Source organism: Streptomyces sp. NPDC047974 (genome assembly GCF_040653375.1).
Lineage (GTDB): Bacteria > Actinomycetota > Actinomycetes > Streptomycetales > Streptomycetaceae > Streptomyces.
Map to the genome: position 1 here is coordinate 1 of NZ_JBEZNU010000033.1, position 56,648 is coordinate 56,648.

A 56,648-nucleotide genomic window follows, 5' to 3' on the forward strand; every position below is an offset into this window, starting at 1 on the left:
GTCGCCGACGAGACCACCGGCTACCGCGTCTCGGTGGAGCAGCTGGAGGCGGCCCGGACGGAGCGGACGAAGGTCGTCCTCTTCGTCCCCCAACCTCCCAACCCCTGAACCCCCACGTCAGCCGCGCGCGAAGCGTCACCCTCCCGGGGGAATTTGGTCAACTCGGCTGGATTCCGGGCCGGTTGCCTGGCATATGCTCACGCCGACCCCAACTGAAAAAGTTCGGCCCCCGGCCGGGACTGGCATCCCGATCGAGGGCCTGACCACGAGGAAGAAGGCCCTTCCCGATGGACACCCAGCACCCTAGCGTGCCCCGCGTGCGCGGTGGCGTCATCCACGACAACGTCCCCCTTGCGGAGTCGGAATCCACCCGCATCAGCAACAGGCTCCTCCAGGACCCGCGCCTCTCCTTCCTGGCGCGCGGCCTCGGCGGCTTCATCCAGTCGCTGCCCGACGGGACGAACATCAGCATCCGCACCCTGACGGAAGCCGCCGTGGAGGGCGAGGTCCGCGTGGCCGCCGCCCTGCGCGAACTGGAGGCCGCCGGGTACCTCGAACGGCGCCGGGTGCGCCTCCCCGGCGGTCGCCTGGTGACCCGCACGGTCTCGTGCAACGTCGCCCGCACGACCGAGGGCGAGGGCGAGGACCCCGAGCCGGACCCGGACCCGGACCGGGCTCCGGTCCCGGTCCCGGTCCCGGTCCCGGGACCCGAGCGGGAACGCGTGCCCGTGCCCGCGCGGGAAGTCCCGCCGCAGGCCGCCGCCCCCCGGTCGCCCGCGAGCCCCACCGCCCGCGCGAAGCAGACCGCCGATCCCGTGCCGGACGACCGCGCCACGCGGCTCCTGCGCGCGCTGAGCCGCGTGGACCCCCGGCTGATGCTCTCCTCGCGGGACGTCGTCCGTCTGGCGCCCGGCGTGCGGCAGTGGTTCGCGCGGGGGATGGGCGACGAGGAGGTCACCGGCGTGCTGACGGACTGCCTGCCGGTGCCGATGACACACCCGGCCGGCGTGCTCGCCTACCGGCTGACGCACTGTCTGCCGCCCGCGCCCCTCCTTCCGCCGCCCGACCCGCGGCCCCATGCCCCGCGCTGGGGCATCCAGATCCACGACGTACCCGTCTTCATGTCCTGCGACGCCTGCGACCGCCCGTTCCGCTCCTCGGCACCCGGCCTCTGCGAGCGCTGCGAAGCGGGCAGCGTGAACACCGCCGCCTGACCCGTACTCCGGGGACGGGGGGAGCCGAATGACGGCTTCCGCGCGTAGGGTTCGCGGCGTTCGCGACACGCGGAGGAGGGGGGCGCGATGGCCAAGAGGCCGGTGCGGGAACGGAGTTCGGGTCGGGGGCGGGTCCGTCGGGGCGCGGTCGTGCTCGCGGGGTGTCTGCTGCTCGTCGGGTGCGGGGGCGCGGAGGCCGGGGAGGTCGTCACCGTACCGGTGGAGACGGTGGAGACGGAAAAGCCGGTGGGCGCCGGGGAGGCGGGTGGTGCGGCTCCCGCCGTGCTGATGACCCGAGAGCCCGACGCCCCTCTCGTCGGGCTCTACGCCCACCTGCCCGGGACCCTCGTGGTCACCGAGGGCGGCTGCGTCGGGGTGCGGACCGCCGAGAGCGGGAGGACCGTGCCGATCGCGTGGGGGCACGGCTGGTCGGCCCGCGAGGAGGACGGCAGGACGGCCGTCCACGACCCCGGCGGCAGGCTGCTCGGCAGGGAGGGCGACCGGGTGGGCCTGGGCGGCGGGTTCACGGACGCCTTCGCCGAGCACCCCTGCGCCACCGGCCGGGTCTTCTCCGCGAACGACTCCCAAGCCACCAGGTGAGCCCGGCGGCCGTCCGCTACTGCATTCGACGGCAGGTCCGGGCGTGTCACGGGGGGTGAGCGAAGAGCCCCGCGCAATCTGCTCATATGACGAAGCCGTACCCGCTCCTCGGGATCGCCGCCTGCGCCGTCGCCGCCACGCTGGCCACCGGCGTGCGCCCCGCCGTCGCCGCCACCGTCGACACCGGCAACCCCGTCTCGGGCAACAACGGCTTCGGCGTGGTCGTCGAGACCGACGCGCTCCTCGGCTCCACCGAGTCCGAGGGGCCCGTCGCGGTCGGCGGCGACCTCTCCTACGGCGCCGGGTACAACGTCTCCCTGCACACCCCCGGCACCTTCACGGTGGGCGCCGACGCGCAGCCCACCGCGCTCCTCGTCGGCGGCCGGATCGACTACGGCGAGGGCAGCCCGGCCGGCGTCCTCAAGGTCCTCCAGGACGGCTACGTGAAGGTCGGTGATCTCGGCGGCAGCGAGGTCGTCACCCAGGACGGCAACGACGCCACCGTGAAGACCCAGGTCGTCGCCACCGGCCAGGGCCACGACTCCACCCCGCGGATCGAGCTCACCGTCGAGCAGCCGGCCCTCTCCGTCGGACCCCACCCCGGGCTCATGGACTTCACCGGGCTCTTCGCCACCTACCGGGACCGCGCCGACGCGCTCGCCTCCTGCGCCGCCACCGTCGAGGTCCAGGACCCGGGCCGGATCAGCCTCGACGACAAGCGGACCAACGTCCTCCGCCTGACCGGAGAGGAGCTGAACGACCTCTCCGAGCTGACCTTCCTCGACCGCCCGACCGCCGAGGGCCCCCTCGTCATCGACGTCGACACCACCGCGAGCGGCTCCGTCTTCACCTGGGACGTTCCCCATACGGCCGGGGTGAGCGGGGAGGACGCCCCCTACATCCTGTGGAACTTCTCCGACGCGACGGCGATCACGATCGCCACCGGCGACTCGGTCGAGGGCACGGTCTACGCGCCGCGCGCCCACGTCACCGACATCGACCCCGCCGACATCGAGGGCGACGTCGTCGCCAAGGCCCTCACGGCCGGTCCGCTGGAGGCCGCGCGCGCCGCCGACGTCGACGCCGGCGAGATCCACCACTTCCCCTTCGCGGCCGAGCTGAGCTGCGAGGACGGCACCGGTCCCACCCCCACCGCGAGCCCGTCCACGACGGAGCCGACCCCGGAACCCTCGACGACCGAACCCACCCCGGAGCCGTCCACCACCGAACCCGCCACCGAGCCCGCCCCGGAGCCCTCCACCACCGAACCGAGCCCCGAGCCCAGCGGCTACGGAGACGGCGGCAGCGACGGCGGCAGCGACGGCGGGGGCTACGGCGACAGGGGCGAGCTGGCCGACAGCGGTGCCGGTCTGCCCGCCTACGCCACCGCCGCGCTCGCCGCGCTCTGCGCCGCCGGAGGCGCGCTGTTGGTCCGCAGGTCGCGCCGCCGCTGACGCCGCCGCACCACCGCCAGGCCCGCGAGCGCCAGGACCGAGAGCCCGGCCACCGCGAGCCCGGGCAGCAGCCCCGGCGGGCGGAAGGAGCAGGTCAGGGTGGTGGCGCCGGTGACCGGGACGGCGAGCAGACCGGCGTACGGCTCCACGGTCCGGCCCTCGCAGCTCCAGCCGGGGACGGCGGGAGCGGCGACCACCGCCGTGCCGGTCACCGGGTGCGGGAAGCGGGCCGTGAGCCCCGTCGTCGCGGGGGTGACGGCGACCGCCGCCGAGCTCCGCAGCGCGTCCACGGCCGTCCGCAGCCGGTTCCGGTCCAGGCAGCCGAGCTCCGCCGGGCCCCGCCCGCCGGGCACCTCCGGGCGGACGCCGGGTGCGGTCTGGAGGCCCAGGGAGGCGAGCGCGGCCCGGCGCTTGGGCCCGCCGCCGAGGAGCCGGACCGGGGTGCCGCCGCCGAGGCGGGCCGGGCCGGTGCGCTCGGGTGCCCAGAGGAAGACCTCCGTGCCGACCGGGCAGGCCCCGGCGGCGGACGGGGCGGCGTACACCCGGGCGCCCAGGAGGAGTTCCTGGTTGCGGAAGGGGGACGGGCCGAAGGCCGGTGCCGGGCCCGGGGGCCGTGCCGTCACCAGCGGCAGCACCGCGTCCGTACGGACCACCTCGCCGTCCCGCAGGCGGGCGCCGACGCCGAACAGGGCGTCCACGACCGGGTTGTCGAGGCTCTGGAGGTTGCGGCCGCGGGAGGTCCAGCCGCCACCGAGGGCGGTGAGCAGTCGGGTGAGGACGGCGGGGGTGTGGCTGCTGTAGTAGGCGGCGCCCTGGCCGCCGAGGAGCAGCGGGTCGTTCCCGGCGACGCGGGGGAGGCCGGAGTCGGTGCGGTACGCGGGCCAGCCGTCGGCGGCCGCGAGGGCCGCCGCCCGGCGTTCCTGCTCCGGGCCGTACGGCGGGTAGTCGTCGAGGTGGGCGAGGCGCCGGCGGTCCGCGTACGCGGTCGTCGCGGCGGCCTGGCCGAGGAGCGCGCCGGTGACGAGCAGCGCGGTGAGGGCGGCGTACCGGCCTCGGCGCGGCAGGGCGAGGGCACCCGCGGTCGCGGCCAGGCCGGCGAGGGCGAGGAGCAGCGCGGGGCGGGTGGCGAGCTCGCTGGGGAGGGCGGCGGCGGTGAGGGCCAGGACCGCCGCGGCCCCCGCGGCGAGGGCCCGGCGGCCGGGCAGGCCGTGGGCGAGGCCGGTGTACGCGGCGATCACGAGGAGCCCGGCGAGGACGAAGGTCTGGCGGTACGGGCTGCCGTTGGGGGTGGCGAAGAGGTGCCACACCAGGTGCGTCGGGCCCCACTGGAAGGAGAGGGCGACGGCGAGGACGAGTCCGGTCCACACCCACCGCTCCCGTCGCGGCACGTCCCGCCGGAAGGCGAGCGCCGCCGCCAGCAGCAGGACCGGGGTGGCGACGAAGGCGGCCGGCGTGGAGAAGCCGTACGTCCCCGGCAGCAGCCGGGCCAGCGCGTCCGCCGCGCCCGCCGCCTCGAAGTCCCGGACGACCCCCGGGTGCGCCTGCCGCGTCGACAGGAGGACGGGCACGAGGACGGGGGCGGCGAGGCCCACGCCGAGGACCGTGGAGACGGCGGCACGGAGCACCGGGCGGGGGCGGAGGCCGCCCGTCGTGGCGAGCCGGGCGAGGAGGAAGAGGAGGGCGCCGAGGGTCGCCATGTAGGCCGTGTAGAAGTTCGCGGTCCAGCAGACGGCCGCGGTCAGGACCGCCAGCAGCGGGCGGACGCCCTCGCGGGCCCACTCGGCGACCAGGCAGAGCAGCGGGAAGGCGATCAGTCCGTCCAGCCACATCGGGTTGTACGCGCCCTCCACCAGCGACCAGCCGCACAGCGCGTATCCGGCGCCGAGGAGGGCGGGCCACCACCAGGCGGGGGCGGTCGAGAGGCGGCGCAGGAGGAAGGCGGCCGCGGCCGCCGCCAGGGCCGTCTTGAGGACGGTCAGGGCGTAGACGGCGTACTCGACGTCCGCGCGCGGGGCCAGGGCCACCAGCGGTGCCAGCGGGCTCGACAGGTAGGTGCCGTAGTCGGGGAGGAAGCTCGTGCCCCAGCCCGCCCGCCAGTCGAGCAGGAGGCCGCCGTCGGAGCGGCCGTGCAGCAGGTCCCACAGGTGCGCGTGGAAGGGGACGAACTGGTTGGCCAGGTCGTTCACGGACCGGTGGCGCGGCCCGAAGGGGAAGATCCGGGCCACGGCGTCCCCGGCGCAGACGGCGGCGACGGCGAGGAAGCCGGCCAGGGCGGAGGCGCCGGCCGTGGCGCGACGCGCGGAGGCCGTGGCGTCGGGGGCCGTGGCGTCGGAGGCAGGGACGTCGGAGGCAGGGACGTCGGAGGCAGGGACGTCGGCGGGCTCGGTTCGCAGGACGGTTCGCAAGCCGGTTCGCAGGGCAGTTCGCAAGGCAGTTCGCATGGCGGGTCGAATATCGCAGCGCCGGAGGGGCGGGAGGCGACCGGCGCGGGGCAGTTCACGCAATGGTCGTCTCGGCGTCACCCCGGCGGGGCGGGAGGGTCACCGGCCTGCCTTTGGGTGTCGGATGTGCTGCTCTCTCTCGTCGTCCCCTGCTTCAACGAGGAGGACGTCCTCGCCCGTTTCCACGACCACGTGACCAAGGAACTCGACGCCCTGGAGGGCGACTTCGAGATCGTGTACGTGGACGACGGAAGCCGCGACCGGACCCTCCCGATCCTGCGGGACCTCGCCGCCGCCGACCCCGCCCGGGTCCGCTTCGTCTCCTTCAGCCGCAACTTCGGCAAGGAGGCCGCCATGCTGGCCGGACTCCGCCACGCGGCCGGCGACGCCGTCGTCATCATGGACGCGGACCTCCAGCACCCGCCCGAGCTGGTGCACCGCATGGTCGCGCTGCACGCGGAGGGGTACGACCAGGTCGTCGCCCGCCGCACCCGCGAGGGCGACCGGGTCACCCGCACCCTCACCGCGCGCCTCTACTACCGGGCGATCAACCGGCTCGTCGACGTCGAACTCGTCGACGGCGTGGGCGACTTCCGGCTGCTGTCCCGGCGGACCGTCGACGCGGTCCTCGGGCTCGGCGAGTACAACCGCTTCTCCAAGGGCCTGTTCTCCTGGGTCGGCTTCCGGACCACGACCTTCGCCTACGAGAACGCGGTGCGCGAGGAGGGCCGGTCCAAGTGGACCTTCGGCAAGCTCCTCAACTACGGCCTCGACGGCCTCCTCTCCTTCAACAACAAGCCGCTGCGCGCGGCCGTCTACCTGGGCCTGCTGCTCGTCTCCCTCGCGCTCGCCTACGCCGGCTGGATCGTCGCCGACGCCCTGGCCAACGGCGTCGACACGCCCGGCTACGTCACCCTCCTCGTCGCCGTCACCGCCCTCGCCGGCGTCCAGATGGTCATGGTCGGCCTGATCGGCGAGTACGTCGGCCGCATCTACTACGAGGTGAAGCGCCGGCCGCACTACCTGGTCGCGGAGACGCACACGGGCCCGGAGACGGAGGGAGCCCGGGCCGACACCCGGGCGGCGGGTGCCTCGTTGTGGGAGTCGGTCGTCCGGAAGTGACCCCCGTGACGCGGTGACAGGGAAGTTGTCCCCGCGAAGTAGTGGCTACGGTCCCGGCGACTCCCTACCATCGATCACCGCAAGGTCGTCCAACTGACGCACGACCAGCCCGGGAGGCTCCTTTGCACCGCCGCGACCGCCGCCACGACCGCCCCGCACGCCGCCGCACCGCGCTCGCCCTCTCCGCCGCGTTCCTCGCCGCGGCCCCGCTGCTCACCGCGTGCGGCGGCGAGGCCCATCCGGGGGCCGCGGCCGTCGTCGGCGGCGAGCGGATCGACGTCTCCGCCCTGCAGGCCCAGGTGAAGGCCGCCCGGGACGCGCAGGCGAAGTCCCCGCAGTCCGCCCAGCTGATCGCCGCCACCGGCGACCTCGGCCGGCAGAAGCTCAACGGCATGATCTTCGACCGGATCCTCGACGAGGTCGCCGCCGACCAGGGCGTCACCGCCAGCCGCGCCGAGCTCCAGGAGACCCGCGAGGCCTTCGTCCGCGAGAACGGCGGCGAGGAGGGCCTGGAGGCCGTCCTGCTCCAGCAGCAGGGCGTCGCCCCCGGCCAGGTCGACGACGTCGTCCGGCGCAACGTCCTCATGACGAAGATCATCGAGAAGCAGGGGATCACCGAGACCCCCGAGGGCCAGCAGAAGCTCCAGGCGCTCTTCGCCGACGCCTCCGCCTCCCTCGACATCGACGTGAACCCCCGCTACGGCGCCTGGGACGACGCCAAGGTCCAGCTGGACACCGGCGCCGACACGGCCCCCTGGCTCCTGAAGGTCTCCAAGGACCCCGCGGCCGCCGGACCGGAGCAGCTGCCGGGCTGAGTCCGTCCCCGGGGTAGGTTCGGAGGGTGACTTCCGAGAACCCCGGCCGCGTCGTCCTGCTCACCGCCAGCCACCGGGTGGCGCCCGGACTGCTGTCCTGGCCCGCCTGGCAGGCGCTGCGGGACGCCGACCGGGTGCTCTGCCCCGACGAGCACCACCCCCAGCTGCCGTACCTGCGGGAGGCGGGCGTCGCCGTCGAGCACGTCCGCCCCACCGCCGAGGAGCTGGTCGCCGCCTGCGCCGGCGGCCGCACCGTCCTCGTGCTGCCCTCCGGCGAGGGCGACCGGGCGCTCACCGACGGGCTCGCCCGGCTCGCCGGCTCCGGCCGGGTCGCCATGCCCGACCTGGAGCTGCTGCCCGGCTCGTACGACCTCCCCGGTGCCCGGCTGCTCGACCTCGTGCAGATCATGGACGTCATCCGGCGCCAGTGCCCCTGGTCCTCGCTCCAGACCCACCAGGGGCTCGCCAAGTACGCCATCGAGGAGGCGTACGAGCTCGTCGAGGCGATCGAGACCGACGACCGGCACGAGCTGCGCGAGGAGCTGGGGGACGTCCTCCTCCAGGTCGTCTTCCACGCGCGGATCGCCGAGGAGGACGCCGAGGAGCCGTTCTCCGTCGACGACGTGGCCGCCGGGCTCGTCGAGAAGCTGATCCAGCGCCACCCGCACATCTTCGGCGACGAGACCGCCGAGACCCCCGAGGACGTCCGCGCCCACTGGCTGCGCACCAAGGCCGTCGAGAAGCGCCGGGAGTCGGTGACGGACGGCGTCCCCGTCGGCCAGCCCGGCCTCGCCCTCGCGGCCAAGCTCGCGAGCCGCGTCCGCACCGCGGGCCTCGACGCGCCGCCGCCGGCGGGCGAGGGGATCGGCTACGAGCTCCTGGCGCTCGCGGTCCGCGCGGAGGCCGAGGGCGTGGACCCGGAGGCGGCGCTGCGCGCGGCGGCCCGGGCGTACCGGGACGCGATCCGGGCGGCGGAGGGCGTCCGAGGCAGGGCCTAGCGCGGGGCCCGGGCCGCCGGGTCGTGCCAGTGGACCGCGGGGCGCTCCAGGAGCCATTCGGCGCGCGAGCCGGGACGGGTGACGAAGCGGCCCACCGGCGGGAGGAGGTCGTGGCGGGTGCGGGCCTCCTCGGCGCCCAGCTCCGCCAGGACCTCGGCGACCTCGGTGACGAAGCCGGGCGGGCCGGCCAGGTGGACGTCGTGGTCGGGCCAGCGGCCGCAGGACCGCAGCGCGGTGAGGAGGCGTTCGGTCGCCTGGGCGCGCGGGTGGCGGGGGGCCGAGGTGATGTAGGTGACGCTCAGGCCGGGAAGCCGGGCGGCCAGCCGCTCCAGCTCGTCGCGCCCGTACAGGTACTCGCGGGAGCGGGCCACCGCGAAGATCCGGCCCTCGGCGTCCGGGTCGGCGTCGGCCGCCTCCTCCAGGAGCGCCTTGACCGGCGCCCAGCCCGTACCGGCGCATATGTAGGTGCGCAGGCCGCCCGGCGCCGCCCGGTGGGTCGCCGCCCCGCCGGCCGCGCTCAGCCGCAGCGTCTCGCCCGGACGGACCTCGTCCACCAGGGCCGTGGACATCGCCCCGCCGGGGATCCGGCTCACGTGCAGGTCGAGGGTGCCGTCCGCGCGGGGGGCGTTGCCGAGCGAGTACGTGCGCCACACCCGCGGGACCCGGAGCGAGCTGACGCCGGCGTACTGCCCGGGGAGGAAGGGGTACGGCCGCCGGGGCCGGAGGGTCAGGACGGCGAGGTCCTCGCCGTGGAGCCGGTGGCCGACGACGTCCGCGTCCCACCAGGCGGGCTCCCCGGTGCGGGCGGCCTCGTCCGCGCCCCGCAGCATCAGCTCCGCGACGTGGCCGTACGCCTCCGACCACGCCTTCTCCGCCTCGATCGTCCACGTCGAGCCCGCGGCGTGCGCGAAGGCGGCGAGCAGGCTCTCGCCGACCGCCGCGTACAGGGCGGGGGTGGCGAGGTACTTCCGGTGGTCGCGGCCGAGCCGCTCCAGATAGGCGTCCAGGCCCGGGTCGTCGAGGCCGGTCACCACATGGGTGAGGGCGGCGAACAGCCGGTCGCGCTGCGGGACCATGTCCTCGGGGAAGAGCGCGCGCACGCCGGGGTTGCGCCAGAAGAGATGTGAGTAGAAGTACGTGACGGCGTGTTCGGCCCGTCTCTCGACGACCGCGAACGTGCTTCTGAGCAAGGCGAGGTCCACGCGGGAAATGTAGGGCACGGCCCGTCACGGCGTGATCACCGGCCGGTGATCACGTCAGGTCGGCCGGAGGGGCGCGCCGGACCGGACGGTACGGTCGGGGGGTGAGTGAAGGACCCGCCCCGACGCCCGGTACGCCCCGCGAGCCCCGTACGACCGGAAACCCCGGAACACCCGGAACGCCCGGCGAGGGCGGAGCCTTCGAGGGGGCCCGCGCCTCCGGCGGGGCCGGCGCGGGCGGAGCCGCGGGCGGCTGTCCCGTGTCGGGCGCGCCGGGGAGCGCCGGCGACGGGCCCGTACCCGCCTTGTTCAGCTGGGAGTTCGCCGCCGATCCGTACCCGGCGTACGCCTGGCTGCGGGAGCACGCGCCGGTGCGGCGGACCACCCTGCCGAGCGGGGTCGAGGCCTGGCTGGTGACGCGGTACGCGGACGCCCGGCAGGCCCTCGCCGACCAGCGCCTGTCGAAGAACCCGGTGCACCACGCCGAACCGGGCAAGACCGGCATTCCGGGCGAGCGCAGCGCCGGGCTCATGACCCATCTCCTCAACATCGACCCGCCGGACCACACCCGGCTGCGCCGGCTGGTGTCGAAGGCGTTCACCCCGCGCCGGGTCGCCGCCTTCGCGCCGCGCGTGCAGGAGCTCACCGACCGGCTCATCGACGACTTCGCGGCGCGGGGGAGCGCGGACCTCATCCACGAGTTCGCCTTCCCGCTGCCCATCTACGCCATCTGCGACATGCTCGGCGTGCCCGCCGAGGACCAGGACGACTTCCGGGACTGGGCCGGGATGATGATCCGGCACGGCGGCGGCCCGCGCGGCGGCGTCGCGCGGTCGGTGAAGAAGATCCGGGGGTACCTCGCCGAGCTCATCCACCGGAAGCGGGAGGCCCTCGGACAGGAGGGCGCGGACGACCTCATCTCCGGGCTCATCCGGGCCTCCGACCACGGCGACCACCTCACCGAGGCCGAGGCCGTCGCCATGTGCTTCGTCCTCCTCTTCGCCGGCTTCGAGACGACCATCAACCTCATCGGCAACGGCACCTACGCCCTGCTGCGCAACCCGGAGCAGCGCGCCCTCCTCCAGGCCTCGCTCGCCGCCGGCGGGACCGGCCTCCTGGAGACCGGCGTCGAGGAGCTGCTGCGCTACGACGGGCCGGTCGAGCTGGCGACCTGGCGGTACGCGACCACCGCCCTGACGATCGGCGGGCAGCCGATCCCGGCCGGCGACCCGGTCCTCGTCGTGCTCGCCGCCGCCGACCGCGACCCGGACCGCTTCGGCGCCCCGGACACCCTCGACCTCGCCCGCGGGGACAACCAGCACCTCGGGTACGGGCACGGCATCCACTACTGCCTGGGCGCGCCGCTCGCGCGCCTGGAGGCGCAGACCGCGCTCGCCACCCTGCTGACCCGCCTTCCGGACCTGCGACTTGGGGTCGATCCGGACGAACTGCGGTGGCGCGGCGGGCTCATCATGAGGGGATTGCGCACGCTTCCGGTCGAGTTCACCCCTTCCGCACCCCCGCACGGCACGTGACGGTGTGTCAGAAATGTGATCTTCGCGTGATCGCGAAGCCATCGACTTGTGACGGACGTTCGAATGCGGCTACCTTCGCGCCAACGTTCGGCCCCATCCCGGCCGTCCCAGGCGTACCCGCCGTCACCGCCGTCACGCGAAAGGCCCCGACATGCTTTCCGGAAACGGACGACACCGTCGACCCCGTCAGGCTCCCGCGATCGTCGTCACCGCAGGAGTGACCGGATCCGCGCTGGCGCTGCCGCTGCTCGCGGCCGGCTCCGCCTCCGCCGCCGACGCGTCCACCTGGGACCGGGTCGCCGCCTGCGAGTCCGGCGGCCAGTGGAGCGCCAACTTCGGCAACGACGCCTACGGCGGCCTCCAGATGACGCAGGAGACGTGGGAGCGGCACGGCGGCCTCGCGTACGCGCCCAGCCCCGATCTCGCCAGCCGCGCCCAGCAGATCGCCGTCGCCGACGCGGCGCTCTCCGCCGGCAGCACCGCCTGGGACACCTGTGCCCCCATCGCGGGCCTGAAGAACGACGGCAGGCCCACGGGCGTGCAGCCGGGCCCCGCCGTCCAGGAGGAGGACGAGGGCGGCGTGGCGCCCGAGTCCAACCGGACCGGCAGCGCGACCGTCTCCACCCCGCCCGCCGAGGCGGAGGAGACGGAGGCCACGGCGGAGGCGACGGAGAAGGCCCCGGAGGCCGGGAAGGGCGCCACCGCCCCGGCGACGCCGGCCACCCCCGCCACGCCGGCGACGCCCGCCGTGCCCGCGACCCCGCCCGCCACCGGCGCGGTCACGGCGCCGCCCGCGAGCGCCGCCCCGGAGACGCCCGCCGACACCGCGCCGACGGCCCCGGACGCCTCCACGGGCACGCCGGGCGCGCCGGAGACGCCCGGTACCCCGGGTGTGACCCCGGGCGCCCCGGAGACCCCCCTGGCGCCCACCACGCCGGTGACCCCGGGCACGGAGGGCGAGGCTGACGCGCCGTCGGCGACGCAGGGCACGGGCAAGCACCGGGGCGAGGCCGCCCCGGAGGAAAGCGACGTAACGGACACTGAGCAGGAATCCGGGCGTCATGCCGCAGCTGCGGACAAGCTCACCTCAACCCCCGTCAACTCGGACGCAAGCGACGCGTACACCGTGCGGCCGGGTGACAGCCTGTCGGAGATTGCTCAGGAGAACGATCTCGTCGGCGGCTGGGACGCCCTCTATGACGCCAACCGCCAGACGGTCGGGGCCGATCCGGACCTCATCCTCCCTGGTCAGAGCCTTGAACTGAAGGACGCCTCCGCGGAGAAGTGAGGCCGTTTCAGGGGCGTATGTCCGATTTTGGGAAAGTGAGACATGGGTCTCTTCGTCCCAACTGGCGTGTCACGTCCGCAAAGTTTGCTTCCGTCAGGCCTCACCTGCGCAAACGAGGTCTGACGGAGTGCAAGTAGGGGCGTTTTGTCCGACGTAAGCCTCTTTGAACTTCGAGCACCTGTGTGTCTACGGTCGTCACCGCTCGCCACCGCGGGCCCCGTCGACCGAAACGCCGAGTCCTGCCGTCGGCCGCCGGGAATGTCGTCGCGAAAGCGCCGTAGGCAGGAGTGGGGGACCCAAGGTTCGTGCCGGTCCCGGCCGTCGAGTCAGACGGACGGAACGACCGGCTAGGGGTGAAGCCGCACGCAAGGACGTGCGGCCGGGCGAACTCTTCAAGCCCGAACCCGACAGCTCACCTCACAGGCGTCGGTGAAGAGGAAACTCCATGCTGTTCTCCGGCACGGGCAAGCGTCGTCGTCCCTCCAAGGCCACCCGCGTCGTCGCCCTCGTCGGCGTCACCGGCGCGGCCGTCGCCGCCCCGCTGATGGCCGCCGGCACCGCTTCGGCCGCCACCGCCTCCGAGTGGGACCGCGTCGCCCAGTGCGAGTCCGGCGGCAACTGGTCGATCAACACCGGCAACGGCTACTACGGCGGCCTCCAGTTCTCGGCCTCCACCTGGGCCGCGTACGGCGGCACCGCCTACGCCCCCACCGCCAACCAGGCCAGCAAGTCGCAGCAGATCGCCGTCGCCGAGAAGGTCCTCGCGGGCCAGGGCAAGGGCGCCTGGCCGAGCTGTGGCGTGGGCCTCTCCTCCGCCTCCTACGACGGTGGCGCCGCCGAGGCCGCCGCCCCGCAGCAGAGCGCCCCGAAGCAGAGCACCCGGCAGAGCGCCCCGAAGCGCACCGCCGAGCAGCCCGCCAACCGCAGCGAGCAGCGCCAGGCCCCGAAGGCCCAGGCCGCCCCGCAGGCCGCCGCCAAGAAGACCGTCACCACCCCGACCGGCAAGAAGGTCAAGAAGGGCGACGGCGAGTACAAGGTCGTGGCCGGCGACACCCTCAGCAAGATCGCCCAGGCGCAGGGCGTCGAGGGCGGCTGGGCGAAGCTCTTCGAGCTCAACGAGGACGTCGTCGAGAACGCCGACCTGATCTACCCGGGCCAGCAGCTCCACCTGAAGTGAACCCCGGGGCACCGGTGAGTCCGGCGGCTCACCGGCGCCCGACGGCCCTCCCGCGGTGACCACCCCGGTCCCGAGCCCTCTTCCCCCGTGGCTCGGGACCGGGGTTCTGCCGTTACCGTCCAGTAGGTTCCGGGTCTTTCGTCCCCTACTGGATGCTCTTGGGCCCTTTTTCGTCCCAGGGGACGGGCGGTCGGCTGGCCGGAGCGCCGGAGCCGGTTAGGCTCTTGTCGCAAGGCGAACGAGACCTTGCGACCCATGCGTCACACCTAGCGTCACATCCCAGAAGGAGATGCTCGTGCCGTCCATCGACGTCGTCGTAGCCCGGGAAATCCTGGACTCCCGAGGCAACCCCACGGTCGAGGTCGAGGTCGGCCTCGACGACGGCAGCACCGGCCGTGCTGCCGTGCCGTCCGGTGCCTCCACCGGTGCGTTCGAGGCCCTGGAGCTCCGCGACGGTGACCAGAACCGCTACCTCGGCAAGGGTGTCGAGAAGGCCGTCCTCGCCGTCATCGAGCAGATCGGCCCGGAGCTCGTCGGCTACGACGCCACCGAGCAGCGCCTGATCGACCAGGCCATGTTCGACCTGGACGCCACCCCGGACAAGTCGTCGCTCGGCGCCAACGCCATCCTCGGCGTCTCCCTCGCCGTCGCGCACGCCGCCTCCGAGGCCAGCGACCTCCCGCTCTTCCGCTACCTCGGCGGCCCGAACGCGCACCTGCTGCCCGTTCCGATGATGAACATCCTCAACGGTGGGTCGCACGCCGACTCCAACGTCGACATCCAGGAGTTCATGATCGCCCCGATCGGCGCGGAGTCCTTCTCCGAGGCCCTGCGCTGGGGCACCGAGGTCTACCACACCCTCAAGTCCGTCCTGAAGACCAAGGGCCTCTCCACCGGCCTCGGCGACGAGGGCGGCTTCGCCCCGAACCTCGGCTCCAACCGTGAGGCGCTCGACCTCATCCTGGAGGCCATCAAGCAGGCCGGCTACGTGCCCGGCAAGGACGTCGCCCTCGCCCTGGACGTCGCCGCCTCCGAGTTCTACAAGGACGGCAAGTACCTCTTCGAGGGCAAGGAGCGCTCCGCCGCCGAGATGACGGAGTACTACGAGGAGCTCGTCTCCGCGTACCCGCTCGTCTCCATCGAGGACCCGCTGTTCGAGGACGACTGGGCCGGCTGGAACGTCATCACCGAGAAGCTCGGCGACAAGGTCCAGCTCGTCGGCGACGACCTCTTCGTCACCAACCCCGAGCGCCTCGCCCGCGGCATCGAGGAGAAGTCCGCCAACGCCCTCCTGGTGAAGGTCAACCAGATCGGCTCGCTGACCGAGACCCTCGACGCCGTCGAGCTCGCCCAGCGCAACGGCTTCAAGTGCATGATGTCCCACCGCTCCGGCGAGACCGAGGACGTCACCATCGCCGACCTCGCCGTCGCCACCAACTGCGGCCAGATCAAGACCGGCGCCCCGGCCCGCTCCGAGCGCGTCGCCAAGTACAACCAGCTGCTGCGCATCGAGGAGATCCTCGACGACGCCGCCGTCTACGCCGGCCGCAGCGCCTTCCCGCGCTTCAAGGGCTGACCTGCCCGGCACCTGTAGTTACGTACGTCCCCGCACACGGTCCCGTACCGTGTGCGGGGACGTACGCGCGATCAGGGGAGGGGAGACGGCATGGCCGTGAAGAACGGGGACCGGTTCTCCACCGCGACCCGGATCAGGCTGCTCGGCGAGCAGACCGCGGCCCGCGTCTACCGCTCCCAGACCCGCCGCCAGGCCCGGCGCTCCCGGCTCACCGGCCGCGCCGCCTTCCTGGCCCTCGTGGTCTGCTCCCTCGTCGTCGCCCTCGCCTACCCGATAAGGAGCTACGTCTCCCAGCAGGGCGAGATCGAGGAACAGGAGCGCAGGGCCGCCGAGGCGGCCCAGCGGGTCGAGGAGCTGCGGGACGAGAAGGCCCGCCTCCAGGACCCGGCCTACGTCCGCCGCCTCGCCCGCGAGCACCTCCACTACGTGCTCCCCGGCGAGACCGGCTTCACCGTGAACGAACCCGGGGCGGCCGACCGCCCCCGCGCCGACCAGGGCACGGCCGACCGGCCCTGGTACGACAACCTCTGGGACGGCGTCGACGACGCCGACCGCAACTGAACCGACCCAGGATCCGAGACATGGACACGCCTCCTCCGCAGACCGAACGCACCGAGCCCACCGAGGCGGACGTCGCCGCCTTCGAAGCCCAGCTCGGACGCCCGCCGCGCGGACTGCGCGCCATCGCCCACCGCTGCCCCTGCGGCAACCCGGACGTCGTCGAGACCGCGCCCCGGCTGCCCGACGGCACCCCCTTCCCGACCACGTACTACCTCACCTGCCCCCGGGCGGCCTCGGCCATCGGCACCCTGGAGGCCAACGGGGTCATGAAGGAGATGCAGGCCCGGCTCGCCACCGACCCCGAGCTCGCCGCCGCCTACCGCGCCGCGCACGAGGACTACATCGCCCGCCGCGACGCCATCGAGGTCCTGGAGGGCTTCCCCAGCGCCGGCGGCATGCCCGACCGCGTGAAGTGCCTGCACGTGCTCGTCGGCCACTCCCTCGTAGCGGGCCCCGGCGTGAACCCCTTCGGCGACGAGGCCCTCGCGATGCTCCCCGAGTGGTGGGCCAAGGGCCCGTGCGTGAATCCGTGCGCGGACGACAAGGAGTCCGTCAAGTGACCCGGGTCGCCGGAATCGACTGCGGCACCAACTCCATCCGCCTCCTCGTCGCCGACGTCCACCCGGACACCGGCGCGCTCGTCGAGCTGGACCGGCGGATGACGATCGTCCGGCTCGGCCAGGGCGTCGACAAGACCGGCCGGCTCGCCCCCGAGGCCCTGGAGCGGACCTTCGCCGCCTGCCGCGCGTACGCGACGGTCATCAAGGAGCTGGGCGCCGAGAAGATCCGCTTCGTCGCCACCTCCGCCTCCCGCGACGCCGAGAACCGGCAGGACTTCGTCGACGGGGTCGTGGCGATCCTGGGCGTCGAGCCCGAGGTCATCTCCGGCGACCAGGAGGCCGCCTTCTCCTTCACCGGCGCCACCGGCTCGCTGCCCGGCGACGACCGCCGCCTGGTCGTGGACATCGGCGGCGGCTCCACCGAGTTCGTCGTCGGCACGCGGGAGGTCGAGGCCGCCCGCTCCGTCGACATCGGCTGCGTCCGGCTCACCGAGCGGCACGTCCGCCACGACCCGGTGACCGCCGAGGAGGCCGAGGCGATCCGCGCCGACGTCCGCGCCGCCCTCGACCTCGCCGCCGAGACCGTGCCGATCGCCTCGGCCGCCACCCTCGTCGGCCTGGCCGGCTCCGTCACCACGGTCGCCGCCCTCGCGCTCGGGCTGCCGGAGTACGACTCCGAGAAGATCCACCACTCCCGGATCTCCGCCGCCCGGGTCGCCGAGGTCACCGCCATGCTGCTCGCCTCCACCCACGACGAGCGGGCCGCGCTCCCCGTCATCCACCCCGGCCGGGTGGACGTCATCGTGGCCGGCGCGCTCGTCCTCCAGGAGATCGTCGAGCGGGTCGGAGCCACCGAGGTCGTGGTCAGCGAGCACGACATCCTCGATGGGATCGCCCTATCCGTGGCATAGCGGGCAGCTATCGAGGCTCCGGCGACAGCCCGTCGGAAAAGCTTCGTGAAGTTCTTCACAAGGAAAAGGGCCCTGATGGCACCTAGGGGAGGTCTTCGGACCCTCCGAGGGGGCCCTCAGGGCCCTTTCGCAGGCGCGGAGGCCACTTCGCTCGAAGTTTCCATCGTGTGAACGCACCTGCTGGTTCAGCGTTAACGGGCGCTCTCCAGGCCAGTTCAGTAGGGGTGAACAACGTTCACCAGTGCATTCCGGTTCCTTTGCACGACCATGACCTGGATCACGTGGGCGGCGGAGTGTAGCAGAGTGCCCTCGGAAGCTTGTGAAGGGGCGCACGAGGTGACCCCCCCGAGTGGGTGGATACTCGATGGCATGAGCACCACGGAGCGTCCCAGGATCCTCATCGTAGGCGGCGGGTACGTTGGCCTGTACGCCGCGCGGCGCATCCTCAAGAAGATGCGTTACGCCGAGGCGACCGTCACGGTCGTCGACCCCCGGTCGTACATGACCTATCAGCCCTTCCTCCCCGAAGCCGCCGCCGGCAGCATCTCGCCGCGCCACGTCGTCGTCCCGCTGCGACGCGTCGTGCGCGGAGCCGAGGTGCTCACCGGCCGGGTCACCACCATCGACCAGGACCGCAAGGTCGCCACGATCGCGCCGCTCGTCGGCGAGGCGTACGAGCTGCCGTTCGACTACCTGGTCATCTCGATGGGTGCCGTCTCCCGCACCTTCCCGATCCCCGGCCTCGCCGAGCAGGGCATCGGCATGAAGGGCATCGAGGAGGCCATCGGCCTGCGCAACCACGTCCTCGAGCAGCTGGACAAGGCCGACTCGACCACCGACGAGGAGGTCCGCCGCAAGGCCCTGACCTTCGTCTTCGTCGGCGGTGGCTTCGCCGGCGCCGAGACGATCGGCGAGGTCGAGGACATGGCCCGCGACGCCGCGAAGTACTACCAGAACGTGTCGCGCGAGGACATGCGCTTCGTCCTGGTCGACGCCGCGGACAAGATCCTCCCCGAGGTGGGCCCGAAGCTCGGCCAGTACGGCAAGGAGCACCTGGAGAGCCGCGGCATCGAGATCTACCTGGAGACCTCCATGGACTCCTGCGTGGACGGCCACGTCGTGCTCAAGAACGGCCTCGAGGTCGACTCCAACACCATCGTGTGGACCGCCGGCGTCAAGCCCAACCCGGCGCTCGCCCGCTTCGGCCTGCCGCTCGGCCCCCGCGGCCACGTGGACTGCAACGAGAAGCTCCAGGTCAACGGCATGGACTACGTCTGGGCCGCGGGCGACAACGCCCAGGTCCCGGACATGGTCGGCCGCCGCGCCGGCAACCCGAACGCCTGGTGCCCGCCGAACGCCCAGCACGCCCTGCGCCAGGCCAAGATCCTCGGCGACAACGTCGTGTCCGGCATGCGCGGCTTCCCGCAGAAGGAGTACAGCCACGCCAACAAGGGCGCCGTGGCCGGCCTCGGTCTGCACAAGGGCGTCGCCATGATCGTCATGGGCAAGGTGAAGATCAAGCTCAAGGGCCGTCTCGCCTGGTACATGCACCGTGGCTACCACGGCATGGCGATGCCGACCTTCAACCGCAAGATCCGCGTCTTCGCCGACTGGACCCTCGGCATGTTCCTCAAGCGCGAGGTCGTGTCGCTCGGCGCCATGGAGACGCCGCGCGAGGAGTTCTACGAGGCCGCCAAGCCCGCCCCGGCCCCGGCCGCGGCCGCCCCGGCCCCGGAGAAGGCCAAGGCGTAGCAACACCCCCAGCAGTACCGAAGGGCCGTCCGTCATCCGTGGTGCGGGCGGCCCTTCGGCGTGTTTTCGGCACGCTTTGCCGAGTCCTTGCGTCGCGGCGGGATGGGAAACGCCTACCGACGGTGTTCCCTTGGTGACGAACCAATCTGGGGCAAGGACCACGGAGGTGTTTCACCATGGCCGACGCCGCGACGCGGCTCGCGACCCTCGCCGAGGATCTGCTGGGAAGTCCCCTCCCGGTGCGCCTGCGCGCCTGGGACGGCAGCGAAGCCGGGCCGGCGGGAGACGGACCCGTGCTCGTGATCCGGGACCGCAAGGCGCTGCGCCGCATGATCTGGAAGCCCGGCGAACTGGGCCTGGCCCGCGCCTGGGTGGCCGGGGAGATCGACGTCGAGGGCGACCTGTACGAGGCGGTCGACCGGCTCTCCGGGCTGATCTGGGAGCGCGGCGAGGAGACCCGCGGCCTGCTCTCCGCCGCACGCGATCCGCGGATGCGGGCCGCCGCGGGGGCGCTGCTGCGGCTCGCCGGGCCGCTGCCGCCGCCGAAGCCGCCGGCCGAGGAGGCGAAGGGCCGCGGCGGCGGCCGGCACAGCAGGCGCAGCGACCGGCAGGCGATCAGCCACCACTACGACGTCGGCAACGACTTCTACGCGCTGGTGCTCGGCCCGTCGATGGTCTACTCGTGCGCCTACTGGACGGACGGCGGGACCCTGGAGGAGGCCCAGCGGGCCAAGCTCGACCTCGTCGCCCGCAAGCTGGCCCTGAAGGAGGGCGACCGGCTCCTCGACGTCGGCTGCGGCTGGGGCTCGATGGCGATCCACGCGGCCCGCGAGTACGGCGCCCGGGTCGTCGGCATCACCCTCTCCCGCGAGCAGGCCGCCTTCGCCCGCAAGCGGATCGCCGAGGAGGGCCTCACCGACCGGATCGAGATCCGGGTCCAGGACTACCGGGACGTGCCCGACGGGCCCTTCGACGCGATCTCCTCCATCGGCATGGCCGAGCACGTCGGAGCGGCGAAGTACCGGGAGTACACCGACCTCCTGTACGGCCTCCTGAAGCCCGGCGGACGGCTTCTGAACCACCAGATCTCGCGCCGCCCGGAGCCCGACGAGGAGACGTACGAGGTGGACGCCTTCATCGACGCGTACGTCTTCCCCGACGGCGAACTCGCCCCGATGGGCCGCACCCTGACGACCCTGGAGGACGCCGGCTTCGAGGTCCGGGACGTGGAGGCGCTGCGCGAGCACTACGCGCTGACGCTGCGCCGCTGGGTGGCGAACCTGGAGGGGGAGTGGGACCGGGCGGTCCGGCTGACCTCCCCGGGCCGGGCGAGGATCTGGCGGCTGTACATGGCGGCCTCGGCGGTCTCCTTCGAGCGCAACCGGATCGGCGTGAACCAGTTCCTGGCGGTGCGGACGCCGGCGCCGGGGACGAGCGGGCTGCCGCTGCGGACGCGGGAGTGGACGGAGTAGGGGACGACGGAAGGGCCGGTCCCCGTGCGGGGGACCGGCCCTTCTCGTACCTCGGTGCCTACTCGGCCTTGATGGCGGTGAGCATGTTCAGGCGGGCGGCGCTGCGGGCCGGCCAGAGGGAGGCGAGGACGCCGACCAGGGCGGCCAGGAGCAGGAAGATCCCGACCCGGTCCCAGGGCACGACCAGGCCGTAGCCCGGCAGGCTCGACTCGAAGGTCTTGCCGATGGCCCAGGCGAGGAAGGTGCCGAGGCCGACGCCGACGATCGCGCCGAAGACCGAGATGACCACGGCCTCCAGGCGGACCATGCGCTTCACCCGGCGGCGGTCGAGACCGATCGCCCGGATCATGCCGATCTCCTGCTGCCGCTCGAAGACGGACATCGCGAGGGTGTTGACGACGCCGAGGACGGCGATGATCAGGGCCATCGCGAGCAGGCCGTACATGATGTTCAGGAGCAGGTTGATCTGTCCGCCGAAGGTGTCGCGGATGTCCTTCTCGTCCATGACGGAGATGGCCGGGTTGTCGCCCAGGGCCTTGACCAGCGCCTGCTCGTTCGCGGCGGTGGGGCCGCCGTCGGTGGAGACGAAGATCTGCGGGATGTACTTCATCGGGTCGTGCGCGTCGAGGATCTTCGTGTCGACGAGGACGGGGGAGAGGAACTCGCTGTCCTTGTAGATCGCGGCGACCTTCAGCTCGCCCTTCTTCTTGTCCATGTACTCGACCGGGACGGAGGCGCCGACCTTCAGGCCGCGCTTGGCGGCGGTCTTGTCGGCGACGGCGATCTGCCCGTCGGCGAGCCCGGCCAGCGAGCCCTCCACGACGTCGACCTTGAGGACCTTCTCGATGGCGCCGGGCGTGACGCCGGAGGCGGAGACGTACGACCCCTTGAGGTCGAAGGCGCCGGCCTGCTGCGGGGAGACCGCGGTGACGCCGGGGGTCTTCTCCAGGGCCGCGAGGGCCTCCTCGGACAGCCCGTCGCCGCTGGCCATGGCGACCATGTAGTCGGCCTTGATCTGCTCGACCGTCATCTTGTCGAGGGCCTGGCCGGCGCTGACGCCGATCACGGTGAGGCCGGTGACGAGGGTGAGGCCGATGGCGAGCGCGGAGGCGGTGGCGCCGGTGCGGCGCGGGTTGCGGACCGCGTTGAGGCCGGCGAGCTTGCCGGAGATCCCGAAGGCCTTCACGAAGAAGGGGCGGATCAGGGCGATCACGGGCCGGGACAGGAAGGGGATCAGGATGATGATGCCGATGAGGGTGGTGAAGGCACCGCCCGCGATCGTCATCCGGCCCTCGTCGCCGCCCGTGTTGGCGCCGAGCACGATCAGGACCGCGCCGATCGCGGTGATCGCGGCGCCGATCGAGTTCCGCACGACGAGCGACTTGGCGTTCGGGGTGGCGTGGACGCTGTTCATGGCGGCGACCGGCGGGATCTTCGCGGCGCGGCGGCCGGGCAGCCAGGCGGCCAGCATGGTGATGACGACGCCGACGCCGAAGGCGGAGAGCACCGGGGTGGCGCCGAGGACCAGGTCGCCGTCCGGGACCTTCATGTCGAAGGCGGCCATGCCGGAGCGCAGGCCCATGGCGAGCCCGATGCCGAGGAGGTAGCCGACGGCGGAGGCGACCAGGCCGACGATGCCGGCCTCGGCGAGGACGGAGCGGGTGATCTGCTTGCGCGAGGCACCCACCGCGCGCATCAGGGCGAGCTCCTTGGTGCGCTGGGCGACCAGCATGGTGAAGGTGTTGGAGATCAGGAAGACGCCGACGAAGAGCGCGATGCCGGCGAAGGCGAGGAGCGTCTGGTTGAGCGCGCCGAGGCCGGACTCGATGTCGCGGGCCTGCTGGTCGGCGAGGGCCTGGCCGGTCTGCGCGGTGGCGGCCTTCGGGACGACCTTCAGGATCTCGTCGCGGAGCTTCTCGTCGTCGGCGCCGGGGGCGGCCGAGACGTTCAGGTCGGAGTAGTAGCCGGGCTTCAGGTAGAGCTTCTGGGCGACCGGGGCGTCGAAGACGACGAGGCTGCCGCCGGCGTTGACGGCGCCGTCCTCCGTGGTGAAGACGCCGGAGAGGGTGTACTCCTTCACCGGCCCGTTGGTGGCGACGCGGACCCGCTCGCCGACCTGGTAGCCGCCCTTGTCGGCGGTCTCCTTGTCCAGGGCGATCTGGCCCGGCTCGGCGGGGCCGTTCCCGGAGGTGAAGGCGAGGGCCGGGTCCTTGCCGTCGGGGCCGGGGGCGAAGTTGGTGCCCTTGTTGGACCAGCCGGAGCCGATCAGCTTGCCCTTGGCGTCCGGCACGCCGGCGAAGCCGTCGACGCGGGGCTGGACGCCGGTGACGCCGTCGAGCTTCGCGACCTTGTCGACGGTCGCCTGGGAGAGGCCCGGGTTCTTGGCGGCCTCCTCCGGGTCCGGCCGCATGCTGACGGCGACGGCGACGTCGTCGTAGCTCTTCGCGGACTGGCCCCGGAAGGCCTGGGAGAGGGTGTCGGTGAAGACGAGGGTGCCGGAGACGAAGGCGACGCCGAGCATCACGGCGAGCACGGTCATCAGCAGCCGCGCCTTGTGCGCGAGGACGTTGCGCAGGGCGGTACGGAACATGGGTGAGGTCCTGGAGGAAGGCGGGACGGAAGTCAGGTGCGGGGCCGGCGCGTCCGCGTCAGCTCGTACGGCCCTTGGCGTCGAAGGCCTTCATGCGGTCGAGCACGCCGTCGGCGGAGGGGCGCAGCATCTCGTCGACGATCCGGCCGTCCGCCAGGAAGATCACGCGGTCGGCGTAGGAGGCGGCGACGGGGTCGTGGGTGACCATGACGACGGTCTGGCCGAGCTCGCGCACCGAGTTCCGGAGGAAGCCGAGGACCTCGGCGCCGGAGCGCGAGTCCAGGTTTCCGGTGGGCTCGTCACCGAAGATGATCTCCGGCTGGGAGGCGAGGGCGCGGGCGACGGCGACGCGCTGCTGCTGGCCGCCGGAGAGCTCGGTCGGGCGGTGCTTGAGGCGGCCGGAGAGGCCGAGCATGTCGATGACCTTCTGGACCCACGCCTGGTCCGCCTTGCGGCCGGCGATGTCCATGGGGAGCGTGATGTTCTCCATGGCGGTGAGGGTCGGCAGGAGGTTGAACGCCTGGAAGATGAAGCCGATCTTGTCCCGGCGGAGCTGGGTGAGCTGCTTGTCCTTGAGGGTGGACAGCTCGGTCTCACCGATCCGGACCGAACCGGAGGAGAAGGAGTCGAGGCCGGCGACGCAGTGCATGAGCGTCGACTTGCCGGAGCCGGAGGGGCCCATGATCGCGGTGAACTCGCCCTGGCGGAAGTCCACGCTGACCCGGTCGAGCGCGATCACCTGGGTCTCGCCCTGGCCGTAGACCTTCGTGAGTTCCGTGGCGCGGGCGGCCACGGCGGTGGCGCGGGGCACGGTGGGAGTGGTGGTCACGTGGGGACTCCTGTCACGACGGTCGATCGGATGAGCGGAAACCCGGTGTTCCGGGAACCACTCCATCGTTTCGAACGTTCTTGTCGCGGTCGTCCGCCCACGTGCCCGTTCCCAGGGCCCTCTCGGGTCGGACCGCACCCCTCCCGCCTCCTCCTCTGGTATGACGGCGACCCCGACGAGGGGGGCCGCGGCGGAGGTGACACACCTGCGGCGAGATCTGGTCATTCCGGGGGTGGCCGCTTTGCGCCCGCGACCTCGGTCACAGTTCGCGAAAACGCCGCCCACCTGCGCTGACGCACCCTCAGACGTCAATAAAATAAGACAACATCGCGCCCTCGTTACCGCTGAACGGGGGAAGGGCCCCGATAGGCTCCTGTGCTAACGCGGAGCATTCGCGACAACGCCCGGATGGTGGAATAGCAGACACGGCGAGCTTAAACCTCGCTGGCCTTCGGGCCGTACCGGTTCAAGTCCGGTTCCGGGCACCACCCGGGCCCCAGGAGTCCCTGCGGCCCGGCGCACGGCCCCTCTCCCCGTCCTTCTCGCTCCCTCCCAAAAGATCCTCCCCGAGCACTAGAGAGTTTCTTTTGCCTACGCATTACTCTTGACGCAAGGCCGCGCAGTGCGGCCGTCCATGGAGGAGTGAGATGAGGAGCAGCAACCCGGTCTTCTCGCGACGGGGGTTCAGCCGCGACAACGGCTACGCGGGCTTCAACGCGCAGCAGCCGCAGGCCGGGGGCCCCGCCGTCGGAACGAACCCGTACGCGACCGGCAACCCGTACGCCGAGGGCGCGGCCAACCCGTACGCCACCAACCCCTACGCGCCGCAGGACGTCCAGACGGGCGCCCCGCAGCAGGCGCGCGGCAATGTGATGACGATCGACGACGTCGTGAGCCGTACGGCCATGACGCTCGGCACGGTCGTGCTCACCGCCGTCCTGTCCTGGCTGCTGCTGCCGGTCGACCCCGCGAACCTCGGCAAGTCCTACGGCATCGCCATCGGCGCCGCCCTGGTCGCGCTCGTCCTGTCGCTCGTGCAGTCCTTCAAGCGCAAGCCGTCGCCGGCGCTGATCCTGAGCTACGCGGCCTTCGAGGGCGTCTTCCTCGGCGTGATCTCGGCCGCCGTCTCGACGTACATCGCCGACGGCGTGGTCATCCAGGCCGTGCTCGGCACGATGGCGGTCTTCGCCGGCGTGCTCATCGCGTACAAGATGGGCTGGATCCGGGTCAACCGCCGCTTCACCGGCTTCGTGATGGCCGCGGCCATGGGCTTCATGCTGCTCATGGTGGTCAACCTGCTGTTCGCGGTCTTCGCGGGCGGCGACGGCCTCGGCTTCCGCAGCGGTGGCCTCGGCATCCTCTTCGGTGTCATCGGCATCATCCTGGGCGCCTGCTTCCTCGCCCTCGACTTCAAGCAGGTCGAGGACGGCATCACCTACGGTGCCCCGCGCGAGGAGGCCTGGCTGGCCGCCTTCGGTCTCACCATGACCCTGGTGTGGATCTACCTGGAGATGCTGCGTCTGCTGTCGATCCTCCAGGGCGACGACTGACGCACCCCGTGACTCGGGGGAAGGGCCCGTCCGGCACCCGCCGGGCGGGCCCTTCCGCGTGCCCGGAGGGCGGTAGGGTCGGCCGGGTGCTGGATACGAGTGAACTGACCACCGCCGTGGAACGCTTCGCCGACCGGCTGCGGGCGGCCCCCCAGAGCCGCCTCCAGCGGGGTGCGGCGGCGGAGGGCCTGGCCCTGGCGCGGGAGCTCGCGGTGCGGGCGCAGGCGGCCGAGACGCCGGGCCCGGAGCCGCGGATCATCCCCGACGCGGGGGTCTTCGTGGTCGCCGACCAGCTGGCCGTGGCCGGCACGGACCTCGCCGAGGCACTGCGAACGGCCCCGTCCCCCTCCCGCGAGCGGGAGCTGGACGAGGCCGTGAGGCTGGTGCGCGAGGCGCTGGAGCGATCGGGTCTGTAGCGGCGGCGCGGGAGCCGCGGGCGGGTCCGCCCGGGATCCGCGGCCGGAGTGCCACCCCGGCCCCCGCCCGGCGGCCGGAGGCCGGCGCGACGGATCAGAGGGACGCGATGACGCGGTCGGCGAGGATGTAGACGTTCTCGTCGTCGGTGTCGCCGTAGGAGAAGGTCAGGGCGAAGGCGCCGGAGACGCCGGAGCCGCCGAGGAGGACCGGGGTGCGCCCGGCGCGGAGGGCTTCGGCGAGGCGCTCGGCGGTCTCGCGGTGGCCGGGGGTCATACAGAGCGTGGTGCCGTCGGCGAAGACGTACACGTCCAGCGTGCCGAGCGGGCCGGGGCGGACGTCCGTGAGGGCCGTGGCCGTGTCGGCCAGCTCCTCCAGGCGCGCCACCGTGCGCTCGTGGTCCGTGACGACCGGGGTCTGCACCGGCACGAAGTCCGGGTGCGAGGGGTGCCGGCGGCGGGCTGCGGCCAGCTCCGCGGAGTCCTCGGGGTACTCGGGGAAGTCGTCCACCGGGTCGACGATGCCGTCGAGCGCCGCCGCCTCGGCCTCCATGGCCTCCAGGGCCATGGCCTCCAGGCCCACGAAGTCGGTCTGGCGCGGCACGAAGAGCCCGGTGGACTCCTCGCCGCCCAGGCCGCCGAGGAGGGCGGAGGGCGCGTCGGCCGCGTCCCGGGCCTCTTGTGCCGCCCAGAAGGCCCGCGCCTCGGCGAGCTCGCGCTCGCGCTCCTCGGCCAGCGCCTCGGTGACCGCGGCCCGTATCTCGGCGGCGGGCGAGGTGCGTGCCGCGGGGACCGTCACGCCGCGGTCGGCGGCGAGCTCGGTGCGCAGGGCGGTGACCTCCTTGCGGAGACCCCGCACGTGGTGCAGGGCAGCAGCGCCCACGGCCGTGGCAGCGGCCGTGGTCAGCAGCAGGGCAAGAGACATGGCGCTCACTGACGTACTCCCGATTCGAGTCGATCCCCCGACTTCCTACATCAGCTTGTCGCGCCCCGGGACCCCCTGTCAGTGCATTACGTCACGAAACGGACAGGTATTTTGGCCGGGTGTTTAGTCCCGTAAGTGCTCTGACCTGGGAAAACGAACTCCCCCGGGATGTATGTCACATCCTGGGGGAGATTCGGTCACGGCTTGGACGCGGGGTGGTTGACGCGTTCGGCGAATGGAGAGCGAGCCCCGGTTCAGCTCAGGCGCTCGCTCTTGTGGTCGCGCTGAGCTTCGCCACCGCTGCGGGCAGGTGCCGCCTTCGTTCCTCAGGCGACCCCTACCCTCCGCTACGGCTCAGCTCAGGCGCTCGATGACCATCGCCATGCCCTGGCCGCCGCCGACGCACATGGTCTCCAGGCCGAACTGCTTGTCGTGGAACTGGAGGCTGTTGATCAGGGTGCCGGTGATGCGGGCGCCCGTCATGCCGAAGGGGTGGCCGACGGCGATGGCGCCGCCGTTGACGTTCACCTTGTCCAGGTCCAGGCCGAGGTCCTGGTAGGAGGGGATGACCTGGGCGGCGAAGGCCTCGTTGATCTCGGCGAGGTCGATGTCGCCGACGGTGAGGCCGGCGCGCTTGATGGCCTGCTTCGACGCCTCGACCGGGCCGAGGCCCATGATCTCGGGGGAGAGGCCGGAGACGCCGGTGGAGACGATCCGGGCCAGCGGGGTCAGGCCCAGCTCGCGGGCCTTGGTGTCCGACATGATGACGAGCGCGGCGGCGCCGTCGTTCAGCGGGCAGCAGTTGCCGGCGGTGACCAGGCCGTCGGGGCGGAAGACCGGCTTGAGGCCCTGCACGCCCTCCAGGGTGACGCCGGCGCGCGGGCCGTCGTCCGTGGAGACGACCGTGCCGTCCGGGGTCGTCACGGGGGTGATCTCGCGCTCCCAGAAGCCGTTCTTGATGGCCTGCTCGGCGAGGTTCTGCGAGCGGACGCCGAACTCGTCCATCTCCTGGCGGCTGATGCCCTTCCAGCGGGCGAGGTTCTCCGCGGTCTGGCCCATGGCGATGTACGCGTCGGGGACGAGGCCGTCCTCGCGCGGGTCGTGCCAGGCGGAGCCCTCGGAGGCGGCGACGGCCGCGGTGCGGGCCTCGGCCTCGGCGAAGAGCGGGTTGTGGGTGTCGGGCCACGAGTCCGAGTTGCCGCGGACGAAGCTGGACACCATCTCGACGCCCGCCGAGATGAAGACGTCGCCCTCGCCCGCCTTGATCGCGTGCAGCGCCATCCGGGAGGTCTGCAGCGAGGAGGAGCAGTAGCGGGTGACCGTGCAGCCCGGCAGGTGGTCCATGCCCATCTGGACGGCGACGATCCGGCCCAGGTTGTTGCCCTGCTCGCCGCCCGGGAGGCCGCAGCCCAGCATCAGGTCGTCGATGTCGCGCGGGTCCAGCTCGGGGACCTTGGCGAGCGCGGCCTGGATGATCGTGGCCGTGAGGTCGTCGGGGCGCAGGTCCTTCAGGGAGCCCTTGAAGGCCCGGCCGATGGGGGAACGGGCGGTCGAGACGATCACGGCTTCGGGCATCACGGCTCCAGGGGGCTGGTGGGCGGTCGGGCTCAAGGGGAAGTTACCTGCACGTACCGCACGGGGTCATCGGGATCGGCGTGTGACGAGGGCCTCTTTCCAAGCGCTTGCTCAGGCGCGGGGGGAATCGTGCGGCAGGGGCTCGGCGGCCGTTTCCGCACGGGGCTCCCGCGCCTCCCCGGGGGCCGTGGCCTCCGCCTCCGCGGCCTCCGTGAGCCGCCGCCGGCGCCGGTGCTTCAGGAGCGCCCACGGGGCCCGGGCGCCGGTCACCTCGGTGCCCGCCTGCTTGGCCGCCTCGGCCGCCGCCTTCGCCACCGGCAGGATGTCCTCGCGGCGGCCCGGCTCCAGCCGGTCGGGCTCCGGCCACACGCCGAGCGCGGCGCACAGGGTCGGCAGCACGGCCATCGCCGCCGTCGCGTACCCCTCCGCCGACGGGTGGAAGAGGTCCACGCCGAACATCTCCCGGGGGTTCGCCGCGAACTCCGGGCCCAGCAGGTCGCCCAGCGACACCGTCCGCCCGCCCTGCTCCACCACCACGATCGTCTGCGCCGCCGCCAGCTGCCGGGACGCCCGCCGGGCCAGCCAGCGCAGCGGCTGGTACACCGGCTCGATCGTGCCCAGGTCCGGGCAGGTGCCGACCACCACCTCCGCCCCGGCCGTCCGCAGCCGCCGCACCGCCGCCGCCAGGAGCCGTACCGACTCCGTCGCCGGCATCCGGTGCGTCACGTCGTTCGCCCCGATCATGATCACGCAGACGTCCGGCGGGCCCAGCGGCTGCGCGAGCAGCAGCGACACCTGCCGCTCCAGATCGTCCGAGCGGGCCCCCGACAGCGCCACGTTCTTCAGCACCACCGGACGCTCCGCGACCGCCGCGAGCCCCGAGGCGAGCAGCGCGCCCGGCGTCTGACCCGCCCGGCGCACCCCCTGTCCGGCGGCCGTGGAATCACCCAGAAGGGCCAGCCGGAGCGGGTCCTCCGTGCCGAAGGCCCTGCCGTAGAGCCCGTCCACCGCCGGCGGCAGGGGAGCCGTCCCCGTGCCCACCGTCCGCTTCGCGAGCTGCGCCTCCGCCAGCAGGATCCCGACCGCGGCCACGCCGATCAGGCCGATGCTCCCGCCGCCGTACGCCGCTCCCGCCGCGATCCGGCGCGCCACCCTCGCCCTGGACATCGCGGGCGTCACCTCCTCCGAGCCGTACCGGTCCCACAGCTCCTTCGGGTCCGTTCAGGGTCTACCTGCCCCGAAAGGCGTCCCGACTACGCATACGCTGGCCACACCATTACGGAGACCCCGGAGAACACGGTGCAATTCCACGACTCGATGATCAGCCTCGTCGGCAACACCCCGCTGGTGAAGCTCAACAACGTGACGGCAGGCATTCAGGCCACCGTCCTCGCCAAGGTCGAGTACTTCAACCCGGGCGGGTCGGTCAAGGACCGCATCGCGCTGCGGATGATCGAGGCGGCCGAGCAGAGCGGCGAGCTGAAGCCCGGCGGCACCATCGTCGAGCCCACGTCGGGCAACACCGGTGTCGGCCTGGCGATCGTGGCCCAGCAGAAGGGCTACAAGTGCATCTTCGTCTGCCCGGACAAGGTGTCCCTCGACAAGATCAACGTGCTGCGGGCCTACGGCGCCGAGGTCGTCGTCTGCCCCACGGCCGTCGACCCGGAGCACCCGGACTCGTACTACAACGTCTCCGACCGCCTGGTCCGTGAGACGCCCGGCGCCTGGAAGCCCGACCAGTACTCGAACCCGAACAACCCGCGCTCCCACTACGAGACCACCGGTCCCGAGCTGTGGGAGCAGACGGAGGGGAAGATCACCCACTTCGTCGCGGGCGTCGGCACCGGCGGCACCATCTCTGGCACCGGCAACTACCTGAAGGAGGCCAGCGGCGGCACGGTCAAGGTGATCGGCGCCGACCCCGAGGGCTCCGTGTACTCGGGCGGCTCCGGCCGTCCGTACCTGGTCGAGGGCGTCGGCGAGGACTTCTGGCCCACCGCCTACGACCGGAACGTCACCGACCGGATCGTCGCCGTGTCCGACAAGGACTCCTTCCAGATGACCCGCCGCCTCGCCAAGGAGGAGGGCCTCCTGGTCGGCGGCTCCTGCGGCATGGCCGTGGTCGCCGCCCTGGAGGTCGCCAAGGAGCTCGGCCCCGACGACGTCGTCGTCGTGCTGCTGCCGGACTCCGGCCGCGGCTACATGTCGAAGATCTTCAACGACGAGTGGATGGCCGACTACGGCTTCCTGGAGGACACCTCCACCGCCACCGTCGCCGACGTCCTGCGGCACAAGTCGGGCGGGCTTCCGTCCCTCGTCCACATGCACCCGGACGAGACCGTCGGCCAGGCCGTCGAGGTGCTGCGCGAGTACGGCGTCTCCCAGATGCCGATCGTGAAGCCGGGCGCCGGCCACCCCGACGTCATGGCCGCCGAGGTGATCGGCTCGGTCGTGGAGCGCGAGCTCCTGGACCACCTCTTCACCCGGAAGGCGCAGCTGGAGGACCCGCTGGAGGACCACATGTCCGCGCCGCTGCCGCAGGTCGGCTCCGGCGAGCCGGTCGCCGACCTGATGTCGGTCCTCGGCGAGGCCGACGCCGCCGTCGTCCTGGTCGAGGGCAAGCCGACCGGTGTCGTCAGCCGTCAGGACCTGCTGGCCTTCCTGGCCGGCGGCGGCAAGTAGCCGCCGGGAGGGGTCCGAGCGGGTGCTCGCGCGGGCGTTCGCGCAAACGGTACGAGTGCGACACGTCCACGCAGCACCCGCTTAACACGCCTCCGGCAGAGTGTTCTGTGTCGGCGTCACGGAAACCTCCGGAGCGGCTCCCGGACCTCTGACGACGCCGCGGACGCGGAGACCGGCCCTGACCCGGGCCCGTGTCCCCCGCGGGGACCGCCGTCGTCCCGCCCCCCAGTGATGGGGGTGCGGCGGTCCCCGCGTCAGCTTTCTCCCGGCGCTCAGAGCCCAGTGATCGGGCGCATCGCCAGGCCCTCGGTGCCGGCCCAGCCGTTGAGCCGCGCCGCGTCGTCGACGGAGACCGTGCCGAGGCCGTCGGGCAGGTCGAAGACGAGCGTGCCGCTCAGCTCGGTGCCCTCGCCGGCGACCAGGGTGGCGGTGAACCGGTCGGACTGGTCGTACTCCGCCTCGCCTCCCTCGTCGTTGCCGAAGACGTACAGGCCCGCGTAGGCCTTGCCGCCGCCCTCGACGACCACGGGCTCGTCGTCCGGCTCCCCGAGCGTCTCGACGATCGGGGCGGAGTTCCCGGCCGTGAGCCGGACGATCGGCGCCTCGTTGAGCACGCACGGCGTCCCGCTCCGGTTGGTGACGGTCAGCAGGAAGTGCCGGGGGGCCTCCCCGGGCTCGTCCTGGAGCTCCACGTGCGTGCCGAGGCCGGCGGCCTCGCAGTCGGCGTACTCCGTGCCGTTGCCGCCGCCGGTCTCGCCGCTGTCGCCGTTCCCGGTGGCCGTCGCCGTGGCCGAGGGGCTGTCGCCGCCGGTCCCGGAGTCGGTGGTGGGCGCGGTGGGCGCGGTGGTCCTCGCCGTGCCGGTCGGTGACGCGGCGCCCTTGCCGCCGTCGTCCTCGCCCTGGCAGGCGGTGGTCGTCAGCAGCGCGGCGACCACGGCCGCGCCGAGGACGGCGCCCCGCAGCCCCCGGCGTCCCGAACGGGCTCTGACCGTCGTGGAGTTCATGTCGTTTCCCTCTTCCCCCGGTGACCGGCCCCGGGCCGGCCCGTCTGTGAGCGACATCGGTAGTGTTGCCGCGCGGGGGCGGGGTTCCACGGGAAGCCGGTGTTTGTTACAGCCCCCGGACGTACGCGACGCCATGACGTGACCCCCCTGCCCGGAGGCCGTGACGGGCCCCTCTGCATATCCTTATGCAGACACGACCGGGGATGAATGGATGGGATGGAGGGGGACGGTATGAGCGACAGCCCGGCCGGGCGGCTCCAGGCGCTCTTCGAGGGGCACCGGCTCACGCCCACGCAGCGGCGGATCGCCCACTGCATGGTGCGGCGGGCCGCCGACGCGCCCTTCCTCTCCAGCGTCGAGCTCGCCGAGCTCGCCGGCGTCAGCCAGCCCTCCGTCACCCGCTTCGCGGTCGCCCTCGGCTTCGACGGCTACCCGGCGCTCCGGCGCCACCTGCGGGAGGTCGCGCCGCCCGGGCCCGCCGCGGCCCCCGCCGGGGCGGCGGAGGACGGCGGGCACAACGAGTACCAGCAGGCCGTCCTCGCCGAGATCGAGAACCTCCGGCACCTCGCCGGGCTGCTCGCCGACCCCGCGCCCGTGGAGCGCGCCGGCCGGCTGCTGGCCGGCTCCCGCCCGCTGCTCGTCCTGGGCCTGCGGGCCGCCTCCTCGCAGGCCCGCGGCTTCGCGTACTTCGCCGCCAAGGTGCACCCGGACGTCCGGCTGCTCGACGAGGGCGGCTCGATGCTCACCGACCGGATCGACGCGGCCGTGCGGGCCGGGGCCGGCGCGCTGCTCTGCTTCGCGCTGCCCCGGCACCCCCGCGAGGTCGTCGAGGCGCTGGAATACGCGCGGGCGGCCGGGCTCACGGTGGTGACCGTGGCCGAGTCCGCCTTCGCGCCCGTCGCCGCCCACTCCGACCTGCTCATCCCGGCCGCCGTCGGCACCGGGCTCGCCTTCGACACCGCCTGTGCGCCGATGCTCCTCGGCCGGGTCCTCCTGGAGGCCATGGCGGACGAGCTGCCGGACGCGCAGGCGCGCCTGGAGCAGTTCGACGCGAAGGCCGCGGAGCGCGGACTCTTCGTCGAGTAGCGGGGCCCGGCGCGGGTCAGACCTCCAGCTCCGCCTCGATCTTCTTCAGCTGGTGGCGGGCCATCGCCAGGTTGGCGCGGTCCTTCGACAGGGCCAGGTAGAGGAAGAGGCCCTGGGAGGTGCGGCTCTTGAGGAGCCGGATGAGGTGGTACTGGGTGCCGAGGGTGATCAGGATGTCCTCGATCTCCTCCTTGAGGCCGAGCATCTCCATCGCCCGGACCTTGGCCCGGACCACGTCGGTGTTGCCGGCGGCGGCGACGGTGAGGTCGAGCCCCTTGCCGCCGCCGATGGTGCCGAGCGCCATGCCGCTGGTGTAGTCGACGAGGGCCGCGCCGATCGCGCCGTCGATCGTGGCGGCTTCCTTGAGGGCGGTTTCGACGTTGGTCATGGTGCTACTTCCTTCTGTCTCCCGTACGGATCGTGTCTTCCGTGCGGATCGGATGGGGTGCGGTGCGGGGTCAGTGCGCGTCCCTGCGGTCCAGCGCGCCGTCGACGAGTTCGCCGATGCGGACGCTGGAGCGGCGGGCCTCCAGGTGGAGCCGGCCCACGTTGATGCGGGGTTCGGCGAGCAGGGTGAGGACGGCGGCGCCGCCGGCCGCGTACGTGGCGACGTAACCGTCCTCGCCGCGTACGAGCAGTTCGCGGAAGCCGCCCTGGCCGGTGGACTCGGTGAGCCGCCGGCCGACGCCGAGCGCGGCGGCGGTCAGTGCGGCCACGCTCTCCGCGGCGCCGTCCACGGTGTCGTGGGCGAGCACGAGGCCGTCGATGCTGGCGGCGAGCGCTCCGGTGAGCTGGGGCAGCCGGGCGCGCAGGCGTCTGAGCTCGCCGAGCACCTCGGCTTCGGCTGTCATCAACTGTCTCCTCTCGGCGCGCAGGCGCAGAGCACGCCTCATCACAGGTGTGCCTCCAGGGCGTCACGGAGCCGGCGCAGCAGGGCGATGTCGGGGTCGGACACCGGGGGGACCGGCGAGAAGGCCGGTGCGGGCGGTGCGGGGGTGGCGTCGGGGGCCGCGTCGAGCGGGGTCTCGACGAGTCCGGCGGCGGCGAGCCGACGGACGTCGAGGAGGGTGTGGAAGGCGGGGCGGCCGAGCAGCCGGGCCAGCTCGGCGGGGGTGCGGACGCCGTCGGCGGCGGCGAGCAGGGCGCGCCGGCGGGCGCCGACGCCCTGGCCGGGGGCGGCCGGGCGGGGTACGACGGGGGCGGTGTCGACGGAGGCGTAGGGCCAGACGGCGTCGAGGAGTTCGCGGCGGCGCAGCGTCTCGCGCTCGACGGCCTCGGCGGAGACCGGGCGGACCGTGCCGAACCAGTGGCCGACGCCGTACCGGAAGCGGGTGGGTCCGCTGGCGGGGGAGAGGGCGAAGAAGGCGGCGTCGAAGACGGCGCCGAGGTGGCAGATCTCCAGTTCGCCGTCGGCGAGGCGGCCGCTGTCGACGAGGAAGCGGCCGACCGCGCGGTGCGCGCCGGCCCGGTCGACGGCCTCGTCCCAGCCCTCGCGGGGCAGCCGCCCGGCGGTGGTGAGCAGCACGTCCATGCCGGGGGAGGCGGGGCTCTCGGCGTGGACGACGCGGCCGTCGACGAGGTAGAGGGTGCCGTGGTCGCGCAGCAGGGCGCCGGTGGCGCGCTCGGCCGCGAGCCGGACGAGCATGGGGGAGACGCTCATCCGAGGACCAGCCGCTCGGCGAGGTCGCCGAGGCGGATCCGGGCGAGGGCGAGGTTGCCGGTCGCGCGGTCGAGCCAGAGGTGGAGGAAGACGCTGGAGTCGAAGGAGGTCCGGACGAAGCGGAGGACGTGGTAGCCGGCCCGGGTGGTGACGATGAGGTCCTCGACGGGCGGTTCGCCGTCCTCCCCGTCGTCCCCGTCGGCGTCCGCGGCGGCGGTGAAGGAGTCGAACTCGGCGGCGGCGCGGGCGAGTTCCGCGGTCTCGGCGGCCGTCGTCTCGTGGTCCCCGACCGGCGACTCGCCCGCGGTGCCGAGTGCGAGGCCGCTGTTCCAGTCGACCAGCCAGGCGCCGCGCGCGCCCGGCAGGGTCATGGCCTCGGTCAGGCACTCGTCGATTCCGGGCACGCGGGTTCCCCTCCCGATACGGCGTGCGAGCAACGGCAGTGACGGCGACGTTACTGAACGGCGCGTGCCCGGGAGGGGGTTCTGGCATTTTCCATCGGAACATGCCCAGGGACGACCGGAATCGGACGGAGAACTGTCCGGCGGCGGGGGTCAGTAGCGGGACTCGACCGCCCGCGCGATGTCGTCCAGGTCCTTGGCGAGCGCCTTGGAGACGGCCTTCGCGCCGAAGCGGGCGAGGAGGCGGGCGAGGACGTTCTGCCGGCGGTCGTGGGCGGGGCGGGCGGAGAAGGCCATCCGCAGCACGCTGGCGTCCGGCCCGTCGGCGCGCAGCGAGAGCTCGGAGACGTAGTGCATGCCGTGCGAGTCGGCCACCGTCACGTACCGGTCGGGCGGCTCGCACGCGGTCACGGTCATCTCCTCCGTGGCCTCCTTGCCGAGCATCTTCCGGGTCTCCCGCCAGCGGGTGCCCACGCCGAAGGCGCCCTCGGTGAGCACCTCGACGCGCTGGACGCCGGACAGGACCCGGGGCAGGTCCGGCAGGTCGGTGATCGACTCCCAGACGCGGCCGGGCGAGGCGGCGACCCGGCGCTCCACGGCGACGGTTGTGGTGGTGGTCATGGCTCCCATCGAAGGGGGTTCCCGGGGGCTCCGCTACCGGACGAGCGCGTCCGCGTGCCCGCCGCCGGCCTCGGCGACGAGTTCTTCCGGGGTCTGCGCCGGGCGGACGAGGGCGAAGGCGACGGTGCCGTCTCCGGCCTCGTCCCCGGTGGTCGTGAAGCCGTGGACGGCGGGGCGGGGGAGGCTGTTGTAGGCGTAGTGGTGGGCGAAGGCGTACGCGCCGGTGTCCGGGACGGCGACCACGTCGCCCGGGCGGAGCAGCGGCAGCGCGCGGCCGGCGGCGAGGAGGTCGCCGGCGAAGCAGGCGGGGCCCGCCACGTCCTGGACGGTGACCTCGCCGCTCCGGGGGCGGCCCTCGGAGTCGTAGGCGAGGATCCGCAGCGGCCAGGCCTCGGGGGCGTACACCGTGCGGGTGGCGAGCTGCACGCCGGCGTGGGTGACGGCGATCGGGCGGCCGCCGGAGGTCTTGGTGTACTCGACGCGGGTGAGGACCGTGCCGTGCTTGGCGAGCAGCGAGCGGCCGAACTCGGTGACGAGGCGGTAGCGCCCGTCGAGGAGGCCGGGGACGGTGCCGGCGAGCAGCCGGGCGTAGTCGGCGTGGGTGGGCGTCTCCTCGTCGGAGGCGAAGTTCACCGGCAGGCCGCCGCCGATGTCGAGGGTGTCGATCTGCGGGCGGCCCGCCTTGGCGTTGATCTCCTCGGCCAGCTCGTACGCGGCCCGGACGCCTTCCGCCATCAGGGTGAGCGGGACGCCCTGGGACCCGGTGTGGGTGTGGAGCCGGGTGAGCCAGGGCCGGTCGAGGTACGCCTGGACGACGGCCTCGCGGGCGCCCTCGTCGCGCAGCGCGACGCCGAACTTGGAGGTGGCGGTGGCGGTGGACAGGGCGCCGATGGTCCCGGCGCCGACCTGGGGGTTGACCCGCAGCCCGAGCGGCGAGGCGGTGGGGGCGGAGGCGACGAGGGCGTCGATCCTGGCCAGCTCCTGGAGGTTGTCGGCGTTGACGGCGATCCCGAGGGCGAGCGCCTCGCGGAGCTCGGCGGGCGTCTTCGCGGGCGAGTCGAGGACGGTACGGGACGGGGGCACCCCGGCGGCCCGCGCGAGCGCCAGCTCTCCCGGGCTCGCCACCTCCGCCCCGATCCCCGCCTCGGCGAGCAGTCGCAGCACGGGCACGAGCGGCGCCGCCTTCACGGCGAAGGCGTGCAGTACCTCGGCCCGGGTGACGGCGGCGAAGGCGCTGGTCAGAGCGGCGGCGGAGGCGCGGATGCCGACGGTGTCGAGCAGGGCGACGACGGGCGATCCGGGCGTGAGCAGTCCCTGGGCGACGGCGGCCCGGACGGCGAGATCGCGACGAGGGGAGGCCATGCCCCCATCCTGGCGCGCCGGACGCCGGGCGTCACGGGGGCGTGCGCGGGGGGCGTGGGAGCGGGCGGGGGCGCGGGCGCGGAGGAGGGCCGGGGCGGGCTCGTGCGCCGCGCCCTGTTGACTACTTCTATTCATCAAGACAGGATGTGAATATCTGAACGACATTCGAGGAGGCATCGCCATGTCAGGACCCCGCCCCGTTCGGGCCCCGCGCGGTACGGAACTCAGCGCCCTGGGATGGCAGCAGGAAGCCGCCCTCCGGATGCTCCAGAACAACCTCGACCCCGAGGTCGCCGAGCACCCCGACAAGCTCGTCGTCTACGGCGGCACCGGCAAGGCAGCCCGCGACTGGCGCTCCTTCGACGCGATGGTCCGCACGCTGCGGACCCTCAAGCAGGACGAGACCATGCTGGTCCAGTCCGGCCGCCCCGTCGGCGTCATGCAGACCCACGAGTGGGCGCCGCGCGTCCTCATCGCCAACTCCAACCTGGTCGGCGACTGGGCCAACTGGGAGGAGTTCCGGCGCCTGGAGGCCCTCGGCCTCACCATGTACGGCCAGATGACGGCCGGCTCCTGGATCTACATCGGCACCCAGGGCATCCTCCAGGGCACCTACGAGACCTTCGCCGCCGTCGCCGCGAAGAAGTTCGGCGGCACCCTCGCCGGCACGATCACCCTCACCGCCGGCCTCGGCGGCATGGGCGGCGCCCAGCCGCTCGCCGTGACGATGAACGACGGCGTCGCGATCTGCATCGACGTCGACCCGCGCGCCATCGAGCGCCGCATCGAGCACCGCTACCTGGACGTCAGGGCCGACAGCCTCGCCCACGCCCTCCAGCTCGCCACCGAGGCCCGCGACGCCCGCCGCCCGCTCTCCATCGGCCTCCTCGGCAACGCCGCCGAACTGCTCCCGCAGATGCTCGCCGAGGGCGCGCCCATCGACATCGTGACGGACCAGACCTCCGCCCACGACCCGCTGTCGTACCTGCCGATCGGCGTCGCCTTCGAGGACATGGCCGACGCCGCCGCCAAGGACCCGGCCGGCTTCACCGCCCGCTCCCGCGAGTCCATGGCCAAGCACGTCGAGGCCATGGTCGGCTTCATGGACGCCGGCGCCGAGGTCTTCGACTACGGCAACTCGATCCGCGGCGAGGCCCAGCTGGCCGGCTACGACCGCGCGTTCGCGTTCCCCGGCTTCGTACCGGCGTACATCCGCCCCCTCTTCTGCGAGGGCAAGGGCCCCTTCCGCTGGGCCGCCCTCTCCGGCGAGGCGTCCGACATCCACAAGACGGACAAGGCGATCCTCGACCTCTTCCCGGAGAACGAGTCCCTGCACCGCTGGATCAAGATGGCCGGCGAGCGCGTCCACTTCCAGGGCCTCCCGGCCCGCATCTGCTGGCTCGGCCAGGGCGAGCGCGACAAGGCCGGCGACATGTTCAACGACATGGTCGGCAACGGCACCCTCGCCGCCCCGCTCGCGATCGGCCGCGACCACCTCGACTGCGGCTCCGTGGCCTCCCCGTACCGCGAGACCGAGGCCATGCTCGACGGCTCCGACGCCATCGCCGACTGGCCGCTGCTCAACGCCATGGTCAACGTCGCCTCCGGCGCCTCCTGGGTCTCCCTCCACCACGGCGGCGGCGTCGGCATGGGCCGCTCCATCCACGCCGGCCAGGTCTCCGTCGCCGACGGCACCAAGCTCGCCGGCGAGAAGATCCGCCGCGTGCTCACCAACGACCCCGGCATGGGCGTCATCCGCCACGTCGACGCCGGCTACGACATTGCCGAGCGGGTCGCCGACGAGAAGGGCGTCCGCATTCCGATGCGCGAGGGCTCCGACGACGAGGCCTCCGCGTGAGCGACAGCTTCCACGCCATGTGGCGGTCGCTGCGGCCCCTCGGCCGCAGCGCCGCCTCCGGTGGCTACCGCCGCTACGCCTGGACCGGGGCCGACGCCGACTGCCGGCTCTGGTTCCGGATGCAGGCCGAGGCCCGCCGCCTCGACGTCGAGACCGACCGCAACGGCAACCAGTGGGCCTGGCTCGGCGACCCCACCGCGGGCGACGCCGTCGTCACCGGCTCCCACCTGGACTCCGTCCCCGACGGCGGCGCCTTCGACGGCCCCCTCGGCGTCGTCTCCGCCTTCGCCGCCCTCGACGAACTCCGCGCCCGCGGCGTCTCGTTCCGCCGCCCCCTCGCCATCGTCAACTTCGGCGACGAGGAAGGCGCCCGCTTCGGCCTCGCCTGCGTCGGCTCCCGCCTCACCTCCGGTCAGCTGACCAAGGAGAAGGCGTACGAGCTCCGCGACGCCGACGGCATCACCCTGCCGCAGGCCATGGAGGCCGCCGGCCACGACCCCGAGACGATCGGCGAGGACCGCGAACGCCTCGACCGCATCGGCGCGTTCGTCGAACTCCACGTCGAGCAGGGCCGCGCCCTCGACCTGTCCGGCGACGCCGTCGGCGTCGCCTCCGCCATCTGGCCGCACGGCCGCTGGCGGTACGACTTCCACGGCGAGGCCAACCACGCCGGCACCACCCGGCTCGTGGACCGCCGCGACCCCATGCTGACGTACGCCGAGACCGTCCTCGCCGCCCGCCGCGAGGCCGAACTCGCGGGCGCCGTCGCCACCTTCGGCAAGATCTCCGTCGAACCCAACGGCGTCAACGCGATCCCGTCCCTCGTCCGCGGCTGGCTCGACGCCCGCGCCGCGGACCAGGAGGCGCTCGACGCGGTGATCGCCGGGATCGAGACGGCGGCCCGGGACAAGGCGGCCGCGCACGGCATCGACCTGGCCGTCGTCCGCGAGTCCTTCACCCCCGTCGTCGAGTTCCGGCACGCCCTGCGCGACGAGCTGGTGCGCCTCCTCGGCGGCAAGACCCCCGTCCTCGGCACGGGCGCGGGACACGACGCCGGAATCCTCTCCGCCTCGGTCCCGACCGCCATGCTGTTCGTACGGAACCCCACGGGCGTCTCGCACTCCCCGGCCGAGTCCGCGGCCGAGGACGACTGCGTCGCGGGCGTCCGCGCACTCGCCGACGTACTGGAGGGCCTCGCGTGCACATGACGTACTGGCTGGAACACGCCTGGCTCGGCACCCTCCCCCAAGTTCTCGGCTCCGCTCGAACAGGGGGGACCCCCAGCGAGCCGGGCGTCGCCCTGGAGGTGACCGACGGCCGCATCACCGCCGTGCGCACCGGCGTGGACACGCCGCCGCCCGGCGCGACCGTCCTGCGCGGCTTCACCGTTCCCGGTCTGGCCAACGCCCACAGCCACGCCTTCCACCGGGCCCTCCGGGGCACGGTGCAGGTCGGGAGCGGCACCTTCTGGACCTGGCGCGAGGTCATGTACACCGTCGCCCAGCGCCTCACCCCGGACTCGTACTTCGCCCTCGCCCGGGCCGTGTACGCCGAGATGGCGCTCGCCGGCATCACCGCGGTGGGGGAGTTCCACTACCTCCACCACGCCCCCGGCGGCACCCCCTACGCCGACCCCAACGCCATGGGCGAGGCCCTGATCGCGGCCGCCGCGGAGGCGGGCATCCGCATCACCCTCCTCGACACCGCCTACCTCTCCTCCGGCTTCGGCGCCGCCCCCGAGCGCCACCAGCTCCGCTTCACCGACGGCACGGCCGAGCGGTGGGCCGAGCGGGCGAGCGCCCTGAAGGACCGCGACGGCGTACGGATCGGAGCGGCGATCCACTCCGTCCGCGCCGTCCCCGCCGAGCAGCTCTCCACCGTGGCCCGCTGGGCCGAGGAACGGCGGGCCCCGCTCCACGTCCACCTCTCCGAGCAGACCGCCGAGAACGAGGCCTGCCACGCCGCCCACGGCGTCACCCCGACCCGGCTCCTCGCCGACCACGGCGTCCTCGGGCCCCGGACCACCGGCGTCCACAACACCCACATGACGGACGCCGACATCGCCCTCGTCGGATCCACCGCCACCGGCACCTGCATGTGCCCCACGACGGAACGCGACCTCGCCGACGGCATCGGCCCCGCCGTCGCCCTCCAGAAGGCCGGCTCCCCGCTCTCCCTCGGCAGCGACAGCCACGCCGTCGTCGACCTCCTCGAAGAGGCCCGCGCGATGGAGCTGAACGAACGCCTCCGGACGAACATCCGGGGCCACTGGACGGCCGCCGCCCTTCTGCGCGCGGCGACCGCCGACGGCCACGCGGCCCTCGGCTGGACCGACGCCGGCACCCTGGAAGCGGGCGCCCTCGCCGACTTCACGACGATCGCCCTCGACACCGTCCGCACGGCCGGCCCCGTCCCCCGCCTCGCCCCCGAGACGGCCGTCTTCGCCGCGACGGCGGCGGACGTCCGCCACGTGGTGGTCGGCGGCCGGAGGATCGTCCAGGACGGCGCGCACGTCTCCGTACCGGACGCGGCCCGGGCCCTGGCGGACTCGATCGCCGCGCTGAGGGACTGACACCCGCCCGCACCCACCCGCCCGCCCCACCGGAGAGCACCTTGACGACCACGGTCATCACGAACATCCGCAGCCTGGTCACCAACGACCCGAACCTCGGCGAAGGCCCCCTCGGCCTCGTCGGGGACGCCGCCCTCGTGCTGGACGGCGACCGGGTCGCCTGGGCGGGCCCGGCGGCGCAGGCCCCCGCCGCGGACCGGCAGGTCGACGCGGCGGGGCGCGCCGTCCTCCCCGGCTTCGTCGACTCCCACTCCCACCTCGTCTTCGCGGGCGACCGCACCGCCGAGTTCAACGCCCGCATGTCCGGGCAGCCGTACAAGGCGGGCGGCATCCGCACCACGGTCGCCGCGACCCGCGCCGCCACCGACGCCGAACTGTCGGCGAACGTGGCCCGCTACCTCCGCGAGGCCCTGCGCCAGGGCACCACCACCTTCGAGACGAAGTCCGGCTACGGCCTCACCGTCGAGGACGAGGCCCGCGCGCTGCGCATCGCGGCGGAGCACACCGACGAGGTCACGTACCTCGGCGCGCACATCGTGTCCCCCGACTACGCCGACGACCCGGCGGCCTACGTCGACCTGGTCACCGGCCCGATGCTCGACGCCTGCGCGCCGTACGCCCGCTGGGTCGACGTCTTCTGCGAGAAGGGAGCCTTCGACGGCGACCAGGCCCGCGCGATCCTCACCGCCGGCCAGGCGAAGGGCCTCCAGGCCCGCGTGCACGCCAACCAGCTCTCGTACGGCCCGGGCGTGCAGCTCGCGGTGGAGCTGGACGCGGCGAGCGCCGACCACTGCACCCACCTCACGGACGCCGACGTCGACGCGCTGGCCTCCGGGAACACGGTCGCCACGCTGCTCCCGGGCGCCGAGTTCTCGACGCGCGCCGCGTGGCCGGACGCCCGCCGCCTGCTCGACGCGGGCGTGACGGTCGCCCTGTCCACGGACTGCAACCCGGGCTCCTCCTTCACCTCCTCGATGCCGTTCTGCGTCGCGCTCGCGGTCCGGGACATGCGGATGACCCCCGACGAGGCGATCTGGTCCGCCACGGCCGGCGGCGCCGCCGCCCTCCGCCGCACCGACGTGGGCCGTCTGGCGCCCGGCGCCCGCGCCGACCTCACCGTCCTCGACGCCCCCTCCCACGTCCACCTCGCCTACCGCCCCGGCGTCCCGCTGGTCGCGGAGGTCTGGCGCAGCGGCGTGCGGGTGGTCTGACGCACGGTCGACTCGGCTGTCGCACCAGGTGCGTTGAGTAGCCGTACTCATGTGGGCGGTTCGGGCCCGCCCGCATGATTCCGGCATGACCACGTCGAAGCGCCTCCTCCGAACCCTCGCCCTGACCGCCACCGCCCTCGGCGCCCTGACGCTGACCGCCTGCGGCACGCCGGGCGCCGCGGGCAAGCCCGCCGTCACGGCCGCCCCCGCGGCCGTCACCGCGAGCCCGTCCCCGCGGATGCTCTCCGGGAAGGACCTGGAGAGACACCCCGACCCGATCGTGCGGGCCCAGGCGATCGCCGTCCGCATCACGAACACCTGCGCCCCGGGCACCGCGCCGGAGCTGCCCGCGCTGCCGGCGGTGAGCAAGGTCGCGGAGACGGTGCCGGGGATGCCGGCCGACGCCGAGCCGCCGACGCCCGCCGACGCGCCCGTCCCGCTCCCCACGGACCTGCCCGAGCCGCCCGGCCCCGAGGCGACCGTCTCCTACGACGAGGTGCCCCTGGACGAGGTCGACCGCTGCGCCGCCGACGCGCACGCCGACCGCGTCCGCGCCGCCTTCGCCACCGGCGCCCCGGCCGACGAGGCCGCGCTGCGGAAGGCGCTGGCCGGCGCCGACTACCTGCCGGAGAACGTCCACCGGATGCCCGGCGACGGCGCCCTCCGGGTCCGGATCGACCTCCGCGAACTCTCGCCGAACGACAACCTGGCCCTGGAGGTCACCGCCACCGCCGGCGGCGTGCGCGTCGACGCCTTCGGCGCCCCGGTCGCGGGCGACCCGGAGATCACCGGGATCCGCCGCTCCGGCAGGTCCTGACCGCTAGGCCGTTTCCTTCGGATCGGGCCGGATCAGGGAGCGGCGTCCGGTGCGTGCGGTCGCAAGGCGGAGGAGGGAGTCCATGCGGTGGGGGCACCTCCCAGCGGTAGCCGGGGGACATCGGCGACCGACGACAACGCGGCGAGCGCGCGTGCGTATGGGGGCACCTCCCAGCGGTAGCCGGGGGAGACGCGAGCCCGGCCCGATCCGGAAGAAACGGCCTAGGCCCCCGGCGCCCGCACCCGCTCCACCGCCCGCCCCAGAGCGGCCGTCTCCGCCTCCGTCAGATGCGGGTCGGCGGCCCGGAGCGCATGGGCCTGCGCGAGCAGGAGCGGGCCGGCACAGGCCGCGAGGAGCGCGGCGAGGGCGGCCCCGGCGCCCCCGGCGTAGGGGGCGGGGGAGATGGCGACCTCGGCGAGGAGCAGGGCCGTCATGGCGCGGTCCAGGCCCGGGTCGGTGTCCTCCCGCGCCGTGCGCCAGTCGATGACCACCGGGCCCCGCTCGGCGAGGACCACGTTCTCCGGATGCAGGTCCAGGTGGACCACCCGGCCCGGCACGGCGTGCAGGCGGGACAGCAGCTCCGCGAGCAGCCGCCCGGCCTCCTCCGGCGTGTGCGTCCCCGACAGCACCGCCTCCCTCAGCGACGGGCCGCGCAGCCGCTCCATGACCAGGTCCGGTCCGGCCGCCCCGCGGACCGCCGGGACCGGGTAGCCGGCCTCGGCGAGCCGGACCATCAGCGCCGCCTCGCGCGCGGTGTCCCCGCCGTCGCGGTAGCGGCGCAGCACCCAGGCCCCGTCGTCGGTCGCGTACACGTCGGCCGTGCGGCCCCGCCCCAGCAGCATCCCGGTCACCCTCGTCCCCCTCCGTGATCGAAACGCCGAGTATGCCTGCCGGGGAGCGGTTCGGACCGGTACCGTCCTGTCCTGGCAGTGCTCAGGGGGATGACCGGGGGGTCGGCTAGGTGAGTGCTTGGCGTGTGGGGACCGTGCGACCGGGGGAGCTGGGCGCGCGGGAGATCGAGGCGTGGCGCGAGCTGAGGGCCAAGTCCGGTGCGCCGGCGAACCCGTTCATGGAACCGGAGTTCACCCTCGCCGTCGGGTCCGTCCGGCCCCGGTCGCGGGTCGCCGTGTGGTGGGAGGACGGCGAGCCCGTCGGCTTCTTCCCGTACGAGAAGGGGCCGTTGGGGCGGGGGCGGGCCATCGGCTTCGGCGTCTCCGACAGCCAGGGCGGCGTCTTCCGGCCCGGACTGCGGCCCGGCACCGAGGCGTTGCTGCGGGCCTGCGGGCTCGTCTTCTGGGAGTACGACAACCTGGAGACCGGGCAGCCCGTCTTCGAGGGCGCCGCCGACGAGTCCTTCGCCTCCCCCGTCATCGACGTCGGCGAGGGCTACGCGGCGTACGAGGCGCTGCTGCGCGTCCAGTCCCCGAAGTTCCTGAAGACCACCCTCGCCAAGGAGCGCAGGCTCGCCCGGCAGGCCGACGGCGAGGTCCGCTTCGTCTTCGACGAGCGCGACCCGGCCGCCCTGCGGACCCTCATGGAGTGGAAGTCCGCGCAGTACCGCCGCACCGGCCGCGGCGACCGCTTCGCGCAGGAGTGGATCAGCGCCCTCGTCCGCCGCCTCCACGCGCGGCGCGCGCCCGGCTGCTCCGGCGTCCTGTCCGTGCTCTACGCCGGCGACCGCCCGGTCGCCGCGCACTTCGGGCTGCGCTCCGCGACCGTCCTGTCGTGCTGGTTCCCCGCGTACGACCCCGAGTTCGCCAAGTACTCCCCGGGCCTCGTCCTCCACCTGAGGATGGCCGAGGGCGCGGCGGCCGCCGGGATCGGGATGCTCGACCTCGGGCGGGGAGCCGCCGAGTACAAGGACTCCCTGAAGACCGGCGAGCTCACCGTGTACGAGGGCGCCGTCACCCGCCCCGACCCGCGCACCGCCCTGCACTGGCTCCGCCGCGAACCGGTCCGCGCGGCCCACGCCTACGTCCGCTCGCGCCCCGAACTGGCCGCCCGCGCCCGCGAGGCCCTGAACACCCTCGCCCGCCTCAAGGGCGACCGCTAGCCGCGTGGCGGCACCGGCGGCCCGCACCCGGCCTCGAACCCGTACGTCCCTGGGGGAGCCCCGTTGAACCAGCAACCCGCCATATCCGTCGCCGAGTTGGACCTCGGCGCGGCCGGACCGCGACTCCGCCCCGCCCCCGGCGCCGCCGAGGTCGCCCCCGGCGACGTCTACGCCCTCGTCCGCGTCGACGGCCGCCCCGCCGCCACCGTCCTCGGCCGCTACGAGGAGGGCGAGGACCCCGCCGAGGTCCTCGCCGCGCTCGCCGCGCAGCGGGTGGCCGACGCCGCCACGCCCCGCACCGACGCGGAGCGGCGCGCGGCGGAAGGCCCCGGACCGGACGGCCCCCCGCCCTCCGCCTCCGTCGTCGTCGCCACCCGCGAACGCCCCGGCTCCCTCGCCCGCGCCCTCGACTCCCTCCTGGCGCAGGACCACCCCGACCACGAGCTGGTCGTCGTCGACAACGCCCCCCGCACCTCCGCCACCCGCGACCTGGTCCGGGTGCGGTACGCCGGCCGGGTCCGCTACGTCCGCGAGGACCGGCCCGGTCTGGCCGCCGCCCACAACGCCGGGGTCGCCGCGGCCGGCGGCGAGGTCCTCGCCTTCACCGACGACGACGTGATCGCCGATCCGCACTGGCTGACCGCGCTCGCCACGCCCTTCGCCGCCGACCCCGGGCTCGGCTGCGTCACCGGCCTGATCCTGCCCGCCCGGCTCACCACCCCCGCGCAGATCCTCCTCGAATCGCACGGCGGCTTCGCCAAGGGCTTCGCGCCCCGCCTGTACGACCCGGCCCGCCCGCCCGCCGACGAACCGCTCTTCCCCTTCACCGCCGGCAGCTTCGGCTCCGGCGCCAACATGGCCTTCCGGGCCTCCGCGCTGCGCCGCGCGGGCGGCTTCGACCCGGCGACCGGCACCGGGACGGCCGCGCGGGGCGGCGACGACCTGTACGCCTTCGTCGCCGTCCTCGCCGCCGGACACCGGCTCCGGTACGCGCCCGGCGCGCTCGTCTGGCACCACCACCGCGAGACCTGGCAGGACCTGGAGAACCAGGCGTACGGCTACGGCGCCGGCCTCACCGCGTACCTCACCGCCACGATGGTCCGCCGCCCCGCCCTGCTGCCCGCCCTCCTGGCCCGGCTCCCGCGCGGCCTCGCGCACGCCCGGACGATGACCGCCGAACGCGGCGGCTCCCAGGGCGGCGGGGTCCCCGGCGAGCACGGCACCCGGCACCACCCGTGGCCCGCGTCCCTGTCCCGCCTGGAACGGCGCGGCATGCTCTACGGCCCGCTGGGCTACCTCAGGGCGCGCCTCTCCCGGGGGGCCGGCCGATGACCCGCGTCCCCGTCCTCCTCTACCACCCGGTGATGGACGACCCGCCGTCCTGGATCGCCGAATTCACCGTCACCCCCCGGCAGTTCGCCTCCCACCTCGACGCGATCACCGCCGCCGGCCGGACCCCGCTCACGGTCGGCGCGCTCGTCGGGCACCTCGCCGCCGGCACCCCGCTGCCGCCCCGGCCCGTCGTCCTCACCTTCGACGACGGCTTCGCCGACCTCGCCGGGCCCACCGCAGAGGCGCTCGCCGCCCGCGCGCTGCCGGCCACCGCGTACCTCACCACCGGCGCCCTCGCCCCCGGCCGGCCGTGCCTCCTGCCGCCCGCGCCGATGATGACGCTGGCGCAGGCGCCGCGCCTGGAGGAGTACGGGATGGAGGTCGGCGGCCACACCGTCAGCCACCCCCAGCTCGACACCCTCCGGCCGGCCGCGCTCCGCCACGAACTGCGCGACTCCAAGGCCGAACTGGAGGACGTCCTCGGCCACGAGGTCCGCCACCTCGCCTACCCGCACGGCTACAACAGCCCCGCCGTCCGCCGCGCCGCCGAAGCCGCCGGATACGCCTCCGCCGTCGCCGTCCGGCACGCCCTCAGCTCCGCGACCGACGAACTCTTCCGGATCGCCCGGCTCATCGTCCGCCGCGACCACACCACCGCCGACGTGGAGGCCTGGATGGACGGCCGCGGCGCCCGCGTCGCCCCGTACCCCGACTCCCTCCCCACCCTCGGCTGGCGCCTCTACCGCCGGACCCGCGCCCTGGTGAAGGGACCCGAGTTCGCGGGCTGAGGCGACCCGGCAGGACCGACCGAGACCGACCACCCCGTACAGGGAGAAGAGTTCGTGCAGAAGCAGGAGCAGGGACAGGCGCAACAGCAGGCGCAAGGGCAGGCGGGAGAACAGGCGCAGGACCGGCCGGGGACGGTGACCGACGGAGCCGTGCCCGCGCAGCCGGACGGCCCGCACGAGGCGAAGCCGCCCACCGCGCCGGACGCCGCACCCGCCGCCCGGCGGCTGCGCGCGCCGCTCGTCCTCGCCCTCGCCCCGCTCCTCCTCGCCGCCGCGCTCTGGCTCTGGGCGCTGCCGCGCGTCGACTTCCGGCACATCGACGAGTTCGGCCTGCTCGACCGCTTCCCGGTCACCTTCTACGCCGCCCTCGCCGTCCTCACCCTCGGTTTCGTCCTCAGCCTCCGCCGGGCCGGCACCGCCCCCGCCTGGCCCGCCGTCTACAGCGTCGCGATGCTCGTCGCCCTGAAGGCGCCGCCCGCGGTCCTCTACGACACCGTCCGCTACGCCTGGGCGTCCAAGCACGACGCGATCATCACCCGGCTGCTCGCCGAGGGCACCGTCCACCCCGGCACCGAACTCTCCGGCGGCATGTCCGCCTACGACCAGTGGCCCGGCTTCTTCGCGCTCGACGCGGCGCTCGTCCGCGCCTTCGGCGTCGACGGGGCCGCCTCCTTCATCAACTGGGCGCCGGTCGCGCTCGGGCTGCTCACCCTGCCCGTCCTCGTCCTCGTCTACCGGACCTTCACCGACGACTGGCGGCTGGTGTGGGCGGCGGTGTGGATCTTCCAGCTGGCCAACTGGGTCGGCCAGGACTACCTCTCCCCGCAGGGCTTCTCCTACCTGCTGTACCTCACCGTCCTCGCCGTCGTCGTCCGCCGCTTCGTGCGGCCCGGGTCCGCCGGCCGGCTGCGGGACCGCGCCGTCCTCGACCCGGCGGCCGCCGCCGTCCCACCGGCCACGACCGCCCGGCAGCGGGCCGTCACGGTCCTCCTCCTCGTCCCCGTCATCGCCGCCGTCAACGCCGCCCACCAGCTCACCCCGCTGATGCTGTGCGTGACCCTCGCGGCGCTCTGCCTCACCCGCCGCTACCGCAACCTCGGGCTGCTCGCCACGGCCGCCGCCCTCATGCTCGCCTGGTACCTGACCATGGGCCGGGAGCTGTTCCTCGACACCCTCTCCACCCTCGGCGAGAAGCTGGGCAACCTGCTCGCCAACTCGCGGCCCGGCTTCGCCGGCGAACCCACCGGACCCGGCCCCGAGCTGGTCGGCAGCGCCAACGTCCTGATGGTCCTCGCCCTCGGCGGGCTCGCCGTCACCGCCGTCCTGCTCCGCCGCAGGCTCGCCCGCAGCGCCCTGCCGCTGATCCTCGCCGCCGCCGCGCCCGTCCCGCTGGTCCTGGTCAACGACTACGGCGGCGAGATGATCTTCCGCGTCTACCTGTTCGGCCTGCCCGGCTCCGCGTTCTTCGCCGCCGCCGCGCTGGTCCCCGCCGCCGGCGCGGCGAGCCGGGGCGCGACCGCCGCCCGCCGGGCCGCGACCGTCGCGCTGCCGCTCGCCCTCCTCGCCATGCTCGCCGGCTTCCTGCCCTCGTACTACGGCAAGGAGGGCATGCACTACGCCCAGCCCGGCGAGACCGCGCTGACCCGGCGGGCGCTCGACCACGCCCCCGAGGGGGCGCTGATCCTCGCCGCCACGGGCGCCTTCTCCGACGCGTACTACCGCTACGACCGGTACGAGCGCTGGTTCTTCACCGAGCAGGAGGTCGACGAGAACCTCCGGATGCTCAAGGACCCGGCCGGCTACCTCGCCGGCGGCATCCCGGCCGGACGGCCCGCCTATGTGATCCTCACCCCCACCCAGGCCGAGGCCGTCATCGGCGAGGGCTACCTCCCGCCCGGCGGCTTCGACACCCTCGTCGCCGCCCTGAAGGCGTCCCCGCTCTTCGGGGTGGTGGAGGAGGGCCGGTACGGGATCGTGCTCCGCTACGAGCCCCCCACCGGCTGACCCCTTCCCGCCCCTCCACCGACCCGACCGAAGGAGCAGGTACGCCATGGCCCTCCCACGCCTCACCCCCGTCCGGCGCAGAGCCGCCCTCGCCGTCTCCGGCTGGGTCGCGCTCGCCGCCACCGCGCTGCCCGACGGCTCCCCGCTGCGCTGGATCCCCGTCCTCGCCTTCGTCGGCTTCGCGCCCGGCTTCGTGCTGCTGACCCGGCAGCCGGCCGGGCCGCGCCCCGACGCCCGCCTGGAGGTCTTCGCCCTGGCGGCGCCGGTCAGCCTCGCCCTGGCCACCCTCACCGCCACCGGGCTCTTCCTCGCGGACGCCTTCAGCGTCGCCGCCTTCCTGGGCGTCCTGGCCGCCTTCGTCACCGTCGCCGCCCTGCTGCCGGGCTTCCGGTTCCGCAAACGGGGCGGCGGTGAGGACGGGTGAACGGGCGGCGGGACGGGGGAGGTTCCACCGGCCGGCTCGCGGTGGCGCTCGCCGCCGTCGGCGCGCTGACCGCCGGCGTCGGCGTGTGGGCGACCCTCGCGGAGGAGCGGGACGGCGACCGCTGCCGGCCGGACGCCCGCCTGGTGGCGCCCTGCGGCGCCTGGTGGGGCGCGTACGTCCCGTACGACGAGGACGGTTCGCTGACCCGGCCGGTGTACGCCTTCGAGAAGAAGATCGGCCGCCGCCTCGACCTCGTGTACAACTACCACGACATGTCGGGCAGCGCGGCCGACGGGCAGCTGCTCACGCCCGACGAGGTCGAACTCGGCCGCGACCGGCTGCTGATGCTCGCCTGGGAGTCCACCGTGTGGACCGAGAAGCACCACGCGAACTGGACCGAGAAGCAGCTCGGCTGGAGGAACATCGCCTCCGGCCGCTACGACGCGTCCGTCATCGACCCGCAGGCCCGCCGCATCAAGGCGTACGGCAGGACGGTCTTCTTCTCCTTCGACCAGGAGGCCGACTTCCGGATCCCGGAGGGCGCCGGCACCCCGGAGGAGTACGTCGCCGCCTACCGCCACCTCCACGACCGCTTCCGCGAGCTCGGCGTCACCAACGTGGTGTGGGTGTGGACGGTCTCCGGCTGGCTCGGGAACGCCGCCACGATGAAGGCCCTCTACCCGGGCGACGCCTACGTCGACTGGATCGGCATGGACCAGTACAACTACTACCTCTGCCACAAGTCGCCCGACTGGCTGGACTTCGGGAAGAGCCAGCGCCCCTCCTACGACTGGCTCCGCGCGAACGTCTCCGCCGACAAGCCCGTCATGCTCGCCGAGTTCGCCACCGCCCCCGACCCGGAGCGGCCCGGGCGGCAGCGGGACTGGTACGCGCGGATCCCCGAGGTCGCGCCGACGCTGCCGGAGGCGAAGGCGTACGTGCACTGGAACCGGGCCGTGCCCGGGCCCGGGTGCGACCTGACCGTGAACTCCGGGCCGGGGCTCGACGGATACCGGGAGGCGGGGCTCGCCCCGTACTTCCGCCAGCCGCTGCCGGAGGGCCGCCTCAGGCGCGCAGGCCGCGGATCGCGTACGCCGCCATCGTGACGCCCGACAGGCCGAGGACGAGGGGGAGCGGGGCGGCGGCGAAGGACTGCTGCCCCGCCCAGCCGGCCCAGACGAGGACCCACACCACGCCGACCGTGATCCGTCCGCCCGCCCCGCACACCCGCAGCAGCACCGCCACCAGGCCCAGGCACGCCGCCTGCGCCGCGATCGGGGCGAGCCACGCCGCCGGGCCCGCGCCCAGGAGCCCGGCGCCGGGGCCGACGGCGGGCGGCGGCAGCAGGCCCAGGAGCGGCGGGGCGGTGTGCAGGGCGAGGAAGGTGGCGAGGAGCACGGCCGCCGCGTAGCCGCCGCGGAAGGCGCGCGGGGCGACCGCCGCGCCCTGGAGGGCGACGAGCAGCAGCCCGGCGGCCAGGGTCGGCGCGGGCAGCGCGGCGAGCAGCTCGGAGCCGGCGAGCGGGGCCGTGCCGAGCGGGGCGGCGCCGGTGAGCGGCAGCCAGAAGACGGCGGCGGCCGCCGCGAGCAGGGACCACAGGACGCCCGCCGCGCGGTCCCGCACGGGCGGCGGAGCGTGGCGTACGGGCGCGGGCGCGGGCTCGGGGGCGCGCGGCCGGGGCACGTACACGGGGATGCCGAAGGCCGGCGTCACCGTGTCCTGCGCGGCCGTGGCGCGCAGATAGGCGCTCTGCCGCGCCCACTGGGTGCCGTAGCCGTCGTCCTCGGCGGGGGCGGGGGCCGGGGCGAGCGCGGTGGGCTCGGCGGTCGGCGGTTCCGGGGGCGCCGCGGACGCCGTGCCCTTCAGGACCGCCCGCAGGCCCGGTACGCACACCAGGGCCATGACGGTCATCCCGCCGAGCACCGCCGCCCCCGCCCCGGCGATGCCGAGCGGGCCGAGGAGGACGGCCGCGGAGCCGAGGACCAGGACGCACATGGCGCCCTGGACGGCGGCGAGCATCCCGGTGCGGCCCTGGACGCGGAGCACCCCGATGTACAGCTCCACCGCGACCCGGGGCAGCGCCCCGGCGGCGAGCAGCCGCAGCACCAGGGAGCCGTTGTCGGTGTAGCCCTGGCCGAAGGGGGTGAGGATCAGCGGCGCGAAGAGCACGAGGACGAGGACCACGGGGACGAGCAGCAGCACCATCCGGCGCAGCGCGCCCCGGACGCCCTCGGCGAGCGACTCGGGGCTGTGGGAGGCGTGCGCGGTGAGCGAGGAGGCCATGTTGATGGCCATGAACTCCATGGTGCCGCCGACGGTGTACGCCGTGTAGAAGAAGGCGTTGTGCGCGGCGTCGAAGCGGACGGCCACCATGACCGGCAGCAGGCTGATCATGAGGAGGCTGAACACGGCCCCGAAGGCGTCGCCGGCGACGAAGCGCCCGATCTCGCGGTACGTGGGCGGCTCGCGGTCCCGGTCGGCGCGGGCCTGCGCCGGGATGAGCCGGCGGAAGACCAGCCAGGCCAGCGGGACCGTGGAGAGCGCGATCGCCGCCGCCCAGGAGACGAAGACGCCGAGGACGGGCAGGGCGGCGGCGAGGACGACGAGCAGGGCGAGCTTGCCGACCGAGAAGACGGCGTTGCCGACCGGCACCCAGAAGGCCTTCCGCAGGCCGGTGAGGACGCCGTCCTGGAGGGTGAGCAGCGCCCAGCCGACGGTCGACAGGGTGAAGAAGATCCCGGCGGAGAGGGTGCCGAGCGGGGCGTACGAGGGTCCCCACAGGTCCAGGGTGAGCAGGAAGATCCCGGAGGCGGCGGCCACCACCACCGTGCTGAGCAGGTAGAGGCGGGCGACGAGCGGCCCGGTGGCGCGGCCGGCCCGGGGGACGTAGCGGACGACGGCGCCGGAGAGGGTGGTCGCGGTGATGGAGGCGAGCATCCGCTGGGCGGCGATGGCGGCGGAGCCCTGGCCGACGGCCTCCTCCGTGTAGTAGCGGGCGGCGACCAGCCAGAAGCCGAGGCCGAGGGCGGCGGAGACGCCGGTGGAGAGCATGAGGGCGTAGGCGTTGCGGAAGAGCGAGTCGTCGCCGTCGGCGGCCGGGGCCTCCGTGCCCTTCGCCTCGCGCGCGCCCGGGGCGTCCGGGTCCGCGCCCCGGGCCCGTACGGTCCCGGTCACCGGGCGCCGCCGAGGGAGGGTTCGGGCGTGACCGGCCGGGCGCCGGAGGCGCGCAGGACGGCGAGGACCTCGTCGGCGCGGCGCGGGTCCACGGGCAGGGCGTGCCGGGCGAACCAGGCGGCGGCCGCGGGCGCGGGGGAGGGGTCGGTGAACCGCTCCCCGGCGTAGGCGTCGAGCGGCGGGTCGTAGAGGTAGCCGACGGTGATGCGGCGGCGGGCGAGCGCGGCGACGGCGGCGTCCCGGTCCTCGACGAGCAGCGGCACCCGGAAGAGCGCGGGCACCTCGCCGTCCGCCGGGAGGCCCTGCCCGGAGTACTCGCAGCCGAGGAGGCGGGCGGTGCCGGCGCGGTGGGCGTCGAGGACGGTGTCGAGGGCGGCGAGCCTGCGGCGGGTGCGGGCGAGGCGGCCGGCGCCGGGGCGCAGCCGGTAGTCGTGCATGTCGACCCGCACCCAGGAGTGGAAGGGGTCGAGCGCGGGGGCCGCGCCGAGCGCGCGGGCCAGCTCCTCGGGGCGCAACGGCATCCGGATGCCGGGCCGTTCGTGGACGCCGAGGGCGCGCAGGGCGGCGTGCGCGGGCTGGGCGAGGCGCAGGCCGCGGGCGGTGGCCTCGGCGTGCGGGCGGGCCAGGTAGGCGAGTTCCTTGACGAGCCGGGCCGGGCGGAGCAGCGCGTCCCGCTCGGCGGCGAGTCCCTCGCGCAGCCGCGGGTCGGCGATGGTCAGGAAGCCGCCGGTCTTGGCTCCGGTGTGCTTGGAGAGGCTGAAGACGGAGGCGTCGCCCCAGGTGCCGACGGGCCGGCCGCCGGCGGTGGAGCCGATGGCGTGGGCGGCGTCCTCCAGGAGCGGGATGCCGAGCCGGTCGCAGCGGGCGCGCAGCTCGGGTGCCGGGTCGGGGTTGCCGTACAGGTTGGTGGTGAGGACGGCGGAGAGCCCGGACCAGACGGCGTCGGGCACGGCCGCCGGGTCGAGGGAGCCGTCGCGCGGGTCGAGCGGTGCCTGGACGGGCCGCAGGCCGGCGGCGAGCACCACGAAGAAGATGACGTCGTCGTTGACCGGCGACATGAGCACCCGGCCTCCGGGCGCGCACCAGCGGCGCAGCGCGAGGTAGAGCCCGAGGCGGCACGACGGCACGTAGAGGCACTCCCGGCCCCCGAGCCGCGCGCGCATGCCCTCTTCCAGGTCCGCGTACGCAGAAACCATGACAGATTCCCCCCAGATCCCCGGGCTCAATGTGGCCCATTCCGGACGGTCCCGTCAACAACGGCCCGCCCGGCGGCCGTTGTGGCCGTCCCCCCTGAACGCACGGAAGGGCCCGTCCGGGTCGAAGACCGTGAACGGGCCCTTTCCGTCGCCATCTTGGCGGCTCGCGGGGGCCGGTGGGGGCGATTCCTCCGGAGCGGCGGTCATTCCTCCAGGGTGAGTCCGCGGCGCAGCCGGGCCAGGGTGCGGGAGAGCAGCCGGGAGACGTGCATCTGGGAGATGCCGAGTTCGGCGCCGATCTCCGACTGGGTGAGGCCGGTGACGAAGCGGAGGGAGAGGATGAGCCGTTCGCGTTCGGGGAGCGAGGCGATCATCGGCTTGAGGGAGGCGACGTACTCGATGCCGGTCAGGCCGTCGTCCTCGTAGCCGAGCCGGTCGGCGAGGGTGGTCTCGTTCTGTCCGTGGTCGTCGTCCTCGGTCTGGGCGTCGAGGGAGGCGGCCGTGTAGGCGTTGCTGGCGGCCATGCCCTCGACGACCTCGTCCTCGGTCAGCCGGAGTTCGGCGGCGAGTTCGGCCACGGTGGGTGCCCGGTCGAGGCGCTGGGAGAGGGCGTCGCCGGCCCGGGCCAGGTCGAGCCGGAGTTCCTGGAGCCGCCGGGGGACGTGCACGGACCAGGAGGTGTCGCGGAAGAACCGCTTGATCTCGCCGATGATGGTCGGCATCGCGAAGGTGGGGAACTCGACGCCGCGGGCGAGTTCGAAGCGGTCGATGGCCTTGATGAGGCCGATGGTGCCGACCTGGACGATGTCCTCCATGGGTTCGCTGCGGGTCCCGAAGCGGGCGGCGGCGAAGCGGACCAGGGCCAGGTTGAGTTCGACGAGGGTGTTGCGGACGTACGCGTACTCGTGGGTGCCCTCCTCCAGCTCGGCGAGCCGGGCGAAGAGGTCCTTCGAGAGCGCGCGGGCGTCGGTGGGGGCGACGCGGTCGAGGGGGCCGTCGAGCGCCGGGGGGAGCGCGGGTGTGGGCTCGGCGGGACGGGGAAGGGCTGGTGTCGACGGCGCGGTGGGGGTGCGCGGGGCGTCGATCCGGGGTGACATGGGTCTCCTCCAGGGTGGGTGTCCGGGTGCGGTGTGCGGCGCCTCCAAAGCCGGCTGGATCGGGTGTTCCGTACTAGCCCTACCTGCTCGGCGGCGATCGTTGCAAGTGGCAATAATCCGCTTTGGGGGGGTTTGTGGTGGGCTCGTGTGCGCCGGAAGGGGCCCCGCTAGTAGGGTTCGGCGGAGTCGATCGAGGAGGCGTCACACCATGGACCGCCAGCACATCGGCAGCGCGCGGCCCGAGCGGCTGCGGGTCGAGGCCAGGGCCGTGGCCGGTGGCGCGGACGGTGACGCGGAACTCCTCGTCCCGGTGGGTGAGCTCGATCACCACACGGCGGAACTGCTGCGCGCCCCGCTCGACGCCGCCCTCGACGCCGGCCGCGTCCGGCTCGTCGTCGACTGCGCCGGCCTCGGCTTCTGTGACTCGACCGGCCTCAACGTGCTCCTCGGGGCCCGGCTGCGCGCCGAGGCCGCCGGCGGCGCGGTCCACCTGGTGGCCATGCGGCCCGCCGTGGCCCGGGTCTTCCGGATCACCGGCGCCGAGGCCGTCTTCACCGTGCACGAGACCCTCGCCACCGCCCTGCCCGACTCCGGCTGACGACCCGCCGCACCTCCGCGCCACCCTTCTCGTCCCCGCCCCTGCTCTCTCGTCGACCGGTGAGGTGAAGTGCTGATGGACCAGGCTTCCGACGTCCGTGACGTCCGTACGCTCGCGCTCGGCGAGACCAGCGGCACCGTCCCGCTCGCCC

At 73.9% G+C, this 56,648-nt stretch carries 50 protein-coding genes, 1 tRNA gene and 1 riboswitch (1 of these 52 running past the window's edge); of the genes, 33 read left to right on the forward strand and 18 right to left on the reverse strand.

The features are described 5' to 3' along the window. The first annotated feature begins 317 nt into the window (after nt 1-317). The 3 genes from AB0E19_RS32310 (at nt 318) to AB0E19_RS32320 (ending at nt 3,268) form a co-directional block, all read left to right on the forward strand. Complete coding sequence (locus AB0E19_RS32310) at nt 318-1,214, forward strand: helix-turn-helix domain-containing protein (protein ID WP_362186466.1); 897 nt, start codon at nt 318-320, stop codon at nt 1,212-1,214. 87 nt (nt 1,215-1,301) lie between these two features. Then, entirely contained in the window at nt 1,302-1,814 is a 513-nt protein-coding gene (locus tag AB0E19_RS32315) for a hypothetical protein (protein WP_362186469.1), read from the forward strand. Between the two features lie 86 nt (nt 1,815-1,900). Continuing rightward, nucleotides 1,901-3,268: a collagen-binding domain-containing protein gene (locus AB0E19_RS32320; RefSeq protein ID WP_362186474.1), complete on the forward strand. Its 1,368-nt coding sequence runs from the start codon at nt 1,901-1,903 to the stop codon at nt 3,266-3,268. On the opposite strand, the gene AB0E19_RS32325 is transcribed toward AB0E19_RS32320, so the two are convergent. Beyond that, on the reverse strand, nt 3,193-5,538 hold the full coding sequence (locus AB0E19_RS32325) for a YfhO family protein (RefSeq protein ID WP_362186627.1): 2,346 nt from the start codon (nt 5,536-5,538) through the stop codon (nt 3,193-3,195). The genes AB0E19_RS32320 and AB0E19_RS32325 overlap by 76 nt on opposite strands. 297 nt (nt 5,539-5,835) lie before the next feature. On the opposite strand from AB0E19_RS32325, the gene AB0E19_RS32330 reads away from it, so the two are divergent. The 3 genes from AB0E19_RS32330 (at nt 5,836) to AB0E19_RS32340 (ending at nt 8,644) form a co-directional block, all read left to right on the forward strand. Then, a complete protein-coding gene (locus AB0E19_RS32330; protein ID WP_362186478.1) occupies nt 5,836-6,831 on the forward strand; it encodes a glycosyltransferase family 2 protein in 996 nt (331 codons plus the stop codon). A 122-nt stretch (nt 6,832-6,953) separates the two neighbouring features. After that, nucleotides 6,954-7,646 (forward strand): SurA N-terminal domain-containing protein, encoded by a 693-nt coding sequence (locus AB0E19_RS32335; RefSeq protein WP_362186481.1) that lies wholly within the window; start codon nt 6,954-6,956, stop codon nt 7,644-7,646. A gap of 26 nt (nt 7,647-7,672) precedes the next feature. Further along, a complete protein-coding gene (locus tag AB0E19_RS32340; RefSeq protein ID WP_362186484.1) occupies nt 7,673-8,644 on the forward strand; it encodes a nucleoside triphosphate pyrophosphohydrolase in 972 nt (323 codons plus the stop codon). On the opposite strand, the gene AB0E19_RS32345 is transcribed toward AB0E19_RS32340, so the two are convergent. Continuing rightward, entirely contained in the window at nt 8,641-9,846 is a 1,206-nt protein-coding gene (locus AB0E19_RS32345; RefSeq protein WP_362186487.1) for a globin domain-containing protein, read from the reverse strand. The two genes, AB0E19_RS32340 and AB0E19_RS32345, sit on opposite strands and share 4 nt — an antisense overlap. A gap of 257 nt (nt 9,847-10,103) precedes the next feature. Here AB0E19_RS32345 and AB0E19_RS32350 point away from each other — a divergent pair, with 257 nt between their 5' ends. The 9 genes from AB0E19_RS32350 (at nt 10,104) to AB0E19_RS32390 (ending at nt 20,675) form a co-directional block, all read left to right on the forward strand. After that, a complete protein-coding gene (locus tag AB0E19_RS32350; protein ID WP_362186630.1) occupies nt 10,104-11,378 on the forward strand; it encodes a cytochrome P450 in 1,275 nt (424 codons plus the stop codon). A 217-nt stretch (nt 11,379-11,595) separates the two neighbouring features. After that, nucleotides 11,596-12,666, forward strand: coding sequence for a transglycosylase family protein (locus tag AB0E19_RS32355; RefSeq protein WP_362186490.1), 1,071 nt, complete (start codon nt 11,596-11,598; stop codon nt 12,664-12,666). Between the two features lie 263 nt (nt 12,667-12,929). After that, nucleotides 12,930-13,107, forward strand: a riboswitch (cyclic di-AMP (ydaO/yuaA leader). Between the two features lie 4 nt (nt 13,108-13,111). Next, nucleotides 13,112-13,843, forward strand: coding sequence for a transglycosylase family protein (locus AB0E19_RS32360; RefSeq protein WP_362186493.1), 732 nt, complete (start codon nt 13,112-13,114; stop codon nt 13,841-13,843). A gap of 289 nt (nt 13,844-14,132) precedes the next feature. Then, on the forward strand, nt 14,133-15,419 hold the full coding sequence (gene eno, locus AB0E19_RS32365) for a phosphopyruvate hydratase (RefSeq protein ID WP_031013622.1): 1,287 nt from the start codon (nt 14,133-14,135) through the stop codon (nt 15,417-15,419). A gap of 90 nt (nt 15,420-15,509) precedes the next feature. Beyond that, the gene (locus tag AB0E19_RS32370) at nt 15,510-15,980 is read left to right on the forward strand and encodes a septum formation initiator family protein (protein ID WP_362186497.1); all 471 of its coding nucleotides are present in this window, start codon (nt 15,510-15,512) and stop codon (nt 15,978-15,980) included. A 20-nt stretch (nt 15,981-16,000) separates the two neighbouring features. Next, the gene (locus AB0E19_RS32375; RefSeq protein WP_362186500.1) at nt 16,001-16,540 is read left to right on the forward strand and encodes a DUF501 domain-containing protein; all 540 of its coding nucleotides are present in this window, start codon (nt 16,001-16,003) and stop codon (nt 16,538-16,540) included. Next, nucleotides 16,537-17,451 (forward strand): Ppx/GppA phosphatase family protein, encoded by a 915-nt coding sequence (locus AB0E19_RS32380; protein ID WP_362186503.1) that lies wholly within the window; start codon nt 16,537-16,539, stop codon nt 17,449-17,451. Before AB0E19_RS32375 ends, AB0E19_RS32380 begins: the two co-directional genes overlap by 4 nt. A 369-nt stretch (nt 17,452-17,820) precedes the next feature. After that, nucleotides 17,821-19,203 (forward strand): NAD(P)/FAD-dependent oxidoreductase, encoded by a 1,383-nt coding sequence (locus AB0E19_RS32385; RefSeq protein ID WP_362186506.1) that lies wholly within the window; start codon nt 17,821-17,823, stop codon nt 19,201-19,203. A gap of 176 nt (nt 19,204-19,379) precedes the next feature. Beyond that, nucleotides 19,380-20,675 carry a cyclopropane-fatty-acyl-phospholipid synthase family protein gene (locus AB0E19_RS32390; RefSeq protein WP_362186510.1) on the forward strand — a complete coding sequence of 432 codons (1,296 nt, stop codon included), beginning with the start codon at nt 19,380-19,382 and terminating at the stop codon, nt 20,673-20,675. 58 nt (nt 20,676-20,733) lie between these two features. Here the strand turns inward: AB0E19_RS32390 and AB0E19_RS32395 are convergent, their stop codons facing one another. Both AB0E19_RS32395 and AB0E19_RS32400 read right to left on the reverse strand, forming a co-directional pair. After that, the gene (locus AB0E19_RS32395) at nt 20,734-23,265 is read right to left on the reverse strand and encodes an FtsX-like permease family protein (protein ID WP_362186513.1); all 2,532 of its coding nucleotides are present in this window, start codon (nt 23,263-23,265) and stop codon (nt 20,734-20,736) included. 58 nt (nt 23,266-23,323) lie between these two features. Then, the gene (locus AB0E19_RS32400; protein WP_360607742.1) at nt 23,324-24,094 is read right to left on the reverse strand and encodes an ABC transporter ATP-binding protein; all 771 of its coding nucleotides are present in this window, start codon (nt 24,092-24,094) and stop codon (nt 23,324-23,326) included. 402 nt (nt 24,095-24,496) lie between these two features. On the opposite strand from AB0E19_RS32400, the gene AB0E19_RS32405 reads away from it, so the two are divergent. From AB0E19_RS32405 to AB0E19_RS32415, 3 genes are all read left to right on the forward strand, one after another. Then, nucleotides 24,497-24,582: transfer RNA gene (locus AB0E19_RS32405), tRNA-Leu, on the forward strand. Nucleotides 24,583-24,741: 159 nt separating this feature from the next. Beyond that, nucleotides 24,742-25,644, forward strand: a complete 903-nt coding sequence (locus AB0E19_RS32410; RefSeq protein ID WP_360607744.1) for a Bax inhibitor-1/YccA family protein — start codon at nt 24,742-24,744, stop codon at nt 25,642-25,644. A gap of 86 nt (nt 25,645-25,730) precedes the next feature. Continuing rightward, the gene (locus tag AB0E19_RS32415) at nt 25,731-26,060 is read left to right on the forward strand and encodes a hypothetical protein (RefSeq protein WP_362186517.1); all 330 of its coding nucleotides are present in this window, start codon (nt 25,731-25,733) and stop codon (nt 26,058-26,060) included. Nucleotides 26,061-26,154: 94 nt separating this feature from the next. Here the strand turns inward: AB0E19_RS32415 and AB0E19_RS32420 are convergent, their stop codons facing one another. The 3 genes from AB0E19_RS32420 to AB0E19_RS32430 form a co-directional block, all read right to left on the reverse strand. After that, nucleotides 26,155-26,991, reverse strand: a complete 837-nt coding sequence (locus AB0E19_RS32420; RefSeq protein WP_360607748.1) for a hypothetical protein — start codon at nt 26,989-26,991, stop codon at nt 26,155-26,157. A 345-nt stretch (nt 26,992-27,336) separates the two neighbouring features. After that, complete coding sequence (locus tag AB0E19_RS32425; protein WP_360607750.1) at nt 27,337-28,557, reverse strand: acetyl-CoA C-acetyltransferase; 1,221 nt, start codon at nt 28,555-28,557, stop codon at nt 27,337-27,339. 111 nt (nt 28,558-28,668) lie between these two features. Continuing rightward, nucleotides 28,669-29,709 carry an SGNH/GDSL hydrolase family protein gene (locus AB0E19_RS32430; protein WP_362186633.1) on the reverse strand — a complete coding sequence of 347 codons (1,041 nt, stop codon included), beginning with the start codon at nt 29,707-29,709 and terminating at the stop codon, nt 28,669-28,671. A gap of 147 nt (nt 29,710-29,856) precedes the next feature. On the opposite strand from AB0E19_RS32430, the gene AB0E19_RS32435 reads away from it, so the two are divergent. Beyond that, entirely contained in the window at nt 29,857-31,239 is a 1,383-nt protein-coding gene (locus AB0E19_RS32435; protein WP_362186522.1) for a cystathionine beta-synthase, read from the forward strand. 272 nt (nt 31,240-31,511) lie between these two features. On the opposite strand, the gene AB0E19_RS32440 is transcribed toward AB0E19_RS32435, so the two are convergent. Then, on the reverse strand, nt 31,512-32,243 hold the full coding sequence (locus AB0E19_RS32440) for a DUF4232 domain-containing protein (RefSeq protein ID WP_362186526.1): 732 nt from the start codon (nt 32,241-32,243) through the stop codon (nt 31,512-31,514). Between the two features lie 231 nt (nt 32,244-32,474). Between AB0E19_RS32440 and AB0E19_RS32445 the strand changes: the two genes are divergently transcribed. Beyond that, entirely contained in the window at nt 32,475-33,329 is an 855-nt protein-coding gene (locus tag AB0E19_RS32445) for a MurR/RpiR family transcriptional regulator (RefSeq protein ID WP_362186528.1), read from the forward strand. A gap of 16 nt (nt 33,330-33,345) precedes the next feature. Here AB0E19_RS32445 and AB0E19_RS32450 read toward each other — a convergent pair whose 3' ends face one another. The 6 genes from AB0E19_RS32450 to AB0E19_RS32475 form a co-directional block, all read right to left on the reverse strand. After that, entirely contained in the window at nt 33,346-33,717 is a 372-nt protein-coding gene (locus AB0E19_RS32450) for a hypothetical protein (protein WP_362186531.1), read from the reverse strand. 70 nt (nt 33,718-33,787) lie between these two features. Then, the gene (locus AB0E19_RS32455; protein WP_360607761.1) at nt 33,788-34,180 is read right to left on the reverse strand and encodes a roadblock/LC7 domain-containing protein; all 393 of its coding nucleotides are present in this window, start codon (nt 34,178-34,180) and stop codon (nt 33,788-33,790) included. Between the two features lie 41 nt (nt 34,181-34,221). Continuing rightward, on the reverse strand, nt 34,222-34,989 hold the full coding sequence (locus tag AB0E19_RS32460; protein WP_362186536.1) for a transcriptional regulator: 768 nt from the start codon (nt 34,987-34,989) through the stop codon (nt 34,222-34,224). Further along, nucleotides 34,986-35,393 carry a hypothetical protein gene (locus AB0E19_RS32465; RefSeq protein WP_362186540.1) on the reverse strand — a complete coding sequence of 136 codons (408 nt, stop codon included), beginning with the start codon at nt 35,391-35,393 and terminating at the stop codon, nt 34,986-34,988. Before AB0E19_RS32465 ends, AB0E19_RS32460 begins: the two co-directional genes overlap by 4 nt. 150 nt (nt 35,394-35,543) lie before the next feature. Next, complete coding sequence (locus AB0E19_RS32470; protein ID WP_362186543.1) at nt 35,544-36,020, reverse strand: SRPBCC family protein; 477 nt, start codon at nt 36,018-36,020, stop codon at nt 35,544-35,546. A 24-nt stretch (nt 36,021-36,044) separates the two neighbouring features. Continuing rightward, nucleotides 36,045-37,373 carry a diaminopimelate decarboxylase gene (locus AB0E19_RS32475; protein ID WP_362186546.1) on the reverse strand — a complete coding sequence of 443 codons (1,329 nt, stop codon included), beginning with the start codon at nt 37,371-37,373 and terminating at the stop codon, nt 36,045-36,047. Nucleotides 37,374-37,554: 181 nt separating this feature from the next. On the opposite strand from AB0E19_RS32475, the gene hutU reads away from it, so the two are divergent. The 5 genes from hutU to AB0E19_RS32500 all read left to right on the forward strand — a co-directional run bounded on the left by hutU (nt 37,555) and on the right by AB0E19_RS32500 (nt 43,831). Beyond that, nucleotides 37,555-39,231, forward strand: coding sequence for a urocanate hydratase (hutU, locus tag AB0E19_RS32480; protein ID WP_362186549.1), 1,677 nt, complete (start codon nt 37,555-37,557; stop codon nt 39,229-39,231). Further along, a complete protein-coding gene (locus AB0E19_RS32485; protein WP_362186552.1) occupies nt 39,228-40,439 on the forward strand; it encodes an allantoate amidohydrolase in 1,212 nt (403 codons plus the stop codon). Before hutU ends, AB0E19_RS32485 begins: the two co-directional genes overlap by 4 nt. Further along, nucleotides 40,436-41,803, forward strand: coding sequence for a formimidoylglutamate deiminase (locus tag AB0E19_RS32490; RefSeq protein ID WP_362186555.1), 1,368 nt, complete (start codon nt 40,436-40,438; stop codon nt 41,801-41,803). The genes AB0E19_RS32485 and AB0E19_RS32490 overlap by 4 nt, the downstream gene beginning before the upstream one ends. A 41-nt stretch (nt 41,804-41,844) precedes the next feature. Further along, nucleotides 41,845-43,014 carry an imidazolonepropionase gene (hutI, locus tag AB0E19_RS32495; RefSeq protein WP_362186558.1) on the forward strand — a complete coding sequence of 390 codons (1,170 nt, stop codon included), beginning with the start codon at nt 41,845-41,847 and terminating at the stop codon, nt 43,012-43,014. Between the two features lie 85 nt (nt 43,015-43,099). Beyond that, entirely contained in the window at nt 43,100-43,831 is a 732-nt protein-coding gene (locus AB0E19_RS32500; protein ID WP_362186561.1) for a hypothetical protein, read from the forward strand. A gap of 221 nt (nt 43,832-44,052) precedes the next feature. Here AB0E19_RS32500 and AB0E19_RS32505 read toward each other — a convergent pair whose 3' ends face one another. Next, a complete protein-coding gene (locus AB0E19_RS32505) occupies nt 44,053-44,673 on the reverse strand; it encodes a phosphotransferase (RefSeq protein ID WP_362186636.1) in 621 nt (206 codons plus the stop codon). Between the two features lie 134 nt (nt 44,674-44,807). Between AB0E19_RS32505 and AB0E19_RS32510 the strand changes: the two genes are divergently transcribed. The 6 genes from AB0E19_RS32510 to AB0E19_RS32535 all read left to right on the forward strand — a co-directional run bounded on the left by AB0E19_RS32510 (nt 44,808) and on the right by AB0E19_RS32535 (nt 51,538). After that, entirely contained in the window at nt 44,808-45,884 is a 1,077-nt protein-coding gene (locus AB0E19_RS32510; protein WP_362186564.1) for a GNAT family N-acetyltransferase, read from the forward strand. 63 nt (nt 45,885-45,947) lie between these two features. Next, nucleotides 45,948-47,216, forward strand: coding sequence for a glycosyltransferase (locus AB0E19_RS32515; protein WP_362186567.1), 1,269 nt, complete (start codon nt 45,948-45,950; stop codon nt 47,214-47,216). Continuing rightward, a complete protein-coding gene (locus AB0E19_RS32520; protein ID WP_362186570.1) occupies nt 47,213-48,004 on the forward strand; it encodes a polysaccharide deacetylase family protein in 792 nt (263 codons plus the stop codon). Before AB0E19_RS32515 ends, AB0E19_RS32520 begins: the two co-directional genes overlap by 4 nt. A 54-nt stretch (nt 48,005-48,058) precedes the next feature. Beyond that, on the forward strand, nt 48,059-50,008 hold the full coding sequence (locus tag AB0E19_RS32525; RefSeq protein ID WP_362186573.1) for a hypothetical protein: 1,950 nt from the start codon (nt 48,059-48,061) through the stop codon (nt 50,006-50,008). Between the two features lie 46 nt (nt 50,009-50,054). After that, nucleotides 50,055-50,432, forward strand: a complete 378-nt coding sequence (locus tag AB0E19_RS32530; RefSeq protein WP_360607787.1) for a hypothetical protein — start codon at nt 50,055-50,057, stop codon at nt 50,430-50,432. Beyond that, nucleotides 50,429-51,538 (forward strand): glycosyl hydrolase, encoded by a 1,110-nt coding sequence (locus tag AB0E19_RS32535; RefSeq protein ID WP_362186578.1) that lies wholly within the window; start codon nt 50,429-50,431, stop codon nt 51,536-51,538. Before AB0E19_RS32530 ends, AB0E19_RS32535 begins: the two co-directional genes overlap by 4 nt. Here the strand turns inward: AB0E19_RS32535 and AB0E19_RS32540 are convergent. The 3 genes from AB0E19_RS32540 to AB0E19_RS32550 all read right to left on the reverse strand — a co-directional run bounded on the left by AB0E19_RS32540 (nt 51,498) and on the right by AB0E19_RS32550 (nt 55,899). Further along, nucleotides 51,498-53,483, reverse strand: a complete 1,986-nt coding sequence (locus tag AB0E19_RS32540) for a lipopolysaccharide biosynthesis protein (protein ID WP_362186639.1) — start codon at nt 53,481-53,483, stop codon at nt 51,498-51,500. The genes AB0E19_RS32535 and AB0E19_RS32540 overlap by 41 nt on opposite strands. A gap of 119 nt (nt 53,484-53,602) precedes the next feature. Further along, on the reverse strand, nt 53,603-54,769 hold the full coding sequence (locus AB0E19_RS32545) for a DegT/DnrJ/EryC1/StrS family aminotransferase (protein ID WP_362186642.1): 1,167 nt from the start codon (nt 54,767-54,769) through the stop codon (nt 53,603-53,605). 236 nt (nt 54,770-55,005) lie between these two features. After that, nucleotides 55,006-55,899: an RNA polymerase sigma factor SigF gene (locus AB0E19_RS32550; RefSeq protein WP_362186581.1), complete on the reverse strand. Its 894-nt coding sequence runs from the start codon at nt 55,897-55,899 to the stop codon at nt 55,006-55,008. A 208-nt stretch (nt 55,900-56,107) separates the two neighbouring features. Between AB0E19_RS32550 and AB0E19_RS32555 the strand changes: the two genes are divergently transcribed. Further along, a complete protein-coding gene (locus AB0E19_RS32555; RefSeq protein WP_362186584.1) occupies nt 56,108-56,497 on the forward strand; it encodes an STAS domain-containing protein in 390 nt (129 codons plus the stop codon). Between the two features lie 75 nt (nt 56,498-56,572). Further along, on the forward strand, nt 56,573-56,648 hold the 5' portion of the coding sequence (locus AB0E19_RS32560) for an ATP-binding protein (protein ID WP_362186587.1). It continues 353 nt past the right edge of the window; the window shows 76 of its 429 coding nt (coding positions 1-76); it begins with the start codon at nt 56,573-56,575; its stop codon lies beyond the right edge, outside the window.

Coding starts and splice junctions, on each gene's coding strand:
- AB0E19_RS32470 (WP_362186543.1), bottom strand. CDS start 36,020: ATGGGAGCCATGACCACCACCACAACCGTCGCCGTGGAGCGCCGGGTC.
- AB0E19_RS32385 (WP_362186506.1), top strand. CDS start 17,821: ATGAGCACCACGGAGCGTCCCAGGATCCTCATCGTAGGCGGCGGGTAC.
- AB0E19_RS32425 (WP_360607750.1), bottom strand. CDS start 28,557: ATGCCCGAAGCCGTGATCGTCTCGACCGCCCGTTCCCCCATCGGCCGG.
- AB0E19_RS32450 (WP_362186531.1), bottom strand. CDS start 33,717: ATGACCAACGTCGAAACCGCCCTCAAGGAAGCCGCCACGATCGACGGC.
- hutU (WP_362186549.1), top strand. CDS start 37,555: ATGTCAGGACCCCGCCCCGTTCGGGCCCCGCGCGGTACGGAACTCAGC.
- AB0E19_RS32545 (WP_362186642.1), bottom strand. CDS start 54,769: ATGCGCGCGCGGCTCGGGGGCCGGGAGTGCCTCTACGTGCCGTCGTGC.
- AB0E19_RS32530 (WP_360607787.1), top strand. CDS start 50,055: ATGGCCCTCCCACGCCTCACCCCCGTCCGGCGCAGAGCCGCCCTCGCC.
- AB0E19_RS32520 (WP_362186570.1), top strand. CDS start 47,213: ATGACCCGCGTCCCCGTCCTCCTCTACCACCCGGTGATGGACGACCCG.
- AB0E19_RS32370 (WP_362186497.1), top strand. CDS start 15,510: ATGGCCGTGAAGAACGGGGACCGGTTCTCCACCGCGACCCGGATCAGG.
- AB0E19_RS32540 (WP_362186639.1), bottom strand. CDS start 53,483: ATGCTCTCCACCGGCGTCTCCGCCGCCCTCGGCCTCGGCTTCTGGCTG.
- AB0E19_RS32555 (WP_362186584.1), top strand. CDS start 56,108: ATGGACCGCCAGCACATCGGCAGCGCGCGGCCCGAGCGGCTGCGGGTC.
- AB0E19_RS32395 (WP_362186513.1), bottom strand. CDS start 23,265: ATGTTCCGTACCGCCCTGCGCAACGTCCTCGCGCACAAGGCGCGGCTG.
- AB0E19_RS32505 (WP_362186636.1), bottom strand. CDS start 44,673: ATGCTGCTGGGGCGGGGCCGCACGGCCGACGTGTACGCGACCGACGAC.
- AB0E19_RS32550 (WP_362186581.1), bottom strand. CDS start 55,899: ATGTCACCCCGGATCGACGCCCCGCGCACCCCCACCGCGCCGTCGACA.
- AB0E19_RS32410 (WP_360607744.1), top strand. CDS start 24,742: ATGAGGAGCAGCAACCCGGTCTTCTCGCGACGGGGGTTCAGCCGCGAC.
- AB0E19_RS32375 (WP_362186500.1), top strand. CDS start 16,001: ATGGACACGCCTCCTCCGCAGACCGAACGCACCGAGCCCACCGAGGCG.
- AB0E19_RS32315 (WP_362186469.1), top strand. CDS start 1,302: ATGGCCAAGAGGCCGGTGCGGGAACGGAGTTCGGGTCGGGGGCGGGTC.
- AB0E19_RS32390 (WP_362186510.1), top strand. CDS start 19,380: ATGGCCGACGCCGCGACGCGGCTCGCGACCCTCGCCGAGGATCTGCTG.
- AB0E19_RS32500 (WP_362186561.1), top strand. CDS start 43,100: ATGACCACGTCGAAGCGCCTCCTCCGAACCCTCGCCCTGACCGCCACC.
- AB0E19_RS32475 (WP_362186546.1), bottom strand. CDS start 37,373: ATGGCCTCCCCTCGTCGCGATCTCGCCGTCCGGGCCGCCGTCGCCCAG.
- AB0E19_RS32320 (WP_362186474.1), top strand. CDS start 1,901: ATGACGAAGCCGTACCCGCTCCTCGGGATCGCCGCCTGCGCCGTCGCC.
- AB0E19_RS32455 (WP_360607761.1), bottom strand. CDS start 34,180: ATGACAGCCGAAGCCGAGGTGCTCGGCGAGCTCAGACGCCTGCGCGCC.
- AB0E19_RS32460 (WP_362186536.1), bottom strand. CDS start 34,989: ATGAGCGTCTCCCCCATGCTCGTCCGGCTCGCGGCCGAGCGCGCCACC.
- AB0E19_RS32360 (WP_362186493.1), top strand. CDS start 13,112: ATGCTGTTCTCCGGCACGGGCAAGCGTCGTCGTCCCTCCAAGGCCACC.
- AB0E19_RS32490 (WP_362186555.1), top strand. CDS start 40,436: ATGACGTACTGGCTGGAACACGCCTGGCTCGGCACCCTCCCCCAAGTT.
- AB0E19_RS32440 (WP_362186526.1), bottom strand. CDS start 32,243: ATGAACTCCACGACGGTCAGAGCCCGTTCGGGACGCCGGGGGCTGCGG.
- eno (WP_031013622.1), top strand. CDS start 14,133: ATGCTCGTGCCGTCCATCGACGTCGTCGTAGCCCGGGAAATCCTGGAC.
- AB0E19_RS32445 (WP_362186528.1), top strand. CDS start 32,475: ATGAGCGACAGCCCGGCCGGGCGGCTCCAGGCGCTCTTCGAGGGGCAC.